This window comes from Pararhizobium arenae (assembly GCF_001931685.1).
GTDB lineage: Bacteria > Pseudomonadota > Alphaproteobacteria > Rhizobiales > Rhizobiaceae > Pararhizobium > Pararhizobium arenae.
Genome location: NZ_MOOY01000012.1, coordinates 1 through 57,671 on the forward strand (window position 1 = coordinate 1; position 57,671 = coordinate 57,671).

A 57,671-nucleotide genomic window follows, 5' to 3' on the forward strand; every position below is an offset into this window, starting at 1 on the left:
ATGTAGGAACATACCTACATATATGGCACCCGTCCTCATCACGCAATGCTCTCGTGGGAAATTGGGTTCTTGGTCGGGTTTTTAAGCTCTTGATGAGATTCTGTTGGTTTCCACGCGGAACTGAGCCAGTGGGGGTGCGGCTAAAAACTTGGACTGTTTTAAATGCTCAGGCCGAGGCTCTTACGATATTCTACGCCATGTCGAAGGCGGCGATGACATCCTTCACGCGTGGCCGTTCCCGCGAACTAGGACCATCGGGCATCACAGAACCTCGTCCAGCCTGGAGCGACCGACACGGATTCCAATCCAGAAGACGGCGCGGCTGCCGGCTTCCAGCGAAGCCTGACGTCGCTGGGGCGCTACGGCGAGACGAAGGAGATCGCGAATGCCGTGGCATTCCTGGCAAGCTCCGTTTCGAGCGTGATCACGCCCGCGACGCTCACCGCGAACGCAGGTGCGCTCGCCTAAGCAATCGGCACCTGTATCAAGCATAGCTTTTCACGAAAAGGGCTATGCTTCTTCACAAATCATAGATGAGCCAGCGAGGAAGCAGCGGCGCTGGCTCGACGGCGATGCTGGTCAGTACTGTCCGGATGGCCGGTTGGAAACGACCCGCCTCACTCAATGGAGAACGCCTCTTCGTCCGTTTCGCTGCCGCCGCCTTCCGAGGCGGCGATTTCATTTTGAACCGCGTCTCGGCTGAGCAGGCCAGCATCCTCGAGCGCCTCGATGTTCGGCAGATCGCGCAATGTCTCCATACCAAAGGCCGATAGAAAATGCGGCGTCGTCACGTAGGTATAAGGCGCCCCCGGCGTCGGACTACGCGGCCCCGAGCTGATGAAACCCGCACCCCGCAAATTGCCGATGACGTCGCGGCTGACCTCCTTGCCAAAAATTTTCGACAATTCGCCGCGGGTAATTGGCTGGAAAAAACCCACCGCCATCAGCACCATCGCCTCGAACTCGGAGAGCGCCGCCGCCCCTCCCCCTGTCGGCGCTGAAGAAGCCCGAATCGTCTCGGCGTACCGCGGCCGGGTACGATGCTGCCAGCCGCCAGCGACCGACACCAATTCGTATGGCCGATCTCGAAGTTCCTCGACGAGATCATCAATTAGCAGATCGACGCTGCAATCTTTTCCCACCACCCCCGCCAGAGTCTCACGGCTGACCGGCTCAGCGGAAGCAAAGATCACCGCCTCTACCCTCATCATCCATTCCCGCCATCGCATCTCGGCCGGAATATCCTTCAGCTCCCGATCAAACAGAACATTGTCCTGAGCTTTGTTCTTTTTGTTTTGGCCGGATTGCGTTGTTGCGCTCATGCCAACCGCCTCACAATCCAAAAATCCGGAAAGCGGAGCGGCCGGACAACTCGCGCACCGCCTCGAAACTTTCCAGACGGTCGAACAATCGGTTGGCCGCCCACCGCGACAATTGTGATCCTGACGCCGACGCCGGAACAGCGTCTTCAGTGAGCAATCGACGGATCACCGCCTCGGCGCCCTTGGTCCGTACTTTCGGCGCCACTGCCAGCAGTCGCGCGGCGCGGCGATCGATTTCCACAGCGGACCGCAGCGCTGTCTCAACGCCGTCAACTAGCGCCAGGCAGATTGCTTTCGGATAGGCTGGCTCTCCCGGCCGCACGCGACCGCGGCCACCGATGGTGCGGAATGCCGGACCAAAGCGCTCGGTCAGCAGAAGCGGCACAGATTGTGGCCAGTGCAGCTTGCGCGCGAGAACGACGTCGGCCAGAGAGAGGGCGAGCACCTCGGTGTCCGGGCGAACTGCAGAGATCGCCGTTATGAGGTCCGCCACCGCGAAAGGTGCTGCTCGCCCGGACTGATTTGCAGAATCGACGATGTCCGAGATGGACGCAAGGCTCTCGTCCCACTTAATGTCTAGGAGGACTGCGATTTCCTGAATTAACGAAGTGGTGATCGTCCCGGATCGACGCGCCAGCATTCGTGTGGCCAGAAACACTCTCCCGGCCGGCCCGGGATCGTCGCCGGTTGCGGTCAGCAAAATCGCATCGCGGATACCGGTTTCGTCCTCGCTGCGGCCAAGCATCCGGCCCGCGACAGCAGCTGACTTGAGGGCGAGGCGATCACGCCAGCAGCCGAGCCAAGGCGGGTCAGCTCGCATCAAATCATCTAGCGATTTCAGGGCGATACCGGCAGCGAAGGCGGCGTCAGATTCGGTAATGTCGTGAGTTCGCGGCCGCGCCCAGCCCGGCAGGCGGGGCGACCAGCTCGGCATAGTTAGAGCGTTAGAGACAAGCGAATCCATGAAACGGAGCATAGATTAGACGCGCGGTTTACACCAGCATGAACGCACGAAACCGCACGGTCCGTAGCCAATTAATAATGTCCGATAATGTTGCATTATCGGACGTTCTTGTCATTATAGAGAAATGGCCCAAATCATCGAGCAAAACAGCGAAAATCATGTCGAGGCGATCTCGGCGCCGTCTCTCAGCACAGCCTCCGGCGGTGATGTTTCTGCGCTGGAGGTGTCGGGCGATAGCGCACTCCCCTCCATTGCCGACGATGATCACCCACCAGCTCATCTCGCCGACCTTGCCGATCGCGCCCGCGGCTATGTCGAAGCCGCCAGTTCCGCCAATACACGCAAAGCCTATGCCGCCGATTGGAAGCACTTCTCCGCCTGGTGCCGCCGATCGGGCCTCTCTCCCCTCCCCCCGCATCCCCAAACTGTCGGGCTTTACATCACCGCCTGCGCGTCGGGTGCGGCCGAGCGCGGCATGAAAGCCAATGCGGTCACGACCATCGAACGACGCCTCTCCTCCCTCTCCTGGAGCTTTTCTCAGCGCGGCTTAACACTCGATCGCAAAGACAGGCATATTGCTACCGTCATGGCCGGCATCCGCAACAGCCACGCCAAGCCTCCTTTTCAGAAAGAAGCGGTCATGGCGGCCGATATCATCGCTATGCTGGAAACACTGGACCGCGCTTCTCTCCGCGGTATGCGAGATCGGGCCATGTTGCTGATCGGCTTTGCCGGTGGTCTTCGACGCTCCGAGATCGTTGGCCTCGATCTCAAAGCCGACCAGACGGAGGACGGGCGCGGTTGGATCGAAATCCTCGACAAAGGCATGCTTATTACCTTGCGCGGTAAAACCGGATGGCGAGAGGTGGAAATTGGTCGCGGGTCAGCTGATCCCACCTGCCCGGTCGCGGCCACTGAGAATTGGATCAAGTTCGCCAGGCTCGCCCATGGACCTCTGTTTCGTCGCGTGACGGGACAAGGCAAAGGCGTGGGACCCGACCGTCTCAACGATAAGGAAGTGGCGCGGCTGGTGAAGCGGGCGGCAATGGCCGCAGGCGTTCGCGGCGATCTGAGCGAAATTGAACGTGCCTTCAAGTTCTCTGGCCATTCCCTGCGGGCTGGTCTTGCCTCCTCCGCTGAGGTCGACGAACGCTATGTCCAGAAGCAATTGGGGCACGCGTCCGCAGAGATGACCCGAAGATATCAGCGGCGGCGGGATCGGTTTCGTGTGAATTTGACCAAGGCAGCAGGTTTGTAGGCTCGATGATCCAATGACGGTCAAAGGTCGGGGAATCTCCCGACCCGTAAATGCCTCGCCATATTCGTGATGACGCCGGTATAGCCATCGGACACCGTCCCCATTCCCAAGGACCGCCTTTCTCAGAGGATGACACTACAAGCGGCCCTAGCCGCATCGATATTTTAGGACAAGAATCGTGTCATCCTACGCGGATCTTCGGATTTTAGCGCTGCTCGAGAATATGGTCCAGCGTATCACTGTTGTCCCATCTTGAGTCGCTTCCAAAGCCAGTCTCTCGCTCCACCGGTCCGGCAGTGTGCTATAGCGCCGTTTTGGTTGAGCCAGTGCCCACAAAGGTTCCCCGATCAACCTTTGCAGTCGACGACTGCCGCCGCGCGTACTATCCCACGGTCCGCTAGTAACCCGCCATAACGACGTCGCACTTCAGCTATAAAATTTTTTGCCTTCAATCCATTCCTCAACCAAGCTGAGAAACCAATAATCGTCCTCTATGGGCAGCCAACCACTTGTTTCGCCGCAATTGAGGTTTGCCAACGTCGTCGGCGTCCCTCTATCTGACGCGCGCACGGGAACTGCAACTCAGTTTTGATAATCAATAGACCAGGTATGTCTTCGGAAGTCACAGGGTACCCATTTTGCGGACACGTGTTTGCGCGCCAGCGGGGTAAAACCTAATTTATAGTTATTTCAAGAGTGCGCCGAACCGCGAGGGTAACATGGCGACGAAAACGGTTAAATTTTTCCACCAGGAAAAAGGCTTTGGTTTCGTCAGTCCGGAGAGCGGCGGGCAGGTGTCTTCGTTCAGGTCTCTGCTGTGCTGGATGGTGGGCCGCTCCGCGACGACACCAAAGTCAGTTATGACGTCAGCCAGGATTGAAGACCGGCAAGTCCAAGGCCGAGAATGTACGTCCCTTCTAGGCGCCCGGTTCTGCGCGTAATGGCTTCGTCACTCTAATGACGATTGCGATACGCCGCGGGCGCAGATCGACAGGGAGATACGATTTAACAAGCAATCGGCGATAGAGCATATTTGGAACGCCGACTGTCACAGGTCCCTCGGCATAGGGCTTCTTCTGCGAACCCACGGCAGCCTCGTTCAACGGGTTTTCGTTCATCCCGACGTTTGAAGGGCGTCGACGCTTGTCGTTGTCGTTGACGATCGACACATTCGCATGGTTTCTTACCGGGCCGGTAGAAGTCGAAAGCTCCGGCACAATGGGTCCCCGCTTGATGAGGCGCGGGGCCCTTTGGTAATTCTCCGTCGAGCGGCGACATGGGCGAACAAATCTCTTTTAGACGAGACCTAGTCCCGATCCATCTCGCTTCGGCTGCTCTCGCGTTGACGAGCTTCCTCGGCCCGACGAAGGATCTCAGAGCGTTGTTCGTCTCGCGCGTTCTTTGATGTTTCAGCCTGCTCACGGATGGCTCGCGCGGCTCTCGCAGCGGCTATGGCTTGCTGTTGGGCTGTGATCGCAGGATCGATGGTAGGAACAGCCGGCTGGTCTCGTCGCTGCCCCTCCTCCGCGCCGCGCGCTTGCCTCGTCCCCGAACTCCCGGCGGTTTCCTCTACCGACCGCAGCTGCCGCATCTCAAGATCGCGTCGCTGTTCCTCAAACAGTGCAGAGATCTCGCGCCGTATCGCGTCGACTGCCTGACGCTCAGTGCTGCTGTCGACCATCCCTTCGAGACGATCTATCGATTTGTTGGCGCGCGCAACGCGCTCGTCGAACTGGTCGAGCGACAGGGCCATAGCATTCTCCTTTTGCTGTTTGAGGTCCAACAGTGATGTCATGATCTCTGCAAGCTGCTTCGCCGGCTGCGCCCGTCGCCGATGCGCATCGAGGCGGTTGCGCAGCCAGGCCGTCGGCATGCCATCTTTTGCCGAGCCGGCGGCTTCGACGGTCACGGCTGCTTTCAATCCGACCGTCATCAGGCGCGCCTCAGCCTCATAAGCAACTGCATTCGTCTCGGCGCCGGGGCTGATCCCATCGCTGTGCCGCGCCAGCTCGCGCTCGATCTTGCTGACGCTCGCCGAAGTCGGCATGAGAAGCAGGATCGAGCGGCCCTCGATCGCGACATTCTCACGACCAACACCGATCGCGCTCTGGATCGCCGCGACCACGCTACCCGGATCCGCTGGGTGCTCGACCGCAACACGAACGAGGACGAACCCCTTGGCAGGTTGGGCCGCGATCTTTTGAACCTGCCCGGCAGCTGCCGCTGCAAAACGATCCGCGGCTTCGATGACCGATGGTTTGGCACCGGCCTGCTTCAACACGGCTGCCGTCGCCCGCCAGTTCGGTGCAAGGCCGAGACTGCCATTCGCCAGGCTTGCGCGATCGACGACACCTGCCCGCTTGCGCTCGACACGCTGGTGGACCGCAGCGGATTTGAGGTAGCGTGGATCGATGCGACCGCGCTCAGAGGCGCCAGCCTGTGCCTGGCTATAGGGCCGTGTCGCTGCCACGTCGGCGCGGCGTGTGGCGACCATGGCGATGCCGTGCTCGCGTGCTTTTGCCGCGAACTGCTCGCGCCATGCATAGAGTTCCGGCTTGGTCAGGCGCAATGCCTTGCCGACGTCGTCTCGCGCGGAGATCATCGCGTGGACATGCACGTGGCTGGTGTCCGGGTGATGAGCCGTGATCCAGCGATGGCCCGCAACCTGTTCGCTGAGGAAATCACGCACGGCGCGGTTCATCGCATCCGCATCCGTCCCCGCACGGGCAGAGAAAATCACATGAAAGGCGTTGCGCGGTTCTACGGTTCGGATGTCTGCCGCCCAGCCGCGCCAGACCTCGTCGGCAATATCCTTCACCGCTACGCCCCGCTTGACCGGTTCGCCGGCGCTGGTGACAACGTGCTTCTCGGTCCTGAGAAACTTCTCCAGAAAATATCGGCCCGATTTGCCCGAAACCGCAGCGCCAACAATCCGCACCGTGGCCAGGACACCGGCGTGCGACATCCTGCCTGCAATATCCGCCTCGGCCTTGTCGAGCATGCGCGCGGGCCCTTCCTCCTTCTTCCGTGTCCTGAGCGCACCAGCGATCTTCTTCGCAGGCAAGTTCGTGACGGCATAAACGGAGACGCTTCCATCCGGGTGGCGAGAATAGAGGAACGGCCTGGTGGCAAAGGCCGCATTCAGCGCGTCGTGCAGCGTGTCGTTGCCGACCGCCTCAGCCAGTTTGATCGAAAGAGTGGCAACAGCATCCACGGCGTAGGGCTCGCGAAACTCCGATAGCCAGTCCTGAAGGGCGGCGGCGCGTTGCTCGCGGCTCGCAATCGCGCGCCCCTCCTGGTCGAAGATCGGAATGTCCGCTTTTCCCTTCTCACCGTTCTCCTTCTCAACCTCGCGCGTTCCCAGATAGGTCATCAGGCCGGCGGCCGACGCCCTGCTTGAAACCGTCGATGTCACCTTGATCACCACGGGCTGGGCACCCGCTGCGATAGCCGCACGGCTTGTGCTCTGCGCTGATGCCGGTTTCGCGGCAGATGGCCGAGCAGCAAGTGACGGGACGATACCAGCCCCCTTGATCCTTCCCCCTCCCCCGCCGCCCGACCTGCGGCGCTCCTCCTCCATCTCCGCGTTCACGTTCGCACCAAGTGTCTCGACCAGGGCAATGATGTCCTGTGGCGCGGCCCGCGCCGGCCGCAGGAGAGCGTCGATGGTCGTCTCATCGGCACAGACGGTGGCCATTCGGCTCTTCCTGAGAATACCCGAGGGCATAGACCGCCGCTGCAACGGCTCAGCGGCCATGGCGATCCGCAAAGCCCCCGCCTGGCGGCGACGTTCTTCTTCCTCATCGAGAAGGGATATAGCCCGCCGCACCACAGAGCTCTTGATATCCTCGAGCAGGCCAGACCAGTCATAAGCCATGGCTGTCTCTCCTGCGCTCCTGCCGGCTGATCCGCAGCATCAGATCGACATCGGCCCGCAGGCGCAGCAGACCCGCCTGGAGGAGGCGCAGCGCGGCGTCGAGATGCGGCTCGTAACCGACGCGCCCTTCATTCATCGCGCGAACAGCCCGATTGAGATTGATGCTGATGCGCCGGAGCTCCTCATTGAGGCCGCGCAAGACCAGCGCTTCGGCTGGTCCAACCGGGAGCGGCAGACCGGCCCTCTCGCGCAACAGCAGCCGGATCACGTCGCTGGCGGTGCGATTGGGGCTGCAAAGGTCCGCAAGAGCTTGCCGCTCCTGTGGTCTCAGACGCACCCTGACCCCCTCGCTGCGCATCGTGTTCCCTTCCTCTTGTCAGGTTGCCGGAGGCGACCCAGAGCGCCACCGGCGCGAACCTGAGCCCTGCCGGAGGCGGGGCGACGTCGAGTTTGTACCACAAACTTGACTATCCTGCCACAGAAAACACAACTATATTTAACTTGCCCCCAGCCCCAGACGTTTAGATCCTCGCGACATTACTGCCCTGACAGACACCGGGCTGGCTAAGCGCGTCATATGAACAATTGCCCATTGTTGACGCTCTCGTTGACCGCGACATCACGAACAATTGCCAATTAACCATTAACAACAAACAATTAACCGCGGTATAGTTGCTCATTAACAACGGGCAACTGGCAATTGTCCGTTGCTGATTGCCCGTTGTCGAAGGCCAATCATCAATCGTCAATCATCAACGGTGAACGAACAATGGGGACGGTTCACTTGCGAAAAGAGAGCAACTGGCTTAACTATGATTTACTTTATTCGAGGAGCCGTCATGATCGTTACCATCGCCAATCCGAAGGGCGGAACCGGAAAAACGACACTCGTTCGCGCACTCTCCGGTACGGCTGCCCATGCTGGGAACGATGTGCATCTCATCGACGCCGATAGTCGCGCCAACACGATGCGTTGGGTTTCGATGTCGAAACAAATGGACCTTTGGCCCGACCGGCTGAAGGCGGAAAGCTGCCTCGATTCAAATGCTATTTACAATATAGCGCTGCAGCGCCAGCAGGAAGGCAAGATTGTCTTTGTCGACATCGAGGGAACAACGAACGAGAACCTCTTCGCCGGTCTTTACTGCGCCGATATTGTCCTTATCCCGCTTCAAACGACCCAGGACGATGTGGTCGCCGGCATGCAACTCGCTCTAAACCACATCCCTGTGATCGAAGAAGACCGCAAGCGTAAGCTGCCGGCGCTGATCGTCATCAACCAGCACGATCTGGTCATCGGACGCGCCAAGGTGCATGAGCCTCTACGCGAAATCTTGCGCGAGAGTGGCGTCGCCATGGCATCGCGGCCGATTGCGCGACGAGTTGCTTATCAATCGATCGGCGCGGCTGGCACGCTCCAAACCGTCGCTAAATCCGACTCGAAAGCGATCGCCGAAATGGAGACGCTACTCGAGGAACTTCTCACCCTCTATAGGTCGAGGGTCGATGAGGCGACGCAATGAACGAAGAAGCAAACAGCAAAAACCTCATTCTCGGCTTGATCTCGACGGGCCGCGACCGGCCGTTCGTGCGCGAGAAGCTCACACCCTCCCGTCAAGCGACGAAAACCGGCTTTGACAATGCCGCATCGTCAAAGCCGGAGGCACGGCAAACGCAGTTCCGCGACCTCGTGGCCAAGGGGGAGAGCCGCGATCCCATCGCCGGCAAACGGTACCGCGACGCAGAGAAGATCACGACCGGTATCCGTATCCGCGCCGATGTCCATAAGACGCTGAAGATCCTCGCGGCCATCGAGCGGCGCAAATTCAATTCCTACATCGAGGAAGCGATTGACGACTATCTCGTGAAGATCGCGGAGCGAATCCCAGAAATTTCCTGACACCGACGGAAGGCAAACGGTCATGCACTTCGCTTCTCGCCGCTGCCATTGGCCCTCAGCGCTGCCATCAGCATAGGTCCCAGCCCGAATTCGCCTCGCGCTGCTTTGCGTGTTAGGTCACGGAGGTAGCCGCCGGGCGAATTGATGTGCCCGGCGCGCTCCAGGATGCAGGCAGCGGCAACCGCGGCGTTTTCAGGCCCCATCACTTCGCACGCTTCCTGATAGGCGGACGGGCTGACACCTAGCATCGACCGAACCGTGACGGCCGCCGCCATTAAATCGCGCCAGGTCTCAATCCGGCCACCCAACGCGTAGTCGGCGATCTGAGGACAGGCCCTCAACACCAACGGCAACGGAAATGCCTTCAACGGTTCGGCAGTCCGTTTGGTTTTTTGGCTCAAGATCTCGCCCTGCTCTTCTTCTGAGCTAGGTTCAAGTTCACGGAGGGATTCTGGTTTTGAATTCTGTATGTGACACCCATGATGGATGTCATTGGCGTCCTTTTTTTCTGCTTTTAACTGAGTTTCCAGTTGGTTGATGATCTCCTCACGCAAAAGCTCCATTTCCTCGAGCACCGCCTCGACGTCTTCGCGCCTCGGAGAACGCGGAAGGCGGGCCATAAGGGCGATGAACATGGCTTCAGTCGTCGCCCAGTCGCCGTTGGCACCCTCCTCCATGGCAGCGGAGATAAGCTTGCGCACGTCGCGACGGCACAAAGACAGCGCTTCCTTGGTCCGCTTGAAGCGGAGCCGTTCGGCAGCGGCCTGCTGGGCAAGGTTCGCGATTTCAGCGGCGCGGGCGAGCAGGGGCGCTAGACTGAAGCCGAATGCAGCCTCGATCTCACCTCCCCTACCCCGATGCGCGTAGCGTTTGCCGTTCGGGCTGTCACGTCGTTCGATCAAGCCCGCGTCTACCAGCGCCGACAGATGCCGCCGCAAGGTCGTCCCGGCTATACCATGCGCGCGCAACGACAGCTGATTGTTCGACGGGAAAACGACCAGGCCGCCATCCTCGTCGGATAGCTCGTCGCTTGGATAAAAGCTTAATAGTGCCTGCAACAGCGTGATCGACCGGTCCTGTAGACCGAGCATATCCTTCGCCTCGCCAATGTCGTTAAACACTTTCCACTTACTGACCTTTTTGCCCCGATCGCGGTCCGCCGTCTCGAGCTGACCTCTCACCAGGGCAAGCGTCATCGCTCGCCCGTGAGGCGTTGTTACGCGTCCAATTTGCATTTTCCTTCACCTCTCAGAAGGCAAAAGAAATCTACTCACCAAAACGGCGCCAAAAACTCTTGACAGTGATTCGTGGAAATGCGATTCTCTGGTTGCTTAGTTCAGAGGAAGACTTCCACGGCGGTATCGCTTTGGGGGTCTTTTTCTTTTGCGGCGGTCTCTCCTTTCGACCAGTTGATCTTCTCGGCCCACCTCCCGCTTACTGCGAGAGATCGGCCGCGTTGAACTCACGCATCAGTTCGGGCATTCGTTCTGCCAACCACCGTGCGAAAACCTGCTCCTTCTTCGGGATCGTCACGATCGTCCCCGAAGCAGTCGATTTCATTCGTCCAAAGATGCGCTCGCCAATTGCAAAATCGAGATCTTCTTCTTGGGCATCTTTGTTTGCGGTAGACACCGGCGAGAGCATCGCTCGCATCGCCTGGGTGATACGCCCAGCGCCGTCTGCCTGTTGAAACTCTGCCGTAGCTATGATTTTCCGAACGGTGTCAGCCTGACGCGCGTCCTTCAGCAGCTCTGCAAACGCAGTCCATTTCGGGCGGCCAACGGGCTGTGCACGACCGATGGCGAATATGATATCTTGCGGGATGACAGATGTTACGCGGAACATTTGCGAGACCGAGACTTCAGATAGACCCATGATCGAAGCGATTTCACGTTGAGAAATGCCGCTGTTTTTCAGTTGCACCGCCCACATGGCCTTTTCGATCCAGCTGAGATCCTCCCGTGGGCCGTTTTCGAGCGTCTGCTCCTCGATCAACTGACGGTCGGTCAGGAGACGCACATAGGCCTTGATCTTGATGGTTTCGGGACGCTCCGATTCCGCCATAATCGCCAATATGGCATCCCGCCTGCGACGTCCATATGCAAGTTGATAGCGGTCACTCTCAGTTGGATGCGGCCGCACGAGAACTGGAATTCTCTGGCCTTCAGTGGCTATCGAGACCTTCAGCGCCTCGAATTTTTCATCGGCTTGCGCATCGTAGTCGAACCTGTCCTTAAAGGGCGAAACCTCTACCTTTGTGGGATCGAGGGAAAGGATGACGTCTTCGCTGAGATGGGAAAGCGCCCTTCCTACATTGGAAATGACGGGCGACGAGTGACGACGAATAAGGCCAATCGGCTCCGTCCCATCGCCTAAAGGAACCGCATCACCGCGATTCTCGGCATCCGCGGCCATCCGCTGGAGAATGCTTTTTTTCATGCACTACGCCCCCAAACTTTATGGATGAGTTCAAGGATTTCAAAATTGACACGGTCGGCACTTTCAATAGCTCTTTTAAGCGCCTCTCGACCGACCTCGCCTGTTTCAAGTTCGTAAAGCGTCTTTTTGGCCACTGCCGCACCGGCGATAGCGGTGGACTCGAGTGCATCTGCAACGAGAACTTCGCTTCCAAAAAGGCGTCGCATGACACCCGACATGTATTTCTGCGGTCCGTCGTTGGGGTTTACGCGTGTCAGCAAGAAGCGGAAAAAGTCATGATCGAACCGCGCGCCGAACTGCGCCAATGTTTCGGCAAGGTCGGAAATCATGATGAGAAACTGGTTGCACGATGCAACGTCGAGCATCGCAGGATGCACGGTGATGATCATGGAAGTCGCTGCATAGAGTGCTGCGAGCGTTGAGTAGCCAAGCGACGGGGGCGTGTCGAGAATAACGACGTCATATCGATCCTCCACGCGTGCTATCGCATTGTTGAGGCGCTCGAAGAACAATCCGAGGTCATCACGATTTTTCTGCGTGAGATAGGAAGGCGTGTCGAACTCGAAGTCCATTAGTTCGAGGTTTCCCGGCACTAGATCGACACCCGGGAAGTAAGTCGTCCGAATGACGTCTGCAAGCGAACGCCGGTCGTTGTCGTACCGAATCGCCGCATAGGCGGTCTCATTCTCGCCTAGATCAAATTCCGGCTGGATACCGAACAAAGCCGTCATCGACGCCTGGGGGTCAAGATCAATGCAGAGAACGCGATAACCTTGAAGTCCCAGGAAATGGGCGAGATGGATAGATGTTGTCGTCTTGGAGCTTCCACCTTTAAAATTCGCCGTGGCGATTACCTGTAGTTTCTCTCCAGCACGCCTATGAGGCAGAAGAGATTGAGCTTCGTCCGGCCGTAGCTCCGCGAGAAACGTGCGCAGCTCTTTCACCTGCTCCACCGTATAGGTACGACGATTGTTGTCCGCCCGTTCAGGTACGGGCCCCTTTCCCTCGATCGTGAGATTCCGCAAGGTGCTTTCCGGAACCTTCAGCAATCGCGCGAGGTCGGTGGTGGAGAATGTACGTGCGAACGTTTTCCTGGCGGTCGGCGGATAAAAGCCTTCTCGCATTTCATGCAATTCCGCCGACAGCTTCGATGTGTAGCTGCTAATCTTCGATGCGGTATCGGTGACGCTCCGAGAAGCCGGTTGAAGCATTTATTCCTCTTGACGGTTTAGGACGCAATACGCGCTCGTTTCCGTCATGGATGCATGACAGGCTCCGATTCTTCAAGGCGTTTTTCGTAGATGGGCCTTTAATGCACATGTCGGTTAATACGCCAACCTCCAGCGGTGATCGCGTCAGCACACTCGGGTGCAGACTTAACAGCTGTTAAGCCCAGCCGACGATCGTTTGGATGCGGTCACGGACCAACGTTCCTGGGTCGAACAACTTAACAGCTGTTAAGTCACTCAGCCCAGAAAGCGCTAAGGACCGCGCGCTGGTCCAATTCACTGCTCTGGCAGCCTCATTTTGGGAGAAGGATAGGAAATCGGCGAAGGCGAAAACGAACCTCATCCATTCCTCATTGTGGGGGTGTTTGAGAAACGGAGCTGCGCCCGTACAGCATTGGAAAGAATGAAAAGACGACTAGCACCCTTTAACAAACGAACCGGCCAATCCAACCGGCATAGTCAGAGGAAAATCGGAAAGAAACGTAGACGCCTTGGGGCTCCACCTCAATCGTCGCGCCCATGGAACGATCTGCGATTCAAGATTTTGGCGCCCCGCCGAGCAGCTTACTCTGGCGTTTGCCATTGTCGGATCGGACAGGATCGTTCGCAAGGATGAGCTCATCAGCGGCTCCTCGCCGTGAAGTGCGAGATTCGAAGCAATAGGGAGACCCGCAGGAGGTAATTGATCTCGCAGAGGATGCACGAGAAGGCTGCAGCCCAAAGAGAGAAACGCTTAACGTTCGCAACCACCTCTTCCAGCACCATGATGGGCGCGAAGGCGGTTATGGTCTCGCTCAGCGTGGTGTGTCGAGATGAGGCAATGACACGAACCCCCAGCGCCTGAGGGGTCGTGCATGTAGCGGCAGGTTGCGGAAAGCTTCACTCCGGGTTCGAAAACGGGCGAGGTCATGGGGATCCATGAGGCGGGGAGGGCCGCAGAGCTTGTTCCAATCCAGGCGAAGCAAGGCGGGTGGCCGGGAAAAAGTAGCCCGTGCCGGAAACTGCGCGACCTCCCGCAGCCGATAACTCGGCTGCCTTTACAGACTCGCCGTTCCGGCACCGGCTATCATCAACGTAGAACGGTTACACGCCATCATCGCGCTGGCACCGCCGACCGACCGAGGTCTGTCCCGACGTTCCGAGATGCCTACATTTTTTTTGCTTTGAAGATTGCCCCATATCGCCAATGCGAAGGAAACGATCCTGGCTCGTTGGATCGGGGGGGTGAACCGACAGGATGCGGAGCAACGATCGAACTGAGCAAGCGGCGCTTAGCACAGCTGGCGTCTAGACATCACTGGCGAGTATCGGAGAAATCAGCATCGCGCCGTCCTGCGGCCGAAATGTCAGGAATTCTCGATGCGCGAGAGCGGAGGACGGTAGCCGCGGGAGGCACAGTGTAGCGGCCCGAAGGGGAAGCCGGGACCGACTACCGTCGCTCGTAGCGCTCCGCTTGTTTTGGGGCGGGCAGGGGATTTCGATAGGTGTGGCGTCGGGCGTTCGTCGACCTGGAGCGAACCGCTCGATGGGCCAGACCCAGGTAAGTAGAGAGACTCCCGCCCGCCGTCATTGACCTCACAGCTCCCCTCAGCGCGGACTCTGGGCTCGATCGCATATGGTCGACGATCACTTGTTCAGTCGGCAACCAACGGAATCGACGGAAACGGCCTAAACCGGCTCTGCGCGCGCATTGAGTGCGGCCGACCGGGCGGGCGGTGGCCGACTAAGCGATCGAAGAAGATCACCATCATCAAAAACACGATTGTTCTTCACACCGGTCCTGAAAACCCGTCAGCGCTATTGAGGGCGGGTCCCCTCCGCGCGGCTACCGCTCTCCCCCGGTTGAGTACCGAGGGCACGTCGCGGCAACTGTGAAAAAAAGTCCCTCGCCCGAGCCTCCGGCCGACGCATCAGTAATGCAATTTGCCTCATTCTATAAGGTTATTTTGGAAGCGCTCGCTGCTTTTATCGACGAGATGCTATTTGGCCTGCCCACATAAGTTCATTGTGATTTCCTCGGCCGACGACAGGAGGGGAGGGCTTTAACGCTCCTCTCGCACCAAAAGGCGTTTGTTAGGTGCGGGTTCGAAGCGGTTATTGGCACTGGTGCCCGTCACCCGGGGAGGAGAGGCCGGCATGAGATTATCGGATGAAAGCACGCTTCCGGTGAACGAAATGGCTCGTAGCCGTAGCCAACCTCCGCCAGCGCAAAACCATGTCGGCATGGTTAAGGGCACGTAGTGTTTAGCTTCTGCTGAGTGTGCCGCCTTCGTTGAAGAGGATGAAGGTGGAAAGCTCGGTCATGGTCTGTTGCCTGAGTTTGCGTTTTCCAAAAGGTGCGCCCTCAGGCGAATGCACCCTCCCTAGCGGCCGTCGTTCAAGTCAAGGATCGAGGCGAGAAAATGATGACGCGCCGGAGGCGATGGTCCCGCATCCCAGTGCGCCATTGAGTGTTTCTCCGCCCAAACAATCGAGCAACTTCGAGGGGAGGGCTCCGCGTCATCGCCCCCCCGACGATACGCTGACAAAATATTGTGATCGACACGGCGGGTGAGCCAGACGAACTGTCGTCCTGATCTGTGTCATGGGGGGAGATTAGCTCGAGGGATTGGGTATGGGCACCCTTCATCCTGGCTCGCGCCGCTCAATGCGGCAAGGGGCAGGCAATGGGCGGCAAGTCTCCTTCATGAACCCAAGCGGGACGTGAGGAGGAGAGAGGGGAGGGGAGGGGAGGGGGGAGCGATGCGTCGCCGCTACGCCGACGGCGCATCCGGCTTCTATTTCGCCTTCAGCGCCGTCACCCATTCACCGAGCAACTACAGGGCCTTGTTGAGTTTGATGTGATGATCGGTGCCGGTCACAGCGCGGACAAGCAGTTGTTCCGCCTTGATCGACGTCGTCGTCTCGCCTTCAGTGTCTCCGAACCGCAGCACGTGGGCAGCATCTGCCAGAATTCTCCCTTCTTCCGTGTCCATGCGTATGGCGTACCAAACCTGCGGCGCAACCAAGGTGCGTTCGGCCTTGCCGAAAATGCGTTTGTTACCTTCAATGACCTTGTGCTGTACGTCACGGGAATGGCGCACTTTAATGGCGTCAATCGTGTCGGTCTGCGCCACCAAGGAGTTCAGGCAGCGGATGCGAAAAAGCTCAGCATCAATCCGTAGGCGCTGGTTCCGTCATCACCGTTCTTCAGGAGGATCTCGCAAACGGTGTCGCCGACATTATAGACCTTGCCATCATCGACACCGCGCAGAAGGATGAGGTGCTTGGTAAAGTCGGCTTTGCCCTCGATGCGGCTGCGGGACCCCGGCAAACCATTTCGGTACATCGGGTAAGGCGGGCTTCCCGCGGCTCGTTGCGCCGCGCCTGCGCCGTCCTCACGGCGCTGCGGCTGAAAAACCAAAGCGGAACTAAGAAGCGGCATCATATAGTTCTGACGTTGGGGCGCGATGAATGGCGTCGCGGCGGTTCATGCAAAAGAGATAATGGGCGTCCAACTAGCACCTGGAACAGTAATCCTCCCTGAATTATTAAACGAAATTGACAGACCGGGTAATATTGACAGACCGGGTAATTATGTCGGTTGCGTAAATCTTATTGTTGGCTCGGCCGTAGCTGCTACTGCAAACCCGGAACTCCATGGACTAGATTACCCTCACCTATATCGGCTTTGATTTGTCGAGCCTGCTTCTTGTCTGGTATCGTGACGCATTTAATCGGTGGCGCTTTCCTCACCGTCCGCCTACCTTTTATGCCAGTGGCCACCATGACCTTTAGCATACCTGTCCGCGGAGTGACGTTGCTACATTCCCAAGCAGGGTAAGCCGATTGACAATGCGCAAAGATTTAAACCTTCCTTAACCGAACAAAACGGTCTATCTCTTAACCCCGAACCAATGCCGCTCGGTTCGGCCTGACGTGTCATTCTTGATGTCGAAATAGTATGGCTCTGACCTGAGCGGTCGAGAAATGGAAACCGTGTGTATACAGCCTCGCTGCCGATCAGAGTTGAAGAGACCGTGCGTGCTACCTTGGCATACGTTCACCGTCTTCACGCACAGATCATCCTCTCCGGTGAAGCCATTGCGGCCCCTGCTGTGCCCGACCCGGTAGCCTTCTGGGCACTGGGCATATCTCTCGTAGCCCGGGGCCGTCGTTCCGGCTTCCGGACAGGTCGGCCAGTCGAAACCCGGTTTCCTCATTGCAGAAATCAGCCGGTTCATCGGTGGATGACAGGCGGGCACGCTCCTCCACGACGGATTGGAAGACGAGGCGCACAGGAGGACTTCACAACCCCACTCGCCTGCAGAAGCCGGGGAGGGGAGGCTGGCGATCGTCAGAAGCATTCCCAACATAACATAGACGGATGTGGCTTTGGCGGACATCGCAACCTTCTCATCGCACACACAGTTCATAAATTATAGTTTATTTTGCAATGGCTAGCAAGCGTAGGAAACCTGATACTGATCTTGGCACCATGATTCTGCGAAACATGGCCATGGTCATCGAGCGCGAGCGGGAAAAACGCAGCTTGACAAAAAATGACATGGCGCGCCTTTGCGAGATCACGACGCCGTTTTATTTCGCGATTTTGAACGCGACCGCTAACCCGTCCTTGCAGGTCATAACGCGGATCAGCACAAACCTAAAAATCCCGCTGCAGGAACTGATGATGGGCGTGAAATCCAGCGACAGTTGAATTTGTTGTACATTCTGCTGCGTCATCTCAGCGATGAGGTTGCGCAGAACGTAAATTATAGTTTTTTCTATTCTCCAGGCTTCATGCCAGATACGACAGGCTGTTGAAGGGAGAGGAATACTCGAAAATACCCGATCATTTCAGAGCGGCCCAGACGGCGTGCACCGTATTGTCAGCAGACCATCCGATCGGGCGCAGCGCCTTCACCGGATCCTGCGCGTTCTTTTGACCCTCCGGTGTGAGCGTGCCGACGACTTCGCCGCGCGCCCGGAGAGGCGCGTGGTCCGACTGGACTATCTCCAGAACTGACTGAAAGACGCTCGGAGCGCAGTTTACCCGCTGAAGCGCCACAGGGTTCAGGCGATCACCGAAAGCCCGTTCGGAAGTGAGATGGAAATCAGGCCCGCCAAAAGTGAGATGTTCGGACTTTCGATGGAGGACTGGGCAGAGATGTTTTCCGATCACTGGGCGGCCATCTGCAAACAAGGTCAAACACCCGCGACGTGTTGTGGAGGAGCTAGCCAAAGTGCATCGTGCCCGCTTTGGAGGATAAGGATCACGCTCTAGCCTGCAAATGTGCCGCAAATGCCTCGGTCGGCGTCATGTATCCGAGGCATTTACGCGGTTGATCGTTGAGGTGGCGTGTGAGCTGGAGAAGGTCGCTTTGCGAGACGTCCGCGAGATCTGTGATGCCGGGCAAGTAGCGTCGAATGCGCTTGTTTGCATTCTCGACGGTCCCTTTCTGCCACGGCGGCCCGAATTATGTGCAACGCGTTATGCGACGCCCGATCTGTTAAATCACAGTAGCGCCGGCGAATTCCAAGTGGTCGTATTAATTTTGTAGGGCGGTGATTTTCATTTCCGACTTTTGTCCCTGAGCCATTGCCAAGGGTCCGGCTTCTTAGGGCTGAAACAGGTTATGAGGGTTCGCGGACAAAAGGAATGTACGGCGGACTGCCAAAAGCCCGAGCCTGGCAAGTTATGGAGGGGTTCCTACGCTCACCACGCGGATGGTCGAACTTGCGGAGATCTGAATTCCCGCTCATCGGGCATCACGCAGGCCGCGCAAGCTTTAAGACGTTGGCGCGATCATCAAAGCATCTATCAATTCCCAGCATAACTCCCAACCAAGCAAGCAACCTAACAGTGCGCGTTACATGGACCACAGAACCGATAGCGGTGCTGCTTGCAGGCGCTCGGTGAACGGCGTGATGCGGTCATGATCATGCAGGACGAGGCCTCTCACGAAACGATCACCGACCGCTGCCTGCAATTGACGTAACCCGCGAAAATCATCGGCCTTTACGGTCGCAGACGCCTTCACTTCGATACCGATGATCCGCCCACGCCGATCCTCAATCACGACGTCCACCTCATCCAGATCCTTCGTTCTATAGTGCGAGAACGATACGCGTCTCTCCGACCAGGATGCCAGTTTCATCAGTTCGGAGACGACGAAACTCTCTAGCAGGGCGCCAAATCGGGTCTTGTCGTCGGATAGCCTCGCCAACTCGTCTTCGCGCAACGCCGCTAGAAGTCCCGTATCGATGAAATGGAGCTTTGGCGTTTTGACAAGCCGACTGAGCCGGTTGTTCGACCATGGCACCAAAGTTTTGACAAGGAATAACCGCTCCAGGATGGCTATGTATTTCTGGGCGGTGACCCCGGACAATCCCAGTGCCGAACCAAAGCTGCTATTGTTGATCAATTGCCCGGCGTGTTCTGCGAGGACGTTCAGGAGGCGGGGCAAACGATCGAGCTGATCGATCTTGGCAATGTCGCGCACGTCGCGATCCAGGATCAGACTGACATAGTCTTCAAGCCACGAGACGCGCCGCGCCGACGTGGTTCGCCTCAAGGCTTCAGGGTAGCCGCCGGCCAAGACCATGTTCATGAGTGCCTGGCCCTGAACAACCTCACCATCAATCGCTGGTTCTTCCTCCGCAAACAATCGATCGAGCATAAGGCCCGGACTTGAACGGATTTCGGCTTGGGCAAAGGGAAGAAGCGGAATGACTGCCATTCGGCCGGCGAGCGAGTCAGCAATGGCCGGAATGGTCGCAAGATTAGCGGAGCCCGTCAGCAGAAACCGTCCCGGCTCCTGATCGTCATCCACGCTTGCCTTAATTGCGAGCATCAGATCGGGGGCTCGTTGGACCTCGTCGATCACCGCTCGCTTGATCCCGCGTATAAACCCTGTGGGGTCGGCTTTGGCGGCATTTAAGGTGCCCGCATCATCCAATGTGATATAAGGTCGATCCCTGTCCGAGAACATGCGCGCGAGCGTCGTCTTACCAGCCTGCCGAGGCCCGGATATCAAAACCACACGGGTATCGGCCAGAGCTGCCTCGACAAGAGGCAAGGCTTTACGATCAATAAGGGACTTTGGATGCGGATAATCGGCCATCCGGCCATTCTTAACTCATAGTCCGTCTAATTTAAAGCGTGGTGCCGTCCAATTTTAATTCAAAGAGCGAACAACCCTAAGCCCCGTCACTTCTGGCCGCCGATTCTCGTCAAGTCGATCCGGATACCGGCGTTGTCCGGCTCGATCAGATCTTCCTCCGGTTTCAGCATGATGTTGTCTTCCTCACCTTCAGCAGCATCGTCACTCTCCACCGCCGATCCCTGCAAGATTGCTCTACCCGGATCCTCAGCCTGAAACACACTCTCACCCTAGAACTTGCGGGTCCGCCAGGCGTGGATCGCGTCATTGACGAGCTGCGAGAACACTTCCTCGCCCGTTGGATCTCATACCACTTCGCAACGATACGAAGGATCTTGGCGAACATCGCTGTGCCCATCCGCAGATTGGCGCAAGGGTCAACGAGATCGATGGCCTGCACGAACTGCTCGACGATGGCCGGTTTCAATGATGGGGCGGCACATTCCTTGATCAGCGCAGCATGCGAGCTCCATGTTTCAGATGTTAAACGAGATGACGAGCGGCACGTCGAACAGGCGTGCCCAGGCCTCGGCGCTCGCCTGCTGAATATCGATGATCGACGTCCCCGCAGTCCACAAGCCGCTCCCGACTGCGACGATGGCCTTGGGCCGGTAGAACGCCGATTGCAACACCGGCCAGACGAGGAGGTGCTCGTAGCAGGCCAGTGGCGCGACCCATGATCGGACCAGAGTGGCGGCTTGGGTTCTTGATCAGCACGAGGTAGCGGCTCTTGCGCTCGACAAGCGAGGTGATGTTTGCCTCGCCGAATGGACGCTCAAAGATCAGGAGATCGCCTTCCCAGTGGCCGAACTGCAGTCTTTGCCCAACAATATCAGGTCTCTTTGAGATCCGATGTGTCGATGGAAACGCACCATCTCGTGGTTTCCTCGACCGCAATGGACGACGTTTGCGGCGCGCTTCCGGCAGGTATTCATAGAGACCTAAGCCGTAATCCTCCTTGTTGTAGATGAAGCGATAGATCGTTTCCTTGCAGACACGAACCAGGGATATGCCGTCCGAAACCAGGCGTCCGGCAATCTGCTCCGGAGACCAGCGAGCCTTCAATTGACTAATGATTTCCTCGCGCAAATCGGGATGACGTCTGAGCTTCCTCAGTCTGCATCGCCGTTCCCGAGCCAGATCATTGGCAAGCGTGCTGTAGTAGCCGTCATAGTCTGGCAGTTCACGATCATGGAACGTATTGCGGTTGATCTCGCGATAGATCGTCGAGCGATGACGACCAAGTAAACGCGCCATCTCGTTGATGGACACTTTCGCAGTCATCAGCTGTTGAAGGCGTCGGCGATCGGCGAGGGTGATTTGCGTGTAGCATCTGGACATGCCAAAATCTCCAAAGTGAAGCCATTGAAATTACTGGCATGTCGCGCTTGGAAATAGAATGTACCCCAGCTACAGAATTTGTCAAAGCTGGTTAGAGACGCGTGCTGACCAGCCTACAGAATTTTGTGAGATAAGCATAATTATGGAACTTTTTTGTTTGCAAAGCAAATCAGGGTGTGAATTTTAACATCAACTGTTGATTGCCACTGAGAACTGACCCGGCGTTGGACTGAACCCCTGAGGCTGGACCACGAGATCTGGAAAAACTGATACACTCTGGAGTGAACCCTTCGGGCTGGACCAGGGGACACGGAAAAACTGATACACTCTGCGGGCCTCGATCGGAGAAGGCTCATGAAGTCCCGAGGTTATATTCAGCGGCTCATGGACGCTGGCCGCTACTGCTCGAAAAGTGAAATCCTGCGTGAGGGCGTGCGGCTCGTTCAAGACCGTGAAACGCGACTAGCCGCCTTGGATGCTTCAATTATGCGCGACATCTCTAATGCGGACAGCGGCCGGACTAAATCGGCCAGCGATGTGTTCGACCGTCTCGACGCTAAGTACCGTGCAATGGCTGACAAAGCCGAAAATTCCCGCATGATCCTTGAGTTTACCAGCGAGGCCGAAGGCGATCTTGAGCAGATCGCCTATGACATTGCCGAGCACAATCCACGGCGCGCTCATTCATTCGTTCGAGAGCTGCGGAGCCGATGTGAAGATCTCATTAGTCACCCCAACAGCTTCGCCCTCGTTCCTCGCTATCAACAACATGGGATCCGTCGACGCGTTCACGGCAACCACCTGATCTACTATCGCGTTGAGCCCGCCAAAGTGGTCATTATCCACATCCCGCAGGGCGCAACGCGCGAAGGCCTATTACTTTTTGGAGAATGATCAAATCAGGTCGATCTGAGGCGAAGCGAAACACGAAGGGAGTAGCTGCTTTTAGTGTCAACTGCAGATCAACGGAGAGCAGTCGATCTATCTGCAGGTGTTTCATTTCGCGCTGTTCCCGCCTTCAACGGTCGAGATGTAGCGTGGAAAAGCTGCAAAACAAGCATTTCGTTGTTTTACAAGAGATGCTTTCCGTCAAAGTGACAACTCTTGAAAACCGGAAGACCGCGAATAGATACCGTGGACCACGATATATGCCACAAGGTTTGCGACCAAGACCCGGCCCGGATGACGAACATAGAGGACCGAAAACATATCAGAGACGCGCGCGATGCCGGCGATCGGCTGATTGCATCACGCGTTCCTGGAGATCCTTTCGCAGCAGCCTTCAAAGCGACCCGAATGCCGATGCTGATTACCGATCCGCGGCAGGACGACAACCCGATCATTTTTTCGAACCGCGCTTTCACTGAGCTCACCGGGTACAGCCAAGCGGAACTGGTCGGCCAGAATTGCCGCCTTCTTCAAGGACCGGATACGGACCGCGCTGCCGTGCACAAACTCAGAGAAGCGGTGCGTGGCGAGCGCGATGTTGCTGTTGATATCCTGAACTACCGAAAGGACGGCAGCACCTTCTGGAATGCTCTGTTCGTCAGCCCGGTCCGCGACCGTGACGGCGCGGTTATCTACTTCTTCGCGTCTCAGCTCGACTTCACTAACATAAAGAGTAAGGAAGCGGAGTTGGCAACGGCCCGCTTTATCGCCGAAGCAGAAGTGGCAAGACGTACAGCGGAACTAAGCGAAGCTCTGAGTGTAAAGACGGACCTGGTTCACGAGGTCGATCACAGGGTCAAGAACAACCTTCTGACGATAGCGTCGATCATCAAGTTGCAGATGCGGAGGACTGCGGACGGCACGGTAGAAAGAACGCTCAAGTCAGTTCTCGACCGCGTAGAAGCGTTGAGTACGGTGCAAAGAAAGCTTCTAAACGACGAACGCTTTGGACGTTTCGACGTCGCAGAGTTCGCGGGTGATCTCGCCGTCGATATTGTGGGATCGCTAGGGCGTCCGGATATCATCCTTACGACGGATCTCCACCCTGTAATAGTTTCCGCGTCCAAGGCCTCCCCGCTCGCACTGATCGTCAACGAGCTTTTGGGAGATGCCGTGCGACGAGGCCTGAGCGACGGAGGCGGAGAGATACATCTCGAAATTCGCCGCCTGAACAGCCATTTGCTCATCCGGGTCGTCGATACCGTGACTCCTGTCGACGTGGACAAGGAACAGAACGACTTCAGTCGTGCAATGCTTGATGCTTCACTCCGTCAGTTGAATGCCAAGATCCACCGCCAAGTGGAAGGCTACCGAACAGATGTCCGTGTGACCCTCCTCGTTGACAATTAGAAAGGAAGCGGTTTGAGAACGTTGATTGTCGAAGACGAGATGTTGCTTGCCCTCGAGCTCGAAAGCGAGGTGGAAGCCAGCGGCCATGAGGTGATCGGGGTCGCGTCTGACTTTGCCGAAGCGATACGCCTGATAGGCCGGCAAGCCCCGCAATTCGCGTTCGTGGATATCCAGCTGCGCGACGGACCGACCGGGATCGAAGTCGGGCGTCATTTGGCATCGGTCGGCATTCCGTACGTATTCGTATCCGGTAATCTCAAGCGAATCCCGGAAGACTTTGCTGGAGCGATCGGTGCGATCGAGAAGCCCTATACGATGAATGGGCTTCAAAACGCGCTTTCTTACATCGATGCATTGTTGGATGGTGCGCGCCCTTCGTCCGCTCCGTCTAGCCTCGTCTTGTCCCACCTTCCATTTGTCATGGAAGCGCAGCCCAGAAAGACGCGGGCAGCACGCTAAAGAATTTCCGCCTGTTCGAACAGACGACGATGGGTCGTGGAGCCCTTTATGGCGGGAGGTTTGAAGTTGACCCTTGCATGCACGATCCCGACGAACAAGCTGACCGCCTGTGAACGTGGCGCTAGGCCTATTGTCAAGTCAAATCGTAATAGAGCGCGGATCTACCATTTTGCCAGCTGCGACGTTATCGCCGCGATATCTTGAGACCCTGTGATGCGATCCGTTGTCCTTTCTGCCTTGTCCTCCCTTATCTCAACTCAGGTACTCGCCATGGACAGTCTTTCCCAACTAGAATGGAAGAACCGTGTTGTCCTCGTTTTCGGGCAGACATATGACGAGAAAGTGCTCCAGCAGATCGACCTCCTGAAGAGTAAAGAGAACGAACTTGCCGATCGGGACATGGTGATCATCCGTGTGTCAGTCAATGAAGTTCATGCCGTTTATGGCAAAGCTTCTGGACTGGATGCTTCCGCAATTAGAAGAGAAGCTCACATGCGCGACGAACGCTTCAAGGTACTTCTCATTGGCAAAGACGGTGATGTGAAGCTCCGAAGCGACAGAATCGTCGGGGCCACAGAAATGTTCGGCCTCATCGACAGCATGCCTATGCGGAACGCAGAAAAAGGCTAGCCATAATCAGGCCCGATGCTCTGCCGCGTCGGAATCGCGCTCGCGACGGCATCAGCAAGTTGAAGTTTCGTGAACGGCTTCCCGATGCGGGGTACGTTTGCTCCCGCTCCATCCGAGAGCTGCGCCAAGATGTCGGCAGGCGTGTTAAGCGCTTCTTAACATGCACTACGAGCTGAACCCCGATCATTTTCAACATGGAGTTCGATGTATCAGCAGAATACCAAAAACGGCGTCATTCGCGGGAAAGAATGGTCGCCCTACCCTGTAGCTTTGCGTACTGAGCACTTCACTCCCCTGTGCCGTTGCCGAAGCTCATAAGATCCGAAGGGGTGCGGAGCTCTCTCTGGTCCTAAAGCATGCAGCGGTGTGACGACGGGATCGGACTAAGTGCTATGAGATACCTCACTGCAGATGGAAACACCGCATCTGCACGCCTTTCAACCAATCAATAGAATACACGTATTTCCATCCCACACTACGGCCTTGCAGATGCCGGCCGAGAACGTTATTAATTTCCAGCGACATATAGCCAGGGACGGCACGATATCGGTTGAAGAACGATAATGGTGCGCCAACGTCCGGCAATCAGCCCCATTTCAGTCCATCGCCGGACGCGTTGGAGGTAGATATGTCGCGCGATATAAAACTGCGAGCTTCGAAAAACAAAGAACCGAAGCCGGGCTTCGACGGAGATATCGATACGTCTGGAATGACCGCAGTAGCGGTTCAGATCTTTGGTAGCAACGCCCCTACTGCTGTCGCATATTGCGGCTTGGATGCCTGGCTCGAAGGCGACGACAAGAAGGTCAGGTTCTGGGGTGAGGTCCTGAATCGCCTGGCGACGTGACATCCGCGATGTCATGTCGCTTGCGAAGCGCGTAGCCGGAACCCCTGACGGTCCTTATAAGGTCTGGCCCGAACCGTGTCAGGGTCCGTCGGATATGACCCAGGTGAATGTCAACGGTCCGCGGCTCAACCTCGATATTTTCGGGCCAGCAACACTCAATGAATTCCTCTCTCGTACAAGCGTCGCCCGGGCGCTCCAACATGTGGCGTAACAGCCTGAACTGCAGCGGTGTCAGCGGCACCTCCAACCCGCCGCGCAAAACTTGCATACGGGCGAGATTCATCTCGATATCCGCGTATTTGAGTGTGGTCGCTGAAGTCAACGAAAGCCCAGCAGTTGAATCTCGGTAGCGTAATTGCCGTAAGAAACGCACCAGCTTTGACGGATTAAAAGGGCGGCTTAGCAGAAGATCATTGCAGCCAAGCCGATCACTCCATTGTTGATCACGTCTCGACAAAACGACTAGAGCCGCTTGAGGGAACGATTGGCGCACCTGCAACAGCGCCATTGGACAGGGCGCGCCCGAGACATCAATGACTACAGCCGCATAGTCTGCTTCGTCCGCTTGTGCACAAGCGTCGTTGTCGCCCGCGAGGACAACCTGGAATCCCTCAGCCGCAAAGAGGTGTCGGATGAACAGAAAGAGCTGTGCGTCGCTGAACCGAGCAAGTACCTTTTTCGCCATGACAAACTCCGTCACAGGGGAGCAAATTCCCCTCCATTCACATCAATAGTCGCGCCGTTGATAAATCCGGCGTCATCTGAAAGTAGAAAGTGTATGAGAGCCGCTATGTCCCGACCCGTTCCGAGGCGCCCGACAGGAATGCGTTGAAGTGCTTCTACGTTTGCCCTACTCGTCGGGTCGCCGGCCATGTCCGTTGCAATCCGACCCGGGGCGATGGTGTTGATGGTGATCGCCGTCCCGCTACAGGAGGCAACCATCGATCGGGCCAAGCCTGCGATCGCAGCTTTCGACGCAACATAGGGTGCTCCGGCGATTTTCGGAATAGTCCGCCCGGCGATTGACCCGATCAGTACGATACGGCCGCGATTGCGCGGTTTCATCCGCCTTAGCGCTGCTTGGCATCACCAGACTGCACCGGTGAGGTTGACGCTAAGAACATCTTGCCACTGTGAAGCTTCGACATCTTCAAACGGGGCTGCACCATGAATACCTTTTGGCGAGATCCCCGCATTACACACCAGGGCGTCGATGACGCCCCAGTGCTGCTCCACATCTGCGAAAAAGCTGTCCACGGCGGCTTGCGACCTTATATCGACACAAGCGCTTAGGATTTCTGGCCGGTTAAATGCCGCTCGCAAATCCCGGTCGGCCTGCTCAACGTGTTGTGCATTCTGACTAAAGAATGCAACTCGGTAACCTGCGGACAATAGGGTTGTAACGGTCGAAAGCCCGATCCCGGTGCTTCCGCCCGTTACGATCGCGACAGGGGCGCGTTGGTCTACGTTCACGCGGCTTCATCCATTCCGGCAAACAGCGAAAGCGGTGGATGCGCCTCAGGGTCAGTGATGACCTCTATGAGGCTTGGCCGCTCCGATTCGATCGCGCTTTCGAGCACAGCTGGTAGGAGGTTCGGATCGCTTACACGCGTCGCGTCGCACCCGCAGGCTCGCGCAATTTTCGCGTGATCAACCGGCGCGAAATAGCAGGCCGTGGTAAAACGCCCGAACTTGACAGTCTCGGCATCTCGCTGAAACCCGAGAATGCCATTGTTTAGGACGATGATGGTCACCGGGATATTGAGACGTACGATCGTTTCCATTTCCGCCCAGCTATGTGCGAAGCCGCCATCACCGACTACCGCCACGACGGGGCTGTCCGGCCGAGCCAGTTTTGCCCCGATTGCCAAGGGGAGCCCCCAACCAAGACCAGCGAGTCCGCGCGGCGTGATGAACCTTGCGCCGACACGCTGCGCACGAAGCTGACCGACAACCCACATTGACGAGTAGCTTGCGTCGGCTACGACCGTGATCTCCCGCTCTAGCCAAGGTTGCAGTTCCCGCATGACGCGTTCAGGCCGGATCGGCGAGGAGAATGCTTCATAAACGATTTTGCGCGCGTCTTCGAACTTCGACCAGCAGGACGCAATCTCGCGTTCAACCTCGTTCCGGCTCATCATCCGTTTGTCGAGATCATCGGAAGCAAGCGCCGCCACAAGGGCATCGAGCGTTGTTGACGCGTCACCGACGAGCCGCAAAGCCTCGTAGCTGCGGCCAATCTCGTTTGGATCGACGTCGATATGTATGATACGGGCCGAGGGCGAAATGAGACGCCAGCTGTCAGTACCATTCTGGTTGGTTCTTGTCCCGACAAGGACAACCAGATCCGCTTCCCCAACGAGCCTTTTCGTGAAGGTGCCTAGCGACCTTGGTCCGGTCAGGGAACCAAGCACCCCCGCGGAAAGCGGATGGTATTCGTCGACCACGCCTTTCCCCATATTGGTCGTACACACCGGCAGAGAGGCAATTTCCTGGAGGCGCGCCAGCGCGGCAGCCCCCCCTCCGGCATGCACGCCGCCACCAGCAACGATCACAGGGTTGTCGGCCTCGCAGATCCAGCGTGCTGCCTGGCGCAAGCTCTCGTCGTCCGGGCGCGTCCGATCGACAGGCCAAACTCCCAGGTTTGCAGTGCGGCGACGCTGGGGATGTTTGACTTCGGCTCGTAGAAGATCGGCGGGCAGGAGAAGGGCGACGGGGCCCGGTCGGCCTGTCGCCGCGGCAGTGAATGCCGCGTCGATGTAATCCTCGACACGCTCTTCGACTTGAAGCCGACGGACCCATTTGGTGCAAGATTGGAACAGCGCGATTTGGTCGAAGTCCTGAAAAGCGTTCTTGTCCGTCTGGTCCCGCTCGACGTCCTGCACAAGGGCCACGATTGGAATGCTGGCCTTTAGTGCTTCGGCCAAAGGTGCGACGAGCAAGGTCGCTGCTGGCCCATTCTGGGCGGCGACCACCCCAACCTTGCCCGAGATACGCGCATAGCCGTCGGCCATGGCGCCACCCATGTTTTCCTGGCGGTAAGCAATCTGTCGAATCCCAATGGCTTCGGCCGCAAGCACCACAGCAGAGGGAAGGCTTTGGGCGAAGATTGCGTCGACGCCATGCCGCCTCAAAGCGTGCGCGATGCATTCTGCCACGGTTTCATTGGACAATGTGTGCGTCAAGGCTGAGCCTCCTGGCTTGAAAAACTTTGTTGCGTGAGAAATCTGTCGAACGCATCGGCCACATGGTCGAGGTCCGTTTCGTTCATTGGCGTCGAAAGGCAGGCTGCAGCGTCATGTGGCATCAAGATCCCCTCTTGCCGCAGGAATCGGCATAAGACGCGCATTCTTGCTACTTCTTCCGGCGCCTGCACCGCCGCAGCGAAGGACCGAGGCGGTTCGGACTTGGGATGAAGGCGAAGCAGAGAAGCTGCACCTGTTACCGAGAACGGTGCGTTGTGTTTGCGCGCGATCATAGTGAGTTGCGCGCGAAGCCGGTTTCCCTGCTGCTCCAGCCGCTCGAACACAGCGGTCGTTGCAGCCTCCATCGCAACACGGCCCGCCACCATTGAAACCGGGTTTGCGGAGAACGTCCCACCCTGAGAAACCATCGGCGAACGCTTATCACCGCCAAATACGGACATGACCTTCGCGCTGCCCCCTATCGCGCCGATAGGAAACCCGCCGCCGATAATCTTTCCGGCGACGAGCAGGTCCGGTTTGAGGCTATAACGCGCCGAAGCACCGGCAAAGCTCTGCCGCAGATTAAGCACTTCGTCCGCTATGATGAGAATACCGTGTCGATCGGCAACCGTCATGAGGCGATCGATGAACTCGGGTGCCGGCTCGATTAGACCGGCCCGGCTGGGCATCGGATCAATGAGGACGGCAGCAAAGCGCTTGGCATTCACGTTCAACGCTTCCTCGAGCGCGTCTGCATCGTTAAAGTCGAGTACCAAGACATCGTTCGCCACCGCTGACGGCGCACCCTGATAACCCAGCCGGGCTTTGCGACGCCCATTTGGATCGGCTTCAAAGCCATTCTGTCCCGCCTCGGCCCAGTCGTAGGCTCCGTGATAGGCACCTGCGAAGCGCGCGATGGCCGAGCGTCCGGTGAAGGCTCTCGCTGCCTTAATGGCGAACATCACGGCTTCAGTACCGGTGCTTACAAACCGAATTCTCTCGGCACCCGGGATGCGCGACGTAAGCAATTCAGCCAGTGCAATTTCATGCCGTGTGGGGTTCGAAAAGCACGTTCCAGTCGAGAGCAGGCTGCCAACCGCCGCAAGTACGGGTTCAAAACCATGGCCGTGGAGCAAGGTCGTGAAGTTGTTATTGAGATCCAGGAGGCGCGCATCGTCGACATCGACAAGGTAGGCCCCCTCCCCGCGCGCCATGTAGACCGGGTGAGGTTCCTTATCAACAGTCGCGCGCGTGACGCCTCCTGGAAAAACCGTTTGCCCGCGACGAAAGAGATTGATCGATTGAGAGCTTGCGGGCTCCTCGGCGTCGGCCGGTTCTATGAACATCTGACTATCCTTGTGACAAAATTGAACTTCGCAAAAGCTTCGTATTTTGTTGCAACAAAAAGTCGATGTGTCAATGCAGCGTCAAAAAAAACGGACGCTAGGCGGAACTGCGTGCCCTCACAGCACTGCGTAACCGCAAATAACCCATGCGAATGTCAGCCTCGAAGGCCGCACGGAGGGCACGGCTGTCGCCCTCCTCGATCGCATCCATAGCCATTTCGTGACTACGCACGCCGTAACGCTCCTCGGCAAATTCAGGATAAAGGCCGTAGAATGACGGCCCCACCCGCAGCCACTGCGCGTCGATCAGGTTGACGAGTCGCGGAAGTCGGGATTGCGCATAAACGTGAAAGTGAAACTCTTTGTTGTGCCACAATACGGACGCGTAATCACGCCGCTCCAGACCAAGGTTGATCTGAATTTGCAGGGCTTTAAGCCTCTCAACGTCGAGCGGACCACAGTGCTTAGTCGCTTCCTCGGCCGCCAGCCCCTCCAACGCAATGCGGATGACGGTCACCTCCTTTAGATCCGCCTCGGAAAGGATGGGTACAATCACGGTTTTGGGACCAGCGTAAACCAGGGCATTTTCCGACGTCAGTCGATTGATGGCATCGCGGGCCGGGGTCGAACTTACGCCGAGCGTCTCCGCGACAGAGCGGACCGTTAGCTTGTCTCCTGGCCGGTAGACACCCCGGCTTATCCGGTCCCGGAGAGCCTCGTAGGCGGCTTCGCCCAGGCGCGGATTGACCGCAATTTTCCCGCCTGCGTTTTCTCTGCTCATCATTCTCACTCCAAGATGGTTGACACAGTGCTTTTTTGTTGCAACAAAAACCGCATTGTGAAGGTTTCGCAAAGTTATGTCGCATCAACAGTATCGCTTTGCTGATCCGATGTCACATTCCCGAACGAGCAACGCCGACAGGGGTGTTGCCTGCGATGCTGCGGGAGCATCACCACATAGATTGGGGGACAAGTTGATCGGAAAAAGTTTAACGCTATCAGGGATTACAAAAACATACGGGGCCGTCGAAGCGGTGAAGGATACGTCGCTCGACATCCACGCTGGCGAATTTGTTTCCATCGTCGGGCCTTCCGGATCCGGGAAAACGTCGCTGCTGACGATGATTGCGGGCTTCGAACAACCCAGTGCCGGGACGCTTCGCGTCGACAGCCAGGACATCACCTCGGTTGCCCCGCATCTGCGCAACATTGGAATGGTCTTTCAACGCTATGCACTTTTTCCACATATGACTGTGAGGCAAAACATCGAGTTTCCCTTGCGGATGCGCAGAACTTTGGGCTCGGCAGAGGGACGCAAACGCGTGGACGAGATGCTGGAACTCGTCCGGCTGACGGGCCTCGACGGACGGCAACCCCATTAACTGTCTGGAGGCCAGCAGCAGCGCGTTGCCGTAGCGAGGGCGCTGGTGTTTAATCCCCCCGTCATCCTTATGGATGAACCTCTTGGGGCGCTGGACAAGAAGCTGCGCGAAGCGATGCAGCTGGAAATTAAACGCATTCAGGAAAGGGTCGGCGCCACTGTCGTCTACGTCACGCACGACCAGGAAGAAGCACTTACCATGTCCGACCGCGTCGCGGTGATGCACCGCGGGGCGCTCCAACAGATCGGCACGCCTGAGGAACTTTATCATCATCCTCGCACCGCTTTTGTCGCAGATTTCGTCGGCTCCATCAACTTTCTGCCTGTAACGGCCGTTTCCAGCGATGAGCATAATGTCGTAGTCCTCCTCAAAGGATCTACAGCCCCCCTTTCCCTGAAACGCTCAGGAACGCGCATTTCAGGCCCAGGGCAACACCTCCATCTTGCCTTGCGGCCTGAGCACCTCAATTTGCGGCCGACCCGATGGGACCGGAACTCAACGATCGAAGGGACGCTTGACTCAGTGGTGTTTGCGGGCGCCACGCGGACTGCGCTCGTGCGTGTGGATGCGATGGGGGAGGAGATTGTTCGGGTCCAGGTTCCTTTTTCGGAGACCATTCCGGAGAAAGGCGCTTTGGTACGCATCGAGTTTGCACCGCAGGACGCACGCCTTTTCTCGCTCGATAGCGGGGATTTCCGATGAACGCCGTTTCGCGAAGAAGTCTCTCAAGCTGGTGGTTGCGGCTTCACCACGGACGCTCGGCGAAGTCCTATCCGCCGGCCGTGTCCCTGCTGCTCGTCAGTCCGCTTATGGCACTATTGATCGTGGGCTTTCTGTATCCGGTAGCGCGCCTCGTTCAACTCAGTTTCACCAACGGCGGAGAGCCATATGCCCGCCTGGTACGCAGCGGGCTCTATGTAGGCGTTCTTACTGACACGATTTTGATCTCCGCCACCGTGGCGATCCTTTGCCTCGTCCTCGGATACCCTGTGGCGCTGGCCATGGCACGGCTGAGACGACCAGTCGCCCTTCTTGTGGCGGCGTGCGTATTCATCCCACTGTGGACGTCTGTTCTTATCCGATCCTACGCATGGGTCGTGCTGCTTCAGCGCAACGGGCTCGTCAACGACCTGTTGATCACTGTCGGGCTGATCGATATGCCGCTTCGTCTTCTCTACACGCATGGGGCGGTCATCCTGGCAATGACGCACGTTCTCCTGCCCTTTGCAATCCTGCCGATCCAGGCAACGCTTCGTAGCCTTCCGGCGGATCTTACGCGAGCGGCATCGAATCTCGGTGCAACGCCTGTTCGTGCATTCCTGCTTGTTACCCTGCCCCTTAGCCTGCCCGGCGTCTTCGCAGGAACGTTGCTCTGCTTCGTTCTGGCACTGGGTTTCTACATCACGCCTGCGCTCGTGGGAGGTCCAAATTCCATGATGATGGCCACCCTGATAGGCCAGCAAACCCTCGTCGTGCTCGACTGGCCATTCGCAGCCGCGCTTTCCACACTACTCCTGACGGTAAGCCTGGTTCTGGTCGCAGTCTTCAGGCGCGCGCTCGCATACAACAAAGGATTCAGCAGTGTCCATTAATCTTATCAAAGATGCGCGGGCAAGGGAACGTCCCGCCCGCCACACTCGGCTAACAACGCCGTGGCGGCAACAGACCACATCGCTAATCACGGCGGTCACAGTCGGGCTGGTGCTGTTCTTCCTGATCTTGCCAACGGCAATCATTGTTCCGATGTCGTTAAACGCGTCTTCGCACCTGTCGTTTCCACCTACCTCGCGAACGCTGGATTGGTATCGCGCGTATTTCTCAGATTCTGATTGGATCACGTCGACTGTCTTCAGCCTCAAGATCGCTTTCTGCACCTCACTGACATCCACCCTCATCGGAACGCTAACCGCTTTGGCGGTCGTGCGCGGGGAACTTCCTTTCAAGGGCGCCATTCAAGCGATGGCGCTCGGTCCGATGATCGTTCCGCACGTGGTTCTGGGTGTGGCGCTCTATCTTGTCTTTGCACCACTGGAACTGACAGGCTCGCTCCTCGGTTTCCTGATCGGCCACACTGTCCTTGCCGTTCCGTTCGTTGTGATTACCGTCACTGCGTCCCTCCAGCGCATGGATCCGGCTCTCGAGCTTGCGGCGGCAAGCTGCGGCGCAACCCGTCTACGCTGCTTCATCCACGTAACGCTTCCCAACATTCTTCCGGGCATCGCCGCCGGTGCGGTGTTTGCATTCCTTGCATCATTCGATGAGGCCACCGTCGCCTTCTTCATCTCCGACATCGGTGGAAAATCAATTGGCCGCAAGATGTTCGAGGATATTGACTACAATCTCACACCCGTTATCGCCGCCGCCTCGACAGTAGTGGTAGCAGCTTCCCTTTGCCTGATCGGCATCGCGCATCTCATCTCCTCTTCAGCCTCACCTCGAACCAAACAGGAGTAATATCATGCCGGGTACAAGTGCATTTACAGTCGCAGCCGGAGCTGCGTTCGTAGCGGTCATGCTGATCGCGACCAGCGCCGCTTCAGCCGGCGAGCGTGTCGTTATCGGTTCGACGGGCGGGGCATACGACCGCGCGCTGAAAGCGGCGTGGTTCGATCCCTTCACCCAGAAGACTGGCATTGAAGTTGTCGTCGTGTCCGGTACGAATGCTGAGCTACGGGCGAAGGCGTCGGCCATGGTCAAGTCCGAGAATGTCACCTGGGATCTGTATCTCGACGGGGAAATTCAGGCAGCATCGGAAGCCCACAAGTCGGTTACCGATGATCTGACGGAGTTTTGCATCCCCTATAAGCCGCGGAAGGATCTGCCGGCGAATGCTTGCGATGCCAGCGGTGCACTCGTCCAGTCCACTGCGACACTGCTGGTCTATCGGGCGGACGCTGCAGGCGTAGAGGATCCGCAAACCTGGACTGATATGTGGGACACGAAACGTTTTCCGGGTGGGCGGGCCTTTCCGAATTTTGACGATCCATGGCGCGTGCTCGCCGCGGCGCTCCTTGCCGACGGCGTCGAAAAAGACAAGCTGTTCCCGCTCGACGTCGAACGCGCGTTTCGTAAACTCGACGAGATTAGGGATTCTGTGACCCTCTGGTGGAAAAGTGGTGATCAGAGCGTGCAGGGCTTTCGAAACGGTGAGTACGATCTCGGCCAAATCTGGCTAACCCGCGCAAAGGCGATGGCCGATGAAGGTCTTCCGATCAAATGGTCGTATAAAGCCTCTTTCCTTGTCGGCGATCGCGTCGCCCTGATACGGGGTGCGCCGAACCGCGAAAATGCCCTTAAGCTAATTGCGTACTGGCTCGACAACCCGGCGGCGCAGGCCAAGGCATGCAACGCGCTCTCCTGCACACCGCCCAGTTCTGACGCCATCGCACTGATGTCGGAGGAAGCGCGCGGGTCGATGCCGACAACGGCGGAAATCTCGCAAGATCTGGTGGTGCCTGACGCCGCGTGGATCAACGCAAATGCCCCCACCCTTCTCGAGCAGTGGAACGACTGGGTTCGGTGAACAGTGCCCCAGATCGCCACCCTTAGAAGCCAAATAACCTTCAGGGCTTGGGTAAACTGAAGCATCCCGACTCTGCAGGTGACAGATCTGGGACACCTGCGGAGTCGATTATGGACCCTATTGTACTTGTCGCAACAGAAGACGCCGATTTTTCGCTTCTTCTGTCACATGTCCTCGCAAGCGGAGGCTTTCAGGCGATTGCGATCGCGCCGTGCATCGAGGACGTGGAAGCCAGGATCTCCATGTCCAAGGCGCTAATAATCGATGGCACGGATATTGATCGGGCACTTGAGTTGTGCCGGAGGGTGCGGACGCGACAGCGCACAGCAACGATGGCGATGATGGTCTTCATCCGTGCCCGACACGAGATACACTACCTTAAATTCGTGAAGACAGGCGTCGATGAATGTGTGTTGCGGCCGTTGTCGCCCGATCTGATTCTGTCCGGATTGCGAGCAATCATTGTCCGCCGCGCCCACCCGGCGCAGGCGCAGACATCACATGGCCAGACCGAACATATCGGCGCGATGTTGCTTGACGGGTCGACGCGCATGCTCGCGGGGCCGCACGGCAACGCTTTGCTCAGTCCGACAGAGTACAGGATCTTGCGACGCATGCTAGCCTCTCCAGGCCGGGTGGTCAGCCGCAGGGATCTCATCGAAGCGGCTTGGCCACCGGGGCGGTTTGTAGACGATAAAACTGTTGATGTTCATGTCTCGAAGTTGCGCAAAGCAATTCATGTCGCAACCGGGGAAAAGGCAATCCGAACCGTTCGTTCAAATGGATTCATGGCCAACTTCAAGAAGGCATGAGGGCGGCGTTCATTCAGAAACTCTTATCGTTTTCTTTCACATGCGTTCGTGGAGTTCATTTCGTCGGCGTGTTGATCTCTCTAAACACCTGCATTGGGATTAAACACATGACAGAATTCAAGACACGCGAAAATAACCAGCAGTCTCTTCGCAACACGTCGGTGATGATCGACATTGCCTCCGCAAGTTTCGACCATGCCCATTATCAGGGGATAATGGCGATCTACGCGACGCCGTCAGCCAATCGTCTTGTTCGTCTGCAGCCGTCCGACCAGCCGGTAACGGACTTCGTCAGATGCTCCTATCTGGGGCTCGACAACCATCCGGAGATACTCGATGGCGCCCGCGAAGCTATTTCGCGAACAGGCGCTTTCCATTGGTCCTGCGCGCGAACGCGCCTCAACTTCGATGTGCTTGGACAGTTGGAACGAGAGCTCTCAAACCTGTTCCAGGCGAGGATACTGACCTTTACCACTGTTCTGGCAGCGAACATGAGCGCGCTTCCTATTTTAGCGTCCGGTCACCTGACTGGGGGGCGCAAGCCCTTGATGGTGTTCGACCGGCTCGCGCACGCTACACTTGCTCATCACAAGGCGGTGGCGGCGCAGGAGACTGAAGTAACGACGATCCCTCACAACGACATGCCAGCGTTGGAGGCCCTCTGCCAAAGCCATCGCCAAGTCGCCTATATCTGCGACGGCGTCTATTCAATGGGCGGGCATGCCCCGATTGGTGAGTTGCTACGCCTGCGGGATAAGTACGGTCTGTTTCTTTATATCGACGATGCTCACGGCATTTCGATCCACGGCGAGACCGGATCAGGCTATGCAAGAACGGCAATCCACGATCTCGGGGATCGGACAATCGTGGCCGCGTCGCTCGGAAAAGGTTTTGGGGCATCTGGCGGTATCCTCATGCTCGGAACGGCGGCCCAAGAGCTGATTTTCCGCAGATTTGCAATAGCGCACGCATTCTCGGCGTCCCTGACCACGGCCGCTGTCGGCGCCGCGCTGGCATCGGCGGCTATTCACGCTTCTCCCGAACTTGGTCGGCGTCAGCAACTTCTTCAGAAGAACCTGGCTCATCTCGATGCGCGTCTGAAAGGCGGGGAACCGCCTTCAAACCTTCCCATCCGAACGGTCCGGTTCGGTGACGAGCTGCTATCGGTTGCCGCGGCGCGGGAACTGCTGCGGCGGGGCTTCTATACCTCGGCGATCTTTTTCCCGACAGTCGCGCGCAGCCAGGCCGGGCTTCGGGTTTGCCTCACCGCTTCCCATAGCAGACAGGACATTGACGGGCTTTGCGATGCGATTGACGACGTCAAGGCCGAAATCGCCAGCAACCGGATCAATATTATCTCGGACAAGGGATTGGATTAAACTCTACGGTCCGAAGGAGCCGCCCGCTTGAACACCGGCCGCTCCTTCGGACCTATTTCAGGACGCTGGAACTTTCCCTATGTCGGCCAGTCCACAGCGCGACGCAGGGGACATTCCATAGTTGGCAACTTAAGGATCGCGCGCTGTTGCTGACATCAGTCTCTGAAAAATTCGAACCGTTAACGCTTAGTCTAGAGAAAAACTTCTTATAAGCCGGACGCTCGCTCCCTGTTAGCCTTGTCGTGACGCCAGCATTTCGGTTTCTGGACCTGACAATCGGCTTTGTAGAAGAACGCCGCGCTCTTCGAGAACAGGGTACGCGGCAGCGGCTACAAGGTGCGAGTTGATCTGCTTCAGATCTCGAAGAAGATCGAGAAAGAGCGTACTCGTTTCGGCCGCATCAATACCGCCCTCTCGCAATCTGTCGAAATGGGCGACCGTCGCTTCGTGCTCAGTCTTGCGGAAAGCAATTTTTTCAGCAGCCAGCATCCGTGCCGTCTGTTCGTCCTTCGTCATGAACAACGCTGCAGCCTTGTGCAGGTTTGCTGAAACCCTATCGAAAGCCTCCGCCAGTTGCTTCTGCTCATCCCGCGAGAATTGAAGCCCGCGGCGAATACGTTTGGCCAGATGCGGCAACAGGCTCTGATCCAGAACGTCTCCGGCATGTTCGATGTTCATAGAAAACACAAGTACCTCGTTCATCCGTCGTTTGTCAGCATCACCGAGTTCATCGGCGTCAATGGAGGCGAGATAGGTTTTCACGGCTGTGTTGAGGCTGTCAAGAATATTGTCCTTCTGCCGCAACGCCCCAAGCGCGCGCCTGTTAGGGCTGGTAACCGACACTTTACCGCCAGTCATCATCTCATCGAGCACATCGACAAGCCGAAGCGTTTCTCGCGCCGCAGCACCAAGGGCGACCACTGGTGTTTCGATAGCAGCGGGGTCGAGATAACGCGGCTGTTTTGGGTCGGCTGGATCGACTTTGCGAGGAAGAAACCGTCGCAGAACATTCGCATAAGGCGTCAAGAGCGGCATGAAAGCGAGGGCAAGCAATAGGTTGAAGAGAGTATGGAAGTTTGCGACCAAACGTGCGCCCTCTGTATCAATCGCGGTCATCACACCAGTCAACCAAGGCAGCACTGCCAGCCCGACGCCGACGCCTATGATGCGCGTGAAGAGATTTCCGATCGGAAGACGTTTCGCTGCTAGATCGTCGCCGGAATACCCCTCGAGCACTGGATTCAGAGCCGTTCCTAGATTGGCACCGATAACGAGTGCTAATGCTTGATCGAGCGGTATCAGACCTTCCGACGCCATTGACATAACGAGGAGAACAACGGCCACACTGGAATGCGCTGCCCAGGTGACGATCGCGGCGAGCAGCACGCTCAGAACTGGCTTTGCCGCAATCGCCTGCAGCACGGCCGCAAGTGGTTTGGCGCCCTCGTACTGGGTCATCAGCGCCAACAGCAGATGCAGCGCCATCAGGATGAAGCCAAGGCCGATCACCACACGACCTAGGTCGTGGATCGTAGGGTTGCCGGCGCGACGAAACATCAACACACCGATCAGGATGAGAACGGGCGCTGCAGCGGCGATATCGAAAGACAAAACCTGGACGATCAGCGTCGTACCAACGTTGGCGCCGAGCATGACGGCAAGCGCGGGAACGAGTGCAACCAGCCCGCCGGCGGCAAAGCCAGTCGCCATCAGGCCGGTCGCCGTGCTGCTTTGGAGAAGTGCGGTAACCCCCATCCCGGCAAAAAACGCCTTGAACCGATTGCCAAGCGCGTGGCCGAGAAATGAGCGGAGACTTGGGCCGAATGCCCGCTGCACACCTGTCTGTACCATGCGCGTGCCCCATAGGAGGAGCGCGATGTGGCCTGCCAGCGTCACAAGTCCAAATATCAGTTCCATGAGCACTCCTGACCGCTAAGCAAACGTTCGAAGCGACCGACGACACAACGCAAACCTGGCGAAACTGCTTAAAGTTTATTAGCTGGATAATAATATGGCCGATACTTTGGCCGATTGCGAGCCAGTTTGCGACATCGACTGCGTGCATTCGCTATCGAATTCACCGTCATCCCCTCGGCCACCGCGATTCGAGTGCGCCGGGTGACACAGGAGTGGAGCGTCATCAACGCCGTCTTCTTCCCAAGGCTACGAGCCAGCGAACCGTTTTTGACCCCCGCCCGGTCGACCGGCTGGGCACACGCAGTAGTGAAAACAATCCCGAGTGCCTTGACGTCAGGCGCGCTCGACTATGGACATCGCTGTTTTGCGCTTCCCCAAAACACTTTCGCGCATATATGACAGTTTTATGACAGTTGCCTAACACGAGGTATCACCGGCATGATGTCCCTTTTCCGCAAGCTCATGCCGAGAGAAGATCGTTTATTCGACATGTTCTCACAACACTCGGCCGTAGTTGTGGAAGCAGCCGGCGCGCTGAACGACCTATTGCATGGCAAGAACATCGATCAAAACTGTGACCGCATTATTGAGCTGGAAGACCGCGCAGACGATATTACACGAGACGTTCTTCTCGCCGTCCGCCGCAGCTTCATCACACCGTTTGACCGCGGCGACATCAAGGATCTGATCCAGTCGATGGATGATGCCATCGACATGATGCACAAGACAGTGAAAACTATCAGACTGTTCGAACAGACGTCCTTCCATCCGCTAATGCAACAGATGGGCGAAGAGATCGTCATAGCAGCCAACCTCATCTCCGAGGCCATTCCACTGCTAGACAAGGTCGGCACGAACGCGCAGCGACTGTCGGCCATCAGCGAAGAGGTGACGCGCGTCGAGGGCCGCTCGGACGAGCTTCACGACCTGGGCCTGAAGGATCTTTACCGTCGTGTCGGCGGTGGCGGAAACGCCATGGCCTACATCATCGGTAGCGAACTCTACGGAGAACTTGAGAAGGTTGTCGACCGCTTTGAAGACGTAGCCGACGAGATCAGCGGCATCGTTATTGAGAACGTATGATGGACGCCACCCTTGCTCTGCCGCTCCTGGTCGGCCTGATCGGGATCGCCCTCTTCTTCGACTTCCTGAACGGCCTTCATGACGCCGCGAATTCTATCGCGACAATCGTTTCGACACGCGTGCTGCGGCCGCAATTCGCAGTCGCGTGGGCAGCCTTCTTCAACTTCATCGCCTTCCTCTTTTTCGGGCTTCATGTCGCTGAGACACTTGGTACAGGGATCATTGACCCCGCGATCGTCTCGCCGCAGTTGATTTTCGCCGCACTGATGGGCGCCATCATCTGGAACATCGTGACCTGGCTCTTCGGCATTCCTTCGAGCTCGTCCCATGCGTTGGTCGGTGGGTTGGTCGGCGCCGGGCTTGCAAAGGTCGGGTTCAGCGCTATTGTGTTCAGCGGTCTGTTCAAGACGGTCGGTGCGATTTTCCTGTCGCCCGCAATCGGCTTTTTTTTGGCGCTCCTTCTCGTGCTAACCGTGTCCTGGCTTTTTGTTCGTCAGACGCCGTTCGCGGTCGACAGCACCTTTCGCGTTATGCAGTTCATCTCCGCCTCGCTGTACTCGCTGGGTCATGGCGGCAACGATGCCCAGAAGACGATGGGCATCATCGCCGTTTTGCTGTTCAGTCAGGGATACCTCGGATCGGATTTCCACGTTCCATTTTGGGTGGTGATCTCGTGTCAAGCTGCGATGGCGCTCGGGACCTTGTTCGGCGGTTGGCGGATCGTTCACACGATGGGTTCGAAGATCACGCGTCTCAATCCCATGCAGGGTTTCTGCGCCGAAACAGGCGGCGCGCTGACTCTGTTCGGCGCCACATGGCTCGGCATTCCCGTTTCGACAACCCACACGATTACGGGGGCGATTGTCGGCGTCGGAGCTGCCCGCCGCATTTCTGCCGTTCGCTGGGGACTTGCAGGAAACATCGTGATTGCCTGGATCGTGACCATGCCGGCTGCAGCTCTCATATCTGCTACCTTCTACGCAATTGCGTCCTTCATGGGATGAACCCTTCTCACGGAAACGTAAAGTGAAGGCTGATTTTGACGAAGATTTAGCCCGTCAGGCCAGCATGCGATATGAACAAGAGGACTGAAACCCTAGACGTGGCACGCATACCCGCCTCTCAAGCAGCTTGGCGTCAACCCTGAGAGCAACCGTACCGACCGCCTGAACAGCAATTTGACCCGTGGAGCTGTACCCGGCATGGAGGAAAAAGCTTCGGCGGTTATCTCTGTCGAAAGCAGCTCTAAGCTGCAACGTCATCAGCGGAGATCAACAAATAGAGAGCTTCCTTCGGCGCGACCAGGATACCTTTGTTATCCTCTAGGTCGACTATCTCAATAGCCGGACTTAGAGTTCTTGGCTGCCGGGGACCTCCGTCCAGGTGCCGTCAGCATCCAAGGCGAAAATGGCCATTCCTTACAGGCCGCAGGCAGGTGGTCGCTTCTTGTATCTGAGCTTGTCCAAAAACTGCTGCAAAAAAATGGCGAAAAAGTCCGTATCCATCTGCCATATCGGGTCTCGACAAAGCAAGCTCAACCCACCATTGCCCAAATCTGCGAACGTTGTGTTGGAACTTGCCGAAAGCGGTTGCCTCTGGTTGAGCGGCGTAAGTTGAAGCTTTTTCGGCAGGACGGGCAAAGCCCAAAGTGGCAGCACGACCGAGAGTCGGTCTTGTTACCACCGAGCCGGCCGCCCGAAAGCGGCCAGCCAGTTTCGGCATAGACAATTACTGCGCTGCTTCCTCGATGAGGTCTGCAACAGCCTGTGGCTGCGAGACCATGACCACGTGAGACGCGCCTTGAATGACGACTGTATTCTTCGAGCCTGCACGTTCGGCCATGAAGCCAAGTGCCTCAGCCGGAATGTTCTTGTCCCCATCGCCATAGATGAAGTAGGAGGGCAGTGCCTTCCATGCCGGCTTGCCAGACTTTTCTGTCAGCGCTGCCTCGGTAATCGGACGTTGGCCGGCGGCCATCAGTGCAGCGTCGTCAACACTTACATCATGTGCAAATTGATTGTGGAACTTGTCCTGATCGATAGAGAGGTCGGTACCGCCATCGGCGAGCTTAACAGGCGCAGCTAGTGCCTCACCGAGTGTGCCGCCAGGGAATTTCCCGGCCAGATCAGCCGCGGCCTCCCCTTCAACCGGCGCAAAAGCGGCAACATAGACCAGCGACTTGACGTTGTCCGGGCCATTGGCGGCCGCGGTGATGACTTGCCCGCCATAGGAATGGCCGACAAGGACGACTTGGCCTTCTATGCTTGCGACGATATCGGCGACATAAGCAGCATCGGTTGAAACGCTGCGCAGAGGATTGGCGGCGGCAATGACACGGTAGCCGTCCTTCTGCAGGATCTTAGTGACGCCATTCCAGCTGGAGGAGTCGGCAAAGGCTCCATGAACAAGAACGATGGTGGGCTTAGCAGGTTGAGCATATACGTTACCGGAAACTAGAGCGCTGGCAACGGCAAGGCTTGCGACAAACTTAGACATGTTTTTCTTTCTCTTATGTGAGAGTTTCAAAGATGAGTGCCGTGTTGGTGAGGCGATGTTCAGGTACGGATGAAGGCGAGTACGTCAACGTTGAAACGGTCGGCCTCAGTCTCTGCCAGCCCATGAGAGCCGCCCGAATAGATCTTCATCGTAACATCGGCCACGAGCTCCGCGGCTAGGTGGGCAGACGCGTCGATCGGCACGATCTGGTCGTCATCACCATGGATGATCAGCGTCGGACGGTCGACGCACTTCAGATCCTCGGTGTAATCCACCTCGGAAAATTCTCGTATGCAGTCATACTGGCCCTTGATGCCACCCTGCAGGCCGATACGGCGGAAGTTCTCCCGCAAGCCCTCATTGGGGGTAACACCTTCCCGGTTGAAGCCGTAGAAGGGGACGGTCAAATCGAAGAAGAACTGTGAGCGGTTCTTCGCGGTGTTTTCGCGGATACTATCAAACACCTCCATCAGCGTGCCTTGGGGATTGCCTGCCGTCTTCAGCATCAACGGCGGAACCGCGCCCACGAGAACGACCTTTGCAACGCGCGCGGTACCATGGCGGCCGATGTAATGGCAGACTTCACCGCCGCCCGTGGAATGGCCGACCAGGATCAGGTCGGAGAGATCGAGAATCTCGATCAGTTCGGCCAGATCGTCAGCATACTGGTCCATTTTGTTGCCATTGAAAGTCTGATCAGAGCGGCCGTGGCTGCGGCGGTCATGGGCGATCACTCGAAAACCGTTCTGGCTGAAGAACAGCATCTGCTGGTCCCAGATGTCAGACGACAGCGGCCAGCCATGGGAAAAGAGGATCGGTTGACCTGCCCCCCAGTCCTTATAAAAGAGATTAGTACCGTCCGAGGTGGTGAAAAAAGACATTTTGGTTTCTCTGTATAATGTTATGGAATGATAGATTTTAGTCTTTTAATTCCTGCTCGCTTTCTTTTGAGCAACATGTTTAGTGCTTCGGTACGGCCGAACGCGATCTCCGTGGCAAACCCAACTTACCGATGTCAATTCAGAGGCGCGTTCGGATCGTTCGGATGAGCACGGCACATCTACTGATGTCGCCGCGTTCATCGCATTCCCTTCGAAGAAGGTGTTCAGCTGTCGGCGAGTGTCGTCCAACTGGGGTCTGAGACACTTCTACGAGTCTTCACTTCTCGGGAACGACGAGCGCTCCTTCTTTTTTCACGACATAAGTCGCCAGTTCCGAAGCTTCGCCTTCGCCAACATTCCTGGCGACATGGGCAACGCCTGCCGGAATGAACAAGGCTTCACCTGTCTTCAGTGTCACAGGCGGCCTGCCTTCAAGCTGATATTCAATCGAGCCCTTCAGCACGTAAGCAACTTCCTCGCCTGGATGAGAGTGTTTAATGGACACTGCGTCCTTCTTGAAATCAACACGCGCTTGCACGACCTGAAGGCCTGGAGCAGTGATGTCGTTTTGGACCAGGTCCGTGCGCTGCAGTGGACTGCTCTGCTGCGCGTGAACTGAAGACGCGCTGGTCAGTCCGGCGAATACCAGTACACTTGCGATCGACTTGATAAGCTTCATAACTGTTTCCTTTTCGAGTTGCTCCGGGCCTTTGCCCCTGAGGTAAATTGTTTTCCATCAGCGCGGGCATAGTGCGATCGACGTGTATTCGCGTTATGTCCGACAAGACCTCAGTTTGTAAGCAAGTGTATTTCTACCCACTGGACGCCAGGGCGATAGCTCCGGTTCTCCTCAGGCTCCTACGGTTGTCTGTAGTGGATTCTGGGGTCTTAGGTAGGCCGAGGGCAGCGTTGGCGAGGGCCGCGGCTAAGGCAAGCTGATGAGGGACAGCACATCGCTTGTGTTTGCCGACGGAGTGAGACGTGAGGCGTTACGGCGAATAGTGGCTGAACACGAAATCCTTTGATCTATCGAGTTTTTGATGGCAGGCGAAACAGGAGGTCGTGAGCGGGATGCTTTGATTTGCAATTCCGTTCTCAAATTGCCATATCCCCAGCCGCCACTGGAAACGAACCTCTCCGAGTCTTTGACGCTGACCTGCACATTTGTTGGATTGCCAGCGACAAACGATTGTGGTGCCGGAAACACAGCGTCATTCCGCGGGGAAGACTTGAACTCGTATGCAAGCCGAACAATGATTGCTCCATCAGGGAAGGGAAGCGTGCCAGACCGGAACGCTTAGTAGGCGATGTCGTTGCCGATTACAGCCCGGATGTCGTTATTATGCCCGGCTTCGTGTGCGACAGTTATGACACGCCAATCTCGATAGCCCTCTGGAAGACTCACGCCATACACGGGCGAGACATTTTCTCCGGCGGAGCCTTCTGACGGCGAATATATGAACAATGTCAATGCAGCAGGAAAAACCGCGGAAAGAAGTAAAACTTTTCTCAGATGAGCCTCCTTTGAATATGTCGCACCAATCCAGCTCCACGAAGTACGCTTCCGCTGATTCCCATAGGATCCTATATATATTCTGGGCTTGGCGCAAGCTTGTGTGCGATGAGCCTGGGGGTTGAACCAATCAAGCCTGAACTTTGCCGCACGTTGTCCGTTCCGTTGCCCATTGAATGGCGTCGACTGCACATGTGTGCCGTCTCAGGGGAGAAGCCGTGCTACCCAATTTTGAGATCAGGCGCCACAATATACGGGGTCGGCACACAAGATTGGCCGATTATGGTCAGCACGCACATCGGTGCGTACATCGAATTGCGAACCTGAGGTGCAATATCGACGCCGACCGCGAAGCCTGACGAATGTAAGATGGTTTGAAACTCGATAGTTATGTAAAAAAATGAACAACGTTAGAGCACGACTATGGCGCAGGCGATCGTGCTGCTTCGGAAACTTGGATGGGCAGATCGCCCGACCATAACTCAGCCATGTTTGATTTAGCTTGCAACGATGCTATGGCAATTTCAGCCGGCTACCGCCGTTCTCCCACCGGCTAACGCCCTTCAAAATTTATAAGCATGCGCTTCAGTAGATTGACCACTTGTTCAATCTCCTCAGCGCTGAACCCCTTCACAGCCATGTCATTTCCATCGTCCATTATCTCCGAAATAGCTGGCAAAGCGGAGGTGGCTTTTTCTGTGAGGCGAACGAGGCTGCTTCTCCCGTCTCCGGGGTCCTTGCGACGTGTTATAAAACCGTCCCGTTCGAGCCTTGCAAGAAGTTGTGCCGTGCTGGGTTGCTCCACCCCAAGCAATTCGGTCAATTGCTTTTGCGTCATCTCGCCGCCCTCCGTGAGTGCGGTGATCACCGGATAGCCGGCAAGTCCGGTACCCAAGGGTTGGATACGCTCTTCGGCGTAGCGCGACATCAAACGGGCCAACCTCACTACGAAGAAGCCCGGTCGCTCGCGTAACTTCCATCGTGGTTCAGGCGTTGGCAATTCAGTTGTATCCCCGTTGTATGCAGAGGTGTCGCGAGTTCAACAGTCGAGCACTCTACATGAGCGCTAATCAAAAAAACCGATTGATGACCCATTAGCCGCAGATATCTGCTACCTCATCTTCGCACCAGTGGAATGCGTCCCAATCGTGCGACGACGTGAAAGTCTGTTCATCCTCAGTCGTTACTATCATAACCCGTCCGGTCATCGGCGACGGCTCTGACGAAAACGCATCATATATGCAGGGAAATGCGAGGGTCGAAGCGGCGATGATGACAACAAGAGCTCTGTTCATAGGGATTCTCACTTACTGTTAAGGCGTCGCCGGAGAAGCTTGGCGTTGAGCCAAGTCTCGAATGCGCCCGCGAAGCCTTAAGATGTGACCTATTCGTGTATCCCGGATATTTCCAATTCACGAGGAGATGTATCAAATCTTAAACTTGAGAGTAGTTTCTATCCTTTACGACGAACTGCGGGGTGCTCTGCCCCCGCGTCAGCGAAAAATTACTTCCGCCGCAAGCCCTCCTTGAGGCTGGTTGCGGAGCCTGACCGACCCCTCAATGGTGGAGGCTAACTGCTGGGCAATAGCCAGCCCGAGCCCTGAACCTCCTGTGTCACGGTTGCGAGATGTCTCAATCCGGAAAAAAGGCTGCATGGCGTCTTCCAGTTTGTCGTCGGGAATGCCCGGCCCGTGGTCCGCGACGGTGACTACAAAGTATCCTTCATCCGACTTCCCGACGCTGATCGTGGCTGCGCCCGCAAACTTGAGTGCGTTGTCGATGAAGTTGGTGAGAATGCGCCGCAGCGAATGGGGTTTGGTGACAGCTATCCCCTGAACAATACCTTCCACTGAAACGGCTTTCCCAACGTCTTGGTAGTCGTATGCGATACTGTCGATGAAGGAAGCGAGATCAATACGCGTTGGCTTCTCGCCATTGCCGTGAGAGCTGCGTGCGTAGGCGATACCGTCCTGCACGAGCCGCTCAATTTCGGCAAGGTCTTTCACCAGTTTATCCTTCTCAGCGCTGTCATCCGCCAGCTCGGCTCGCAACCGCATTCGGGTGATGGGAGTTTGCAGGTCATGCGAAATCGCTGCAAGTATTTGTACGCGCTCTTCCAGGTAGTCTGCGATGCGTCCGCGCATTGCGTTGAAAGCTCGTGCCGCATGCGCGACCTCGCTCGGCCCGCTTTCGATAAGAAGAGGAGCTTGCTTGTTTGGATCGAGTTCGTTGGCGGCGGCGGCCAGATCGCCTAAAGGGCGAACAGCTTCACGAACGGCAACCCAGGTGAAGAGTATGAGCAGCACCATTTGTGCAATAAATACATAAGGTAGCCACGTGGCCAAGGGCACGACGCCGCGCGGCGTTACGTCGATTGTGAGGGGCGAACCATCAGAGAGCGTAAGATGGCCTTGTAGCCGGTTTCCGTCACTAGGAATGGCCTCAACCCGAACCGCGAACTTGTAGCCCGCCGCTTCTTCTATCCGGTCGGCGATTTCCTTGCCGCGACCAGATAGATCCGGCACGCCGGCCAGTCCCGGCCCCAGAACGAGGCGATAACTGCCGCGGCTTAGGCGATCCAACCAGTCGGGTCGCTCTTCAGCGGGAAGCCGGTCTATGACGGCGATGGACGTTGCGAGATCGCTCTCCAATGTTCCGAGCATGATCGCCTTGGCCGACATGTAGCGTTCAGCAAAAAGAATGCTGAATGACAGGCCGTACGCGACAGCGAGACCGGCAAAGAGGATCAGAAACAACCGCGATCGAAGCGTATTGGGCCACCAGCGTGAAAGGGAGTACCGGCTCATTTTCGCGGCACCGAAATCTCAACTGGCACGGAGAATACATAACCTTCGGCCCGCACCGTCTTAATGTAGGTAGGCTCGCGCGCATCGTCACCAAGCCGCTGTCGCAAGCGACTGACTAGAAGATCAATAGACCGATCGAACAGTTCGGCATCACGGCCTTGCGTTAAGTTCAAAATCTGATCGCGGTTAAGAACACGCTGCGGATGGTCAATAAACACCCGCAAAAGACGATATTCAGCACCGCTGAGCGCAATCTCGGTGCCGTCCTTGTCAAGGAGATGCCGACCGACTGTATCCAAGCGCCAGTTTCCGAAGGTCAGCACATTAGCGGCTTCGCTGATCTGGAGGTTGGGTGGCAACATACGGCTCCGGCGGATGACGGCTTTGATCCGAGCGAGAAGCTCCCTTGCCGCGAACGGTTTCGGCAGATAATCATCGGCGCCCATCTCAAGTCCGATGATCCGATCCATTTCATCGTCGCGTGCCGTCAGCATTATAACAGGTGTTGTCTTATGTTTGCCAGCACGAAGCTCGCGGCAGAGAACCAGTCCATCGTCGCCCTGCATCATTACGTCGAGCACAATGAGATCGACCGTGCTTGTCTCCAGAAAAGTTCGCATCTGTCGCCCGTCCGCGGCTACAGTGGTGCGAAGTCCATTCTTTTTCAGGTAGCTCGATACGAGTTCGCGAATTTCGCGATCATCGTCGACAATCAGAACGTGATCAATGTGCTCCATTTAAAATTTTCCAAATTTGATAAATTACCGCGTCGTTAATCGCGTAGGTCGGTACAGTGAGTAAAGCGTTTTTTGAATCCGGTTTACAGCAGGGTGTCAAAACTTTGAAATGCCGCGTGACGCAATCTCGCCAATCCACCATCAATCGCTACCTAAAAAACGGATGGGCTCAGGGGAAGTGTCGGGACGGAGCATGAGATGCAAATTTCAGGCACTAGAACGGTAGACAATTACACAACCAGACCCCAGCCGAGTGAATACACCGAAGTGCTGTAGCTCCCTGCCAGATCTTCGCAACGTCAGCACGAGGAACCTTGGAAACGATTGCACCACAGCAGACACTGTCATAACCTCGGCTGAGCAAGAGAGCACTTAAGTGTGAAAGGTCAACATGATTGGCAAATCGTTGCGACGTTCAAAGTCTCAGGATTAACTGTAACGGTTTGCCACCCGGACGCTGTTAGCGTGAGCGCCATAACTAACAAATCGGCGACGTCGTCAGTCCATGCCCTAAACAGGTAGTTAATCGCCGCGACCAGCGCTGGCGCTTGGCCATGATTGCATTCGGCCGTCACGGAAAATACCATCGGATTTCGGAACGGCTTCCGGTGACGACAGCGATTTCTATCGCTGGTTGGCTTCTGGGAGAGATTGCGGGTCGCTGCTCAGGCTCTCAAAGAAATCAAGGAACCCCCTCGGCGCGTCGTAAGAGAAGGCGAGCGACAGGTTAGCCGCAGACTGCTCTTGATAAGGGGTCGTACGTTTGGCCATTTTCGCCTCATATTCTGCCAAGGCCGCATCGAAGTTGTCTCGATGAGCGAGGATGGCAGTTGCCAAATCGCTTGCGTCCGCCATAGCAAGGTTCACGCCCTCGCCGGCAAACGGGGACATGAGATGAGCAGCGTCGCCGATAAGCGTGGCACGGGGCGTTCTTGGCCAATATCGTCCTGTCGGCAAGGCGTAGATCGGTCTCGGGACAAGTACCCCATCGCTGTCGGCGAGCAGCGTCTGGTAGTCTTTTGCCCATTCGTCAAAATGAGATAGCAGCGCAGCTCGGCTGAGCTCGTTCCGGCAATTATCCTCAGGCAGGCTGAGAGCGGCGTAAACACATAATTCGTCGTTAGGCTCTCTGTGGCCTATAATCCCCTGCCCCTTAGTAAGAGCAAACATCAGTCCATCGCCAACGAGGCGCTTCGCAACGGGGTAATTTCGCGTGGCATTACGATATCTCAGCTCTATAAAGGTGATCCCAGAGTAGATCGGCTTTTGCTCAGTAAGAAGTGAACGAAGACAGGACCACGCACCGTCCGCTCCTATGACAAGGTCGGCCTGCATCACAGAGTCGTCCTGCATCCTGATAATGAAACCTTTGGGGTCGCGTTCAATTGCTCTGACGGCGCTGCCCCAACGAATGACGTTTTCCGGCAGAGCTTCAATGATAATGCGACGCAGCGTACCGCGGTCAATTTCCGGACGACTTCCATTTCCTTTCTTTTCGAAGAGAACTGCGCCGTCTCGGCCAAGAAGACGCAAGGCGTCGCCGCCCGGCAGGACATGATCAAGCACTTTTTGGTACAACCCGGCGGCTTGTAAAGCTGCCTGCCCGGTATTCTCATTGAGATTGAGCATTCCACCCTGATGACGAATATGGAGCGAGGGGTCGGCTTCAAGGATTGTGCACTCGACACCCCCTTTTTGAAGCATGTAGGCGAGCAGTGGTCCGGCGACACCCGCTCCGATGATTGTGATCATGTCAACCTCTCAGAACTTATATAGGATCCTATATATGTTATCGAATCGGAAATCAATCGGAGATTCGAGATGCCTACGCCAAGCCCCACACGATTTTTTCGCGACTTCCTAAGCGGCCATCAACCCGGCTTGCGTTTCCACCCAGGCCGACAATGAAGATCGCAGCGTCATTATCGACGGCACATCGTCTGAAACGCTCTGCATGAGAAACCGCGCTGCATTTGTCGCGGTCGCACTCGCGACCGACAGGCCGCGCTCCTCACAGAACTCGTTCAACACCCTGCGGATCAACAAGAGCGACATCGTCGTGTTCATAATTTCAGCTCTCCAGCTTACGAAGCGTAGGAGACATGTATGGACACGTAGTGTCTCTGAGATTTATCAAGAATCACAGAAAAGTGTATCAAACGGTAGCATCGGCAGTCGGCGATACATGTTGCCACAATTGTGGCTCAGGGTCGTTGCGCTTCGAAGTCTTCCGGGCAGCCGCGACCGGCGCCAGCCGGCCTTGACCGTTGTAATGCCCTAGGGTTTGCCGTCGGTGGCGATCCTTGTAGCTCCGGGCACACATGCGGCGACGTTCTCACGCACTGCATGCCTCCGCCTCAGAAGTCATAAATATTATCGGGAGGTGGCGCCGCCCTGGACTTAAACGTTCCCTGCCCTGATTGACGATCTATCGCCCGACTTCAACATTCGTGGACATAAGCGTGCCAGTGCCCATTCAGTCCACCCATCGCTTGTCGCTTCAGCGCTTGAGGTTAAGCTTTAGTCTCCTTGTGAGCTCCCAGATAAACATTTGGAGTACAAACATAGAATTTTGCTTTCCATATTTGCGATACTCGGTGAACATTGCTGCTAACAATGAATGCGCCATTGACGTTTCTTCCTTTCCTACGAAATAGTGCTACGGCTAAGCTTCTTTCTTCTTCAGCCGGATCGCCGCTAGCAAACCCATGATAAGAACAAAAACGATGAGATTAATCAGCGTCAAGAGGGCATAGAGTTCCGGCTTCACGCCGTATCGAAGCGCGCCCCAGGCAACTGACGGCATCGTCGGGGTCGCCCCCAGAAGGTAGAAGGATATATCCAGCCCGTTTAGAGACAACACAAAGGCAGTAATCAGGCTACCCATGATGCCCGGCCAGGTGATCGGTAGCATGACCTCGACAAAGGAGCGCAAAGGCGAAGCCCCACATACAATCGCCGCCTCATTCATCCGCCAGTCGTATTTGTAGAGCATTGCTGCCATGATTAGGAAGCAGAAGCTGAAGCAATGCACGGTGTTGGCAATGATGGCCGTCAGCATGTTGCCCTGCAGTTTGAAGACCAGATAGTAGAGCGCCATGCTCGAAATTCCGAGCAAAATTTCCGAGACGAATAGTGGCGCCGCGAAGAAAATCGCATAGACCAGCGCCCGCTTTCCACCGAACCTTAGAACGCCAACTGTCGCGAGAAATCCCATAGCGGTCGACAACACTGCAGTGCAGGAGGCAAGGATCAGACTGTTTAAGAAGGCGCTCTGGTAGACTGTGTTGGTCGACAGGCGAACATAGCTCGAAAGGTTAAACTCCAGCGGATAGGGAAAGTTTGGCCGCGTTGAAAGCGAAGCAAACAGGATATGCACGATCGGCATGTAGAGAAAGGCGAAGACGATAACGAGGAAGGTCGCCAGCGTCCACTTAATGACTGCGTCTGTGAAATGCAGGTTCATCCTACGACCTCCCCAATCCTGTGAAGCCCGTTCGACGGAGATCGACGCCGAAGCTCAGGATCCCTAGTGCGAGCACGGAAAACAGGAACAAGACGACACCCATGGCTGCCCCAAGCGCCCAAGTCCCGGACTCGCCGAACTGCTGCGCCATCGACATGCCATACAGCGTTCCGTTCGGCCCCCCGAGGAAGCGAGGCACTAGTGATGCGGAGAGCGTGGGGATGAAGGCCAGCATGAAGCCAACGATGGTCCCTGAAAGATTAAGTGGCCAGACGACTTCGGTGAAAATCCGGAAACGGTTGGCGCCGCAGGCACTAGCAGCATGTGCCAGCCGGAAGTCGAAATTGATAAGCGACAGATAGACCGTCGTCACCACCAGCGGCAGGTAGAGATAAATAAAGGCGATAAAGGATGCCGTATTGGAATACATGATCATCCGGAGCGGCGCCGCGCCCATTCGGATAAGGGCGCCGTTGACGAGGCCGGCCGGCCCGAGCATTCCTTGCAGGGCGATTAGGCGGAGAACTTCGCCTGAAAGGAACGGGATGACCAGAAGAAGCGAGAAGACGATGCGGTAGCGGCCGCCATAGCGGACGATGAAATAGGCAATCGGCCAGGATAAAATGACGAGTGCGATCGACACTCCAATGGCCATGGCAAGCGACCTGAGGAAAAAGGTTATATAGGCTCCTTCCGTCGCAAGCGTGCCGTAGTTTATTAGGGTCCATTCATAGACGATCTTGTAGTTCTCGGTTTGCCAAAAGCTCAGGATCACGAGCGCCGTCAGCGGCATGACGAAGAAGAGGAGCAGAAAGCCGGTAGGGATATCAAGGATGAGTCGGCGTTGGAGCTTGGTTGCCATGGTCATGTCCCCGCCTTGAAAAGATGGCAGTCGTCGGGTTTCCACGACAGGAGGACCCGCTCCTGGATAGGGATCGCATCATTGCGCTTAGGCTTGACGGCAATGACAGTATCGCCTCTGTCCGTCTCTAGAACATATTCAACGAAGGGACCGCGTAGCACGACATCTACCACAGTGGACGGGATACCCGAGCCGCCATCCTGCTTGCGGGCAATGTCGAACCGTTCGTTCTTGACAAAGATATCGACCGCATCGCCGGCTATGAGGTGGGAGCCGGTCGGCAGTGCGAATTCATGATTGTGCCTGGCAAGACGCACGACCTTGCCGTCGGGCCCAACTGTACCCTGAAACCTGCTCGATTTACCAACGAAGCGAGCGACGAACGGGGTCTCAGGATAATCGTAAATTGCCTGGCGCTCACCAAGTGCTTCGAGGCGGCCATTGTTTATGACGGCGATCCGGTCGCTCATTGAGAGCGCCTCTTCCTGATTGTGTGTCACATAGATAAAAGGGATGCCGAGCTGCTTTTGATAGCGCCGGATTTCAATTTCCATCTCTTGCCGCAATTCGCGGTCGAGATTGGCCAGTGGCTCGTCGAGCAGCAACAAAGTTGGGCGTGCGACAAGACCCCGGCCGAGAGCCACACGCTGTTGCTGACCGCCGGAAAGTTGGCTTGGATAGCGGTCGAGCATAGTGCTAAGCGACAGGATACCGGCAACCCATTCGACCCGCTCCTCAACGTCGGCCTTCGGCTCCTTACGCATTCTCAGCGGAAAGGCGAGATTTTCGCGGACAGTCCGGTGCGGAAAGAGCAGAAATTCTTGGAACACCATGCCGATACCGCGCTTATGCGGCGCAAGTTCGGTAACATCTTTTCCTTCGAAGTGAACGCGTCCTTCGGTCGGCCGATCGAGGCCGGCGATTAAGCGGAGCAGGGTGCTCTTGCCCGAGCCACTAGGGCCGAGAATAGCAATAAATTCTTCCTTGGCAATGTCGAGACTGACGTCGTCCAGCGCCTTAAACGAACCGTAACGGCGCGAAACATTGTCAATACGGATGTAGGAACCACTTTGGCTCATGGGATTACCTGCGCTATGGGCGGCCGAGGCGAGACCGTGCCTCGAACCGCCCTACCCCTGGGAGGATGAACGAATCGGTCAGGCCGCCTGCACGTTCGACCAAACACGTTCCCATTTCTCAGGGGACGAGGGCTGATCAAACATGAAAAGGTCGGCGATTTCATTCGAGCGGTCCATCAGGAAGAGCTTGCGCTCGGACTCGCTGGAAATCGCGCGAAGATCGACGGTTGTCGAGCATCCCGCGACCTCACCGATCTTTTTCATAACCTCCGGCGAAATCATCATGTCGATGAAGCTGTTGCACATGTCGAACCGCGGCCCATCCTCGACGCCGGAAGTGATAAGCCAAGTATCGACCCAGCCGAGGCCGCCCTCCTTCATTTTCAAAGAATGGCGAAAATCAACTGGCGCAGACCCTTGCGCCTCGGCCGTCAGCAACTGCCGAAAAACTTGGGCGAATTCAGTGGCCGCGACTACGGCCCCGCTTTGCAGAAGCTGGAAAAGCGTTGGATTGTCCTGATAGCGTGTCAACAGCAAGTTCTTCTGCTGAACCAGGAGCTTTTCAATCTCCGAAAGCTCATCGTCGGTGAGAACGTAAGGGTTGAACGGCTTACCGTCGGGCCTCGGTTTTGTCCGTGTTCCCATTCGGTCGGTGACCAGAAGAGCGGCGAGCGCGATGTTCTCCTCGAAACGAGAACTGGTCGAGAGCATGCCGGCATAGTCCGGGTTGAACATGCATTCGAGCGTCTCGGTCTCTTCCGCGGGAACCTTGCCAGCATCGTAGGTGATACCATAAGCACCCCAGCAGAAGGGAAAGCCAATCTTCTTGCCCGAGGCCGGATCAGACAGGACTTTGAAAGTATCTGGCTGGAACTCCGGGAGGTATGTCGAGGCGTTTGGCACCTTGGTGTAATCGACCGCGCGCAGCAGGTTTTCCCGGAAATAGAGCTGTGGCCAGAAGCCGTCGGCCTGAACGAGGTCAAATTCCTTTGAACCACCGACACGAAGCTTATTATAGGCCTCCGAGTTTCCGTCGAAGAAGCTCGGCACGAACTTGACCTTGTGCGTATCCTCGAAAGCCGTGACCCGATCAGGCAGCAGATAGGCCTCCCACATCAGCGCTCGCACAGTATCCGGTGCTGCCCAAGAAGGGCGTACGAAGGGTACGGAGAGCGCCGTCACGGCTCCAGCAGCGAGAATGGATCGGCGGGTGAATTTAGATTGCGACATGTTGGAAATCCCCTTTGGAAGTTATATCGCGTGCTGTGCACGTCTTATCATTCGCGGTTGCTTCGCATGACCTACGCCGTGCGGTCGTTGCACGCTTGTCGGAAGGCGAGAGCATCGGGCGCACCGAACTGCGATCGTTGCGGTTCGATTTCGAGCCTCGTTTCACAGCCTTCCGCCGTTTCGCAAGACACCGTTCTGACATCGGATGCGCGACGTATTCTGCATTGTCATGACTCGAAGGAGCTGTCTTTCAAACTCGATTTCGAGCTCTTCTTCTTAGGATTAAGAACTAGAAACACCTTAACAACAAGGACAATCGCCGAATTGATTAATAGGCTTGACTTATTAGTTGAATGACCTTTCGGATGCGCAAACTGGCAACCCTGAATTCTGAGAAGCCCTCTAGATGCCGCAGTATACAAGTACGGCTGAGCGCGCTGCCTGTTTCGGTCGTCGCTTATAGCCGGTTGTCCCAGTGGTGGCTGAGACTATGCGACACATCTGATTGATTGACAGACCGAAGAGCGATGATTTATCAAAACATCTTATGAATGTTCAGTTACGGCATATAAAATCGTTCATTGTCGTGGCACAGGAGAAGAGCTTCTGTCGTGCCGCAGAACGTCTGAATGTTTCCCAACCTGCCCTTTCGCAAACGATCATCCAGCTCGAGCAAAACACCGGGTTCGCATTATTTGTGCGCACCACACGAACAGTGAGTTTGACCCCATTTGGTGAGCGGATGCTGACGAAAGCCCTCGCGATCAGCCGCTCGGTTGATATGTTCGAGGAAGAAGCGCGACGCGTGCAGACAGCGCTCAAAAGCGAACTGCACGTCGGCTTTATGATCGGCACTGCGGTGGAGTTCATACCCGCGATCGTCAAGGAATTTGAGCGCGTGCGACCGGATGCGATCTTGCGATTGAAAGAGTATGATTTCTCAGATCCGAGCGCCGGTTTAAGTTCAGGTCAGGTCGATTGCGGCATCATCCGCCCGCCCATCGGGCTTGACGATATCGACATCGTGGAGATCACGCATGAAAAGTGCGTCGCTTGTTTGCCGACAGGTCACCCGCTCGCGATCAAGCCTACTTTGTGTCTTGAGGATATACTAGACGAACCCTTGATTGCTGCACCGACACCGGGAATCTGGCGCGACTATTGGTTGGCGAGTGAGTATCGCGATGCCGATCATCCCGCCAAAGTCGTGCTCGAGGTTGCGACCGTCGAGTCAGAACTGCAGGCTGTCGCGATGGGACGTGCCATTAGTATCACGGCTGACAGCACAGCGCGCTACTATGCTCGACCCGGCGTCGTCTTCCGTGACATTACCGATATGCGGGAGTGCGTGATTGGGATCGGCCATCGCGGCCCTCCGAATGCGCTCGTGGGAGACTTCATTGATGTCGTCAAACGTATGTCAGCGGCGCTTGAGTGAAATAGCTGCCCGCAATGGCATCCTCTTCAACCGACTAGCAACCCTCTGACTACATTCCTGGAATTTCGAGTATTCAATACTTTTGCCCGAGGCCAGACTCCAGAGAGTATTTTGAGAATATCGGCGATAGCGCATCGTACAGGCTACAGAACAAGCTATAGTGGTATTCGTATCTCGGGTCGCTCAAGTCTGGATGATAAATTTGTTTTATATTGACGCTGTTGTCAGAAGCTTCCTGATACGTCGAGAAATAGCCACAGGAAACAGACCCTATAATTGCGGCGCCGAGACTAGGGGCTTCCTCTTCGGCAGGAACGGCGACGGGGAGCCTACAGATATTGGCCTTGATCTGTGACCAGAGCGCCGACCTCGCGCCACCGCCCGTCGAGATAACCTGCTCGAACCGGATCCCCGCCGACCTCAGATTCTCAATATTCTTTCTAAGCAGGCAGGCAACGCCAAACATGATGGCCAAGGCGAAATCCGACGAATCATGAGCTATTTTCGCGCCGAAGAAAACGCCTGTTGCATTGGCATCAAACTCGGGCGGATTTACACCGTTCAGATAAGGGAGAAAGGTCAGACGAGGATCAAAATTCTTTCGAGCGCAATGCTTATCAATTGCGGCAAATGACATACGCTCCACAAAGTTATTCTTGAACCACTCAAGGCTTATACCACCGGATTCGCATACTGGGAGGTAGATATAGGTGTTGTTGAACGGGCCACAGTAAACTGGGACATGTGAAGCGGCCAAGAACGGGCTCTCCACGAAAGTTGCAATCGATGACACGGTTCCAGCGGACTCGCTGACCATACCTGGGCC

The 57,671-nt window shown here is 56.6% G+C and carries 48 protein-coding genes and 9 pseudogenes (1 of these 57 running past the window's edge); 22 read left to right on the forward strand and 35 right to left on the reverse strand.

The genetic code is table 11. The annotated features are described in order from the left end of the window. Positions 1-191: 191 nt before the first annotated feature. A pseudogene (locus tag BLX89_RS21770) lies at positions 192-468 on the forward strand (SDR family oxidoreductase); the annotation flags it as partial. A gap of 149 nt (positions 469-617) precedes the next feature. Here BLX89_RS21770 and scpB read toward each other — a convergent pair. Next, entirely contained in the window at positions 618-1,322 is a 705-nt protein-coding gene (scpB, locus tag BLX89_RS21775) for an SMC-Scp complex subunit ScpB (RefSeq protein ID WP_075293085.1), read from the reverse strand. A gap of 10 nt (positions 1,323-1,332) precedes the next feature. After that, positions 1,333-2,286 (reverse strand): DUF1403 family protein, encoded by a 954-nt coding sequence (locus BLX89_RS21780; RefSeq protein WP_075293183.1) that lies wholly within the window; start codon positions 2,284-2,286, stop codon positions 1,333-1,335. Between the two features lie 124 nt (positions 2,287-2,410). Between BLX89_RS21780 and BLX89_RS21785 the strand changes: the two genes are divergently transcribed. Both BLX89_RS21785 and BLX89_RS25135 read left to right on the forward strand, forming a co-directional pair. Then, on the forward strand, positions 2,411-3,544 hold the full coding sequence (locus BLX89_RS21785) for a site-specific integrase (protein ID WP_075293086.1): 1,134 nt from the start codon (positions 2,411-2,413) through the stop codon (positions 3,542-3,544). Between the two features lie 719 nt (positions 3,545-4,263). After that, positions 4,264-4,465: pseudogene (locus tag BLX89_RS25135) on the forward strand (cold-shock protein). On the opposite strand, the gene BLX89_RS21795 reads toward BLX89_RS25135, so the two are convergent. From BLX89_RS21795 to BLX89_RS21805, 3 genes are all read right to left on the reverse strand, one after another. Beyond that, on the reverse strand, positions 4,462-4,761 hold the full coding sequence (locus BLX89_RS21795; protein ID WP_143523722.1) for a hypothetical protein: 300 nt from the start codon (positions 4,759-4,761) through the stop codon (positions 4,462-4,464). The pseudogene BLX89_RS25135 and the gene BLX89_RS21795 sit on opposite strands and share 4 nt — an antisense overlap. A gap of 89 nt (positions 4,762-4,850) precedes the next feature. Further along, complete coding sequence (locus BLX89_RS21800; protein WP_075293088.1) at positions 4,851-7,421, reverse strand: relaxase/mobilization nuclease domain-containing protein; 2,571 nt, start codon at positions 7,419-7,421, stop codon at positions 4,851-4,853. After that, positions 7,411-7,779, reverse strand: coding sequence for a hypothetical protein (locus BLX89_RS21805; protein ID WP_075293089.1), 369 nt, complete (start codon positions 7,777-7,779; stop codon positions 7,411-7,413). The genes BLX89_RS21800 and BLX89_RS21805 overlap by 11 nt, the downstream gene beginning before the upstream one ends. Positions 7,780-8,260: 481 nt before the next feature. On the opposite strand from BLX89_RS21805, the gene BLX89_RS21810 reads away from it, so the two are divergent. Both BLX89_RS21810 and BLX89_RS21815 read left to right on the forward strand, forming a co-directional pair. After that, complete coding sequence (locus BLX89_RS21810; protein WP_075293090.1) at positions 8,261-8,944, forward strand: ParA family protein; 684 nt, start codon at positions 8,261-8,263, stop codon at positions 8,942-8,944. Then, positions 8,941-9,321 carry a hypothetical protein gene (locus tag BLX89_RS21815; RefSeq protein WP_075293091.1) on the forward strand — a complete coding sequence of 127 codons (381 nt, stop codon included), beginning with the start codon at positions 8,941-8,943 and terminating at the stop codon, positions 9,319-9,321. The genes BLX89_RS21810 and BLX89_RS21815 overlap by 4 nt, the downstream gene beginning before the upstream one ends. A gap of 20 nt (positions 9,322-9,341) precedes the next feature. Here BLX89_RS21815 and repC read toward each other — a convergent pair whose 3' ends face one another. The 5 genes from repC to BLX89_RS25145 all read right to left on the reverse strand — a co-directional run bounded on the left by repC (position 9,342) and on the right by BLX89_RS25145 (position 16,413). After that, a complete protein-coding gene (gene repC / locus BLX89_RS21820; protein WP_075293092.1) occupies positions 9,342-10,556 on the reverse strand; it encodes a plasmid replication protein RepC in 1,215 nt (404 codons plus the stop codon). Between the two features lie 199 nt (positions 10,557-10,755). Continuing rightward, entirely contained in the window at positions 10,756-11,760 is a 1,005-nt protein-coding gene (repB, locus tag BLX89_RS21825) for a plasmid partitioning protein RepB (RefSeq protein WP_075293093.1), read from the reverse strand. Next, on the reverse strand, positions 11,757-12,971 hold the full coding sequence (gene repA, locus BLX89_RS21830; RefSeq protein WP_075293094.1) for a plasmid partitioning protein RepA: 1,215 nt from the start codon (positions 12,969-12,971) through the stop codon (positions 11,757-11,759). The genes repB and repA overlap by 4 nt, the downstream gene beginning before the upstream one ends. Before the next feature lie 2,834 nt (positions 12,972-15,805). Next, positions 15,806-16,105: a DUF932 domain-containing protein gene (locus BLX89_RS25140; protein WP_245292896.1), complete on the reverse strand. Its 300-nt coding sequence runs from the start codon at positions 16,103-16,105 to the stop codon at positions 15,806-15,808. A gap of 8 nt (positions 16,106-16,113) precedes the next feature. Further along, the gene (locus BLX89_RS25145; RefSeq protein ID WP_245292897.1) at positions 16,114-16,413 is read right to left on the reverse strand and encodes a DUF945 domain-containing protein; all 300 of its coding nucleotides are present in this window, start codon (positions 16,411-16,413) and stop codon (positions 16,114-16,116) included. A 1,068-nt stretch (positions 16,414-17,481) separates the two neighbouring features. Here BLX89_RS25145 and BLX89_RS21855 point away from each other — a divergent pair. Next, complete coding sequence (locus BLX89_RS21855) at positions 17,482-17,688, forward strand: helix-turn-helix domain-containing protein (protein ID WP_158025990.1); 207 nt, start codon at positions 17,482-17,484, stop codon at positions 17,686-17,688. Between the two features lie 556 nt (positions 17,689-18,244). Here BLX89_RS21855 and BLX89_RS24430 read toward each other — a convergent pair. From BLX89_RS24430 to BLX89_RS21880, 5 genes and pseudogenes are all read right to left on the reverse strand, one after another. Next, positions 18,245-18,439, reverse strand: a pseudogene (locus tag BLX89_RS24430) (transposase); the annotation flags it as partial. A 402-nt stretch (positions 18,440-18,841) separates the two neighbouring features. Beyond that, entirely contained in the window at positions 18,842-20,095 is a 1,254-nt protein-coding gene (locus BLX89_RS21865) for an ATP-binding protein (RefSeq protein WP_075293101.1), read from the reverse strand. 86 nt (positions 20,096-20,181) lie between these two features. Continuing rightward, a pseudogene (locus BLX89_RS25150) lies at positions 20,182-20,588 on the reverse strand (lysozyme family protein). 22 nt (positions 20,589-20,610) lie between these two features. After that, complete coding sequence (locus BLX89_RS21875; RefSeq protein WP_425348632.1) at positions 20,611-20,766, reverse strand: hypothetical protein; 156 nt, start codon at positions 20,764-20,766, stop codon at positions 20,611-20,613. Between the two features lie 37 nt (positions 20,767-20,803). Beyond that, positions 20,804-21,475: pseudogene (locus tag BLX89_RS21880) on the reverse strand (IS30 family transposase); the annotation flags it as partial. Positions 21,476-21,829: 354 nt separating this feature from the next. On the opposite strand from BLX89_RS21880, the pseudogene BLX89_RS21885 reads away from it, so the two are divergent. The 6 genes and pseudogenes from BLX89_RS21885 to BLX89_RS21910 all read left to right on the forward strand — a co-directional run. Continuing rightward, positions 21,830-22,069 (forward strand): annotated as a pseudogene (locus tag BLX89_RS21885) (type II toxin-antitoxin system ParD family antitoxin); the annotation flags it as partial. 21 nt (positions 22,070-22,090) lie between these two features. Further along, positions 22,091-22,369, forward strand: a pseudogene (locus BLX89_RS21890) (type II toxin-antitoxin system RelE/ParE family toxin); the annotation flags it as partial. 288 nt (positions 22,370-22,657) lie between these two features. Further along, entirely contained in the window at positions 22,658-23,773 is a 1,116-nt protein-coding gene (locus BLX89_RS21895) for a PAS domain-containing protein (protein WP_198935188.1), read from the forward strand. A gap of 12 nt (positions 23,774-23,785) precedes the next feature. Next, on the forward strand, positions 23,786-24,232 hold the full coding sequence (locus BLX89_RS21900; RefSeq protein ID WP_075293102.1) for a response regulator: 447 nt from the start codon (positions 23,786-23,788) through the stop codon (positions 24,230-24,232). Positions 24,233-24,502: 270 nt separating this feature from the next. After that, positions 24,503-24,862: a DUF4174 domain-containing protein gene (locus BLX89_RS21905; protein WP_158025991.1), complete on the forward strand. Its 360-nt coding sequence runs from the start codon at positions 24,503-24,505 to the stop codon at positions 24,860-24,862. A 550-nt stretch (positions 24,863-25,412) separates the two neighbouring features. Next, entirely contained in the window at positions 25,413-25,709 is a 297-nt protein-coding gene (locus BLX89_RS21910; protein WP_143523724.1) for a hypothetical protein, read from the forward strand. On the opposite strand, the gene BLX89_RS21915 is transcribed toward BLX89_RS21910, so the two are convergent. The 5 genes and pseudogenes from BLX89_RS21915 to BLX89_RS21935 form a co-directional block, all read right to left on the reverse strand. Then, complete coding sequence (locus BLX89_RS21915) at positions 25,669-26,394, reverse strand: winged helix-turn-helix transcriptional regulator (RefSeq protein ID WP_075293186.1); 726 nt, start codon at positions 26,392-26,394, stop codon at positions 25,669-25,671. The genes BLX89_RS21910 and BLX89_RS21915 overlap by 41 nt on opposite strands. A gap of 11 nt (positions 26,395-26,405) precedes the next feature. Next, positions 26,406-27,182 (reverse strand): annotated as a pseudogene (locus tag BLX89_RS21920) (SDR family NAD(P)-dependent oxidoreductase). Continuing rightward, complete coding sequence (locus tag BLX89_RS21925) at positions 27,179-28,894, reverse strand: acetolactate synthase catalytic subunit (RefSeq protein ID WP_425348633.1); 1,716 nt, start codon at positions 28,892-28,894, stop codon at positions 27,179-27,181. The pseudogene BLX89_RS21920 and the gene BLX89_RS21925 overlap by 4 nt, the downstream one beginning before the upstream one ends. After that, the gene (locus tag BLX89_RS21930; RefSeq protein ID WP_075293106.1) at positions 28,891-30,240 is read right to left on the reverse strand and encodes an aspartate aminotransferase family protein; all 1,350 of its coding nucleotides are present in this window, start codon (positions 30,238-30,240) and stop codon (positions 28,891-28,893) included. The genes BLX89_RS21925 and BLX89_RS21930 overlap by 4 nt, the downstream gene beginning before the upstream one ends. Positions 30,241-30,337: 97 nt before the next feature. Beyond that, positions 30,338-31,021, reverse strand: a complete 684-nt coding sequence (locus BLX89_RS21935; RefSeq protein WP_245292898.1) for a GntR family transcriptional regulator — start codon at positions 31,019-31,021, stop codon at positions 30,338-30,340. 253 nt (positions 31,022-31,274) lie between these two features. Between BLX89_RS21935 and BLX89_RS25155 the strand changes: the two are divergent. The 7 genes and pseudogenes from BLX89_RS25155 to BLX89_RS21965 all read left to right on the forward strand — a co-directional run. Continuing rightward, positions 31,275-31,694: pseudogene (locus tag BLX89_RS25155) on the forward strand (ABC transporter ATP-binding protein); the annotation flags it as partial. Between the two features lie 147 nt (positions 31,695-31,841). Further along, positions 31,842-32,324: a TOBE domain-containing protein gene (locus BLX89_RS25160; protein ID WP_280950600.1), complete on the forward strand. Its 483-nt coding sequence runs from the start codon at positions 31,842-31,844 to the stop codon at positions 32,322-32,324. Beyond that, positions 32,321-33,214: an ABC transporter permease gene (locus BLX89_RS21945; RefSeq protein WP_075293108.1), complete on the forward strand. Its 894-nt coding sequence runs from the start codon at positions 32,321-32,323 to the stop codon at positions 33,212-33,214. The genes BLX89_RS25160 and BLX89_RS21945 overlap by 4 nt, the downstream gene beginning before the upstream one ends. Before the next feature lie 151 nt (positions 33,215-33,365). Next, positions 33,366-34,076 carry an ABC transporter permease gene (locus BLX89_RS21950; RefSeq protein WP_083637852.1) on the forward strand — a complete coding sequence of 237 codons (711 nt, stop codon included), beginning with the start codon at positions 33,366-33,368 and terminating at the stop codon, positions 34,074-34,076. Positions 34,077-34,134: 58 nt separating this feature from the next. After that, on the forward strand, positions 34,135-35,145 hold the full coding sequence (locus BLX89_RS21955) for an ABC transporter substrate-binding protein (protein WP_245292909.1): 1,011 nt from the start codon (positions 34,135-34,137) through the stop codon (positions 35,143-35,145). Between the two features lie 110 nt (positions 35,146-35,255). Continuing rightward, positions 35,256-35,957 (forward strand): winged helix-turn-helix domain-containing protein, encoded by a 702-nt coding sequence (locus tag BLX89_RS21960; RefSeq protein WP_075293110.1) that lies wholly within the window; start codon positions 35,256-35,258, stop codon positions 35,955-35,957. A 107-nt stretch (positions 35,958-36,064) separates the two neighbouring features. After that, positions 36,065-37,336, forward strand: a complete 1,272-nt coding sequence (locus BLX89_RS21965) for an aminotransferase class I/II-fold pyridoxal phosphate-dependent enzyme (RefSeq protein WP_075293188.1) — start codon at positions 36,065-36,067, stop codon at positions 37,334-37,336. A 231-nt stretch (positions 37,337-37,567) separates the two neighbouring features. Here BLX89_RS21965 and BLX89_RS21970 read toward each other — a convergent pair whose 3' ends face one another. Beyond that, positions 37,568-39,253 (reverse strand): Na/Pi cotransporter family protein, encoded by a 1,686-nt coding sequence (locus BLX89_RS21970; protein WP_075293111.1) that lies wholly within the window; start codon positions 39,251-39,253, stop codon positions 37,568-37,570. Between the two features lie 438 nt (positions 39,254-39,691). Between BLX89_RS21970 and BLX89_RS21975 the strand changes: the two genes are divergently transcribed. Beyond that, positions 39,692-40,336: a DUF47 domain-containing protein gene (locus BLX89_RS21975; protein WP_075293112.1), complete on the forward strand. Its 645-nt coding sequence runs from the start codon at positions 39,692-39,694 to the stop codon at positions 40,334-40,336. Continuing rightward, positions 40,336-41,340 (forward strand): inorganic phosphate transporter, encoded by a 1,005-nt coding sequence (locus tag BLX89_RS21980; RefSeq protein ID WP_075293113.1) that lies wholly within the window; start codon positions 40,336-40,338, stop codon positions 41,338-41,340. The genes BLX89_RS21975 and BLX89_RS21980 overlap by 1 nt, the downstream gene beginning before the upstream one ends. 724 nt (positions 41,341-42,064) lie before the next feature. On the opposite strand, the gene BLX89_RS21985 is transcribed toward BLX89_RS21980, so the two are convergent. From BLX89_RS21985 to BLX89_RS22050, 13 genes are all read right to left on the reverse strand, one after another. Next, a complete protein-coding gene (locus BLX89_RS21985) occupies positions 42,065-42,832 on the reverse strand; it encodes an alpha/beta fold hydrolase (protein WP_075293114.1) in 768 nt (255 codons plus the stop codon). A gap of 59 nt (positions 42,833-42,891) precedes the next feature. After that, entirely contained in the window at positions 42,892-43,713 is an 822-nt protein-coding gene (locus tag BLX89_RS21990) for an alpha/beta fold hydrolase (protein ID WP_075293115.1), read from the reverse strand. Between the two features lie 277 nt (positions 43,714-43,990). Next, positions 43,991-44,392: a cupin domain-containing protein gene (locus BLX89_RS21995; RefSeq protein ID WP_075293116.1), complete on the reverse strand. Its 402-nt coding sequence runs from the start codon at positions 44,390-44,392 to the stop codon at positions 43,991-43,993. Positions 44,393-44,638: 246 nt separating this feature from the next. Next, a complete protein-coding gene (locus BLX89_RS25165; RefSeq protein WP_342587611.1) occupies positions 44,639-44,971 on the reverse strand; it encodes a cytochrome P460 family protein in 333 nt (110 codons plus the stop codon). 808 nt (positions 44,972-45,779) lie between these two features. After that, entirely contained in the window at positions 45,780-46,154 is a 375-nt protein-coding gene (locus BLX89_RS22005; RefSeq protein WP_075293117.1) for a MarR family winged helix-turn-helix transcriptional regulator, read from the reverse strand. 565 nt (positions 46,155-46,719) lie between these two features. Then, positions 46,720-48,033: an ATP-binding protein gene (locus tag BLX89_RS22015; RefSeq protein ID WP_075293119.1), complete on the reverse strand. Its 1,314-nt coding sequence runs from the start codon at positions 48,031-48,033 to the stop codon at positions 46,720-46,722. Next, complete coding sequence (locus BLX89_RS22020) at positions 48,030-48,770, reverse strand: response regulator (RefSeq protein ID WP_075293120.1); 741 nt, start codon at positions 48,768-48,770, stop codon at positions 48,030-48,032. Before BLX89_RS22020 ends, BLX89_RS22015 begins: the two co-directional genes overlap by 4 nt. A 624-nt stretch (positions 48,771-49,394) precedes the next feature. After that, the gene (locus BLX89_RS22025) at positions 49,395-50,522 is read right to left on the reverse strand and encodes an FAD-dependent oxidoreductase (protein WP_075293121.1); all 1,128 of its coding nucleotides are present in this window, start codon (positions 50,520-50,522) and stop codon (positions 49,395-49,397) included. 108 nt (positions 50,523-50,630) lie between these two features. Beyond that, on the reverse strand, positions 50,631-50,837 hold the full coding sequence (locus tag BLX89_RS22030) for a hypothetical protein (RefSeq protein ID WP_245292899.1): 207 nt from the start codon (positions 50,835-50,837) through the stop codon (positions 50,631-50,633). Positions 50,838-51,435: 598 nt separating this feature from the next. Then, a complete protein-coding gene (locus tag BLX89_RS22035; RefSeq protein WP_075293123.1) occupies positions 51,436-52,236 on the reverse strand; it encodes an ABC transporter permease in 801 nt (266 codons plus the stop codon). Between the two features lies 1 nt (position 52,237). Beyond that, the gene (locus BLX89_RS22040) at positions 52,238-53,098 is read right to left on the reverse strand and encodes an ABC transporter permease (RefSeq protein ID WP_075293189.1); all 861 of its coding nucleotides are present in this window, start codon (positions 53,096-53,098) and stop codon (positions 52,238-52,240) included. Between the two features lie 2 nt (positions 53,099-53,100). Continuing rightward, positions 53,101-54,177, reverse strand: coding sequence for an ABC transporter ATP-binding protein (locus BLX89_RS22045; RefSeq protein ID WP_075293124.1), 1,077 nt, complete (start codon positions 54,175-54,177; stop codon positions 53,101-53,103). 78 nt (positions 54,178-54,255) lie between these two features. Beyond that, positions 54,256-55,407: an ABC transporter substrate-binding protein gene (locus tag BLX89_RS22050; RefSeq protein ID WP_083637827.1), complete on the reverse strand. Its 1,152-nt coding sequence runs from the start codon at positions 55,405-55,407 to the stop codon at positions 54,256-54,258. A 505-nt stretch (positions 55,408-55,912) separates the two neighbouring features. On the opposite strand from BLX89_RS22050, the gene BLX89_RS22055 reads away from it, so the two are divergent. Next, the gene (locus BLX89_RS22055; RefSeq protein ID WP_143523725.1) at positions 55,913-56,845 is read left to right on the forward strand and encodes a LysR family transcriptional regulator; all 933 of its coding nucleotides are present in this window, start codon (positions 55,913-55,915) and stop codon (positions 56,843-56,845) included. 73 nt (positions 56,846-56,918) lie between these two features. Here BLX89_RS22055 and BLX89_RS22060 read toward each other — a convergent pair whose 3' ends face one another. After that, on the reverse strand, positions 56,919-57,671 hold the 3' portion of the coding sequence (locus tag BLX89_RS22060) for an FGGY-family carbohydrate kinase (RefSeq protein WP_075293127.1). It continues 753 nt past the right edge of the window; only the last 753 of its 1,506 coding nucleotides appear in the window; its start codon lies off the right edge, out of view — the gene reads right to left on this strand; it ends in the stop codon at positions 56,919-56,921.

Coding starts and splice junctions, on each gene's coding strand:
- BLX89_RS22035 (WP_075293123.1), bottom strand. CDS start 52,236: ATGAACCTGCATTTCACAGACGCAGTCATTAAGTGGACGCTGGCGACC.
- BLX89_RS21955 (WP_245292909.1), top strand. CDS start 34,135: ATGCTGATCGCGACCAGCGCCGCTTCAGCCGGCGAGCGTGTCGTTATC.
- BLX89_RS21855 (WP_158025990.1), top strand. CDS start 17,482: ATGGCCATGGTCATCGAGCGCGAGCGGGAAAAACGCAGCTTGACAAAA.
- BLX89_RS21805 (WP_075293089.1), bottom strand. CDS start 7,779: ATGCGCAGCGAGGGGGTCAGGGTGCGTCTGAGACCACAGGAGCGGCAA.
- BLX89_RS22005 (WP_075293117.1), bottom strand. CDS start 46,154: ATGTCGCGCTACGCCGAAGAGCGTATCCAACCCTTGGGTACCGGACTT.
- BLX89_RS21960 (WP_075293110.1), top strand. CDS start 35,256: ATGGACCCTATTGTACTTGTCGCAACAGAAGACGCCGATTTTTCGCTT.
- BLX89_RS21800 (WP_075293088.1), bottom strand. CDS start 7,421: ATGGCTTATGACTGGTCTGGCCTGCTCGAGGATATCAAGAGCTCTGTG.
- BLX89_RS21915 (WP_075293186.1), bottom strand. CDS start 26,394: ATGGCGAAAAAGGTACTTGCTCGGTTCAGCGACGCACAGCTCTTTCTG.
- BLX89_RS22050 (WP_083637827.1), bottom strand. CDS start 55,407: ATGTCGCAATCTAAATTCACCCGCCGATCCATTCTCGCTGCTGGAGCC.
- BLX89_RS21815 (WP_075293091.1), top strand. CDS start 8,941: ATGAACGAAGAAGCAAACAGCAAAAACCTCATTCTCGGCTTGATCTCG.
- BLX89_RS21865 (WP_075293101.1), bottom strand. CDS start 20,095: ATGGCCGATTATCCGCATCCAAAGTCCCTTATTGATCGTAAAGCCTTG.
- BLX89_RS21975 (WP_075293112.1), top strand. CDS start 39,692: ATGATGTCCCTTTTCCGCAAGCTCATGCCGAGAGAAGATCGTTTATTC.
- BLX89_RS22045 (WP_075293124.1), bottom strand. CDS start 54,177: ATGAGCCAAAGTGGTTCCTACATCCGTATTGACAATGTTTCGCGCCGT.
- BLX89_RS21905 (WP_158025991.1), top strand. CDS start 24,503: ATGGACAGTCTTTCCCAACTAGAATGGAAGAACCGTGTTGTCCTCGTT.
- BLX89_RS21965 (WP_075293188.1), top strand. CDS start 36,065: ATGACAGAATTCAAGACACGCGAAAATAACCAGCAGTCTCTTCGCAAC.
- BLX89_RS21785 (WP_075293086.1), top strand. CDS start 2,411: ATGGCCCAAATCATCGAGCAAAACAGCGAAAATCATGTCGAGGCGATC.
- BLX89_RS21945 (WP_075293108.1), top strand. CDS start 32,321: ATGAACGCCGTTTCGCGAAGAAGTCTCTCAAGCTGGTGGTTGCGGCTT.
- BLX89_RS22025 (WP_075293121.1), bottom strand. CDS start 50,522: ATGATCACAATCATCGGAGCGGGTGTCGCCGGACCACTGCTCGCCTAC.
- repB (WP_075293093.1), bottom strand. CDS start 11,760: ATGAAAAAAAGCATTCTCCAGCGGATGGCCGCGGATGCCGAGAATCGC.
- BLX89_RS22020 (WP_075293120.1), bottom strand. CDS start 48,770: ATGGAGCACATTGATCACGTTCTGATTGTCGACGATGATCGCGAAATT.
- BLX89_RS21950 (WP_083637852.1), top strand. CDS start 33,366: ATGTCGTTAAACGCGTCTTCGCACCTGTCGTTTCCACCTACCTCGCGA.
- BLX89_RS21930 (WP_075293106.1), bottom strand. CDS start 30,240: ATGTTCATAGAACCGGCCGACGCCGAGGAGCCCGCAAGCTCTCAATCG.
- BLX89_RS21810 (WP_075293090.1), top strand. CDS start 8,261: ATGATCGTTACCATCGCCAATCCGAAGGGCGGAACCGGAAAAACGACA.
- BLX89_RS25160 (WP_280950600.1), top strand. CDS start 31,842: ATGCACCGCGGGGCGCTCCAACAGATCGGCACGCCTGAGGAACTTTAT.
- BLX89_RS21980 (WP_075293113.1), top strand. CDS start 40,336: ATGGACGCCACCCTTGCTCTGCCGCTCCTGGTCGGCCTGATCGGGATC.
- BLX89_RS22015 (WP_075293119.1), bottom strand. CDS start 48,033: ATGAGCCGGTACTCCCTTTCACGCTGGTGGCCCAATACGCTTCGATCG.
- BLX89_RS21995 (WP_075293116.1), bottom strand. CDS start 44,392: ATGAAGCTTATCAAGTCGATCGCAAGTGTACTGGTATTCGCCGGACTG.
- BLX89_RS21970 (WP_075293111.1), bottom strand. CDS start 39,253: ATGGAACTGATATTTGGACTTGTGACGCTGGCAGGCCACATCGCGCTC.
- BLX89_RS22030 (WP_245292899.1), bottom strand. CDS start 50,837: ATGAACACGACGATGTCGCTCTTGTTGATCCGCAGGGTGTTGAACGAG.
- scpB (WP_075293085.1), bottom strand. CDS start 1,322: ATGAGCGCAACAACGCAATCCGGCCAAAACAAAAAGAACAAAGCTCAG.
- BLX89_RS21895 (WP_198935188.1), top strand. CDS start 22,658: ATGACGAACATAGAGGACCGAAAACATATCAGAGACGCGCGCGATGCC.
- BLX89_RS22040 (WP_075293189.1), bottom strand. CDS start 53,098: ATGGCAACCAAGCTCCAACGCCGACTCATCCTTGATATCCCTACCGGC.
- BLX89_RS21780 (WP_075293183.1), bottom strand. CDS start 2,286: ATGGATTCGCTTGTCTCTAACGCTCTAACTATGCCGAGCTGGTCGCCC.
- repA (WP_075293094.1), bottom strand. CDS start 12,971: ATGCTTCAACCGGCTTCTCGGAGCGTCACCGATACCGCATCGAAGATT.
- BLX89_RS25145 (WP_245292897.1), bottom strand. CDS start 16,413: ATGCCGCTTCTTAGTTCCGCTTTGGTTTTTCAGCCGCAGCGCCGTGAG.
- BLX89_RS21990 (WP_075293115.1), bottom strand. CDS start 43,713: ATGTCTTTTTTCACCACCTCGGACGGTACTAATCTCTTTTATAAGGAC.
- repC (WP_075293092.1), bottom strand. CDS start 10,556: ATGCAAATTGGACGCGTAACAACGCCTCACGGGCGAGCGATGACGCTT.
- BLX89_RS21935 (WP_245292898.1), bottom strand. CDS start 31,021: ATGAGCAGAGAAAACGCAGGCGGGAAAATTGCGGTCAATCCGCGCCTG.
- BLX89_RS21985 (WP_075293114.1), bottom strand. CDS start 42,832: ATGTCTAAGTTTGTCGCAAGCCTTGCCGTTGCCAGCGCTCTAGTTTCC.